The organism is Paenibacillus harenae, assembly GCF_030812415.1.
In the GTDB taxonomy this organism is placed as follows: domain Bacteria; phylum Bacillota; class Bacilli; order Paenibacillales; family Paenibacillaceae; genus Pristimantibacillus; species Pristimantibacillus harenae_A.
Genome location: NZ_JAUSST010000003.1, coordinates 922,742 through 979,976 on the forward strand (window position 1 = coordinate 922,742; position 57,235 = coordinate 979,976).

At 51.4% G+C, this 57,235-nt stretch carries 56 protein-coding genes, 2 pseudogenes and 2 riboswitches (2 of these 60 cut by a window edge); of the genes and pseudogenes, 42 read left to right on the top strand and 16 right to left on the bottom strand.

All coding sequences use genetic code 11. The features are described 5' to 3' along the window. Positions 1–384, top strand: the end of a protein-coding gene (locus J2T14_RS14315; RefSeq protein ID WP_307471763.1) for a Gfo/Idh/MocA family protein. Its footprint begins 636 nt before the window's first position; 384 of the gene's 1,020 nt are visible here — the last part of the coding sequence; its start codon lies beyond the left edge, outside the window; its stop codon occupies positions 382–384. A 75-nt stretch (positions 385–459) separates the two neighbouring features. Here J2T14_RS14315 and J2T14_RS14320 read toward each other — a convergent pair. Together J2T14_RS14320 and J2T14_RS14325 are read right to left on the bottom strand one after the other, a co-directional pair. Continuing rightward, positions 460–599 (bottom strand): annotated as a pseudogene (locus J2T14_RS14320) (phosphodiester glycosidase family protein); the annotation flags it as partial. A gap of 6 nt (positions 600–605) precedes the next feature. Then, positions 606–894, bottom strand: a pseudogene (locus J2T14_RS14325) (IS66 family transposase); the annotation flags it as partial. A 216-nt stretch (positions 895–1,110) separates the two neighbouring features. Between J2T14_RS14325 and J2T14_RS14330 the strand changes: the two are divergent. Then, the gene (locus J2T14_RS14330) at positions 1,111–1,353 is read left to right on the top strand and encodes an iron chelate uptake ABC transporter family permease subunit (protein ID WP_307471765.1); all 243 of its coding nucleotides are present in this window, start codon (positions 1,111–1,113) and stop codon (positions 1,351–1,353) included. Positions 1,354–1,389: 36 nt separating this feature from the next. After that, positions 1,390–1,854, top strand: coding sequence for a hypothetical protein (locus J2T14_RS14335; RefSeq protein WP_307471768.1), 465 nt, complete (start codon positions 1,390–1,392; stop codon positions 1,852–1,854). Between the two features lie 73 nt (positions 1,855–1,927). Here J2T14_RS14335 and J2T14_RS14340 read toward each other — a convergent pair whose 3' ends face one another. Next, a complete protein-coding gene (locus J2T14_RS14340; protein WP_307471771.1) occupies positions 1,928–3,082 on the bottom strand; it encodes a metallophosphoesterase in 1,155 nt (384 codons plus the stop codon). 226 nt (positions 3,083–3,308) lie between these two features. Here J2T14_RS14340 and J2T14_RS14345 point away from each other — a divergent pair, with 226 nt between their 5' ends. The 4 genes from J2T14_RS14345 to J2T14_RS14360 all read left to right on the top strand — a co-directional run bounded on the left by J2T14_RS14345 (position 3,309) and on the right by J2T14_RS14360 (position 7,967). Then, positions 3,309–4,220 (top strand): hypothetical protein, encoded by a 912-nt coding sequence (locus J2T14_RS14345; RefSeq protein WP_307471773.1) that lies wholly within the window; start codon positions 3,309–3,311, stop codon positions 4,218–4,220. Between the two features lie 49 nt (positions 4,221–4,269). Continuing rightward, the gene (locus J2T14_RS14350) at positions 4,270–6,435 is read left to right on the top strand and encodes a DNA topoisomerase III (protein ID WP_307471775.1); all 2,166 of its coding nucleotides are present in this window, start codon (positions 4,270–4,272) and stop codon (positions 6,433–6,435) included. A gap of 246 nt (positions 6,436–6,681) precedes the next feature. After that, complete coding sequence (locus J2T14_RS14355; RefSeq protein WP_307471777.1) at positions 6,682–7,353, top strand: YheC/YheD family protein; 672 nt, start codon at positions 6,682–6,684, stop codon at positions 7,351–7,353. A 470-nt stretch (positions 7,354–7,823) separates the two neighbouring features. Next, a complete protein-coding gene (locus J2T14_RS14360) occupies positions 7,824–7,967 on the top strand; it encodes a sporulation histidine kinase inhibitor Sda (RefSeq protein ID WP_307206930.1) in 144 nt (47 codons plus the stop codon). 34 nt (positions 7,968–8,001) lie between these two features. Here the strand turns inward: J2T14_RS14360 and J2T14_RS14365 are convergent, their stop codons facing one another. Together J2T14_RS14365 and J2T14_RS14370 are read right to left on the bottom strand one after the other, a co-directional pair. Continuing rightward, positions 8,002–8,250 carry a hypothetical protein gene (locus J2T14_RS14365; RefSeq protein ID WP_307471779.1) on the bottom strand — a complete coding sequence of 83 codons (249 nt, stop codon included), beginning with the start codon at positions 8,248–8,250 and terminating at the stop codon, positions 8,002–8,004. A 96-nt stretch (positions 8,251–8,346) separates the two neighbouring features. After that, positions 8,347–9,348: an NAD(P)/FAD-dependent oxidoreductase gene (locus J2T14_RS14370; RefSeq protein WP_307206932.1), complete on the bottom strand. Its 1,002-nt coding sequence runs from the start codon at positions 9,346–9,348 to the stop codon at positions 8,347–8,349. Between the two features lie 387 nt (positions 9,349–9,735). On the opposite strand from J2T14_RS14370, the gene J2T14_RS14375 reads away from it, so the two are divergent. Continuing rightward, on the top strand, positions 9,736–10,929 hold the full coding sequence (locus tag J2T14_RS14375) for an NAD(P)/FAD-dependent oxidoreductase (RefSeq protein ID WP_307206934.1): 1,194 nt from the start codon (positions 9,736–9,738) through the stop codon (positions 10,927–10,929). Further along, positions 10,929–11,213: a hypothetical protein gene (locus J2T14_RS14380; protein ID WP_307206936.1), complete on the top strand. Its 285-nt coding sequence runs from the start codon at positions 10,929–10,931 to the stop codon at positions 11,211–11,213. The genes J2T14_RS14375 and J2T14_RS14380 overlap by 1 nt, the downstream gene beginning before the upstream one ends. 172 nt (positions 11,214–11,385) lie before the next feature. On the opposite strand, the gene hemQ is transcribed toward J2T14_RS14380, so the two are convergent. Further along, the gene (hemQ, locus tag J2T14_RS14385) at positions 11,386–12,138 is read right to left on the bottom strand and encodes a hydrogen peroxide-dependent heme synthase (RefSeq protein WP_307471782.1); all 753 of its coding nucleotides are present in this window, start codon (positions 12,136–12,138) and stop codon (positions 11,386–11,388) included. A gap of 163 nt (positions 12,139–12,301) precedes the next feature. Here hemQ and J2T14_RS14390 point away from each other — a divergent pair, with 163 nt between their 5' ends. The 7 genes from J2T14_RS14390 (at position 12,302) to J2T14_RS14420 (ending at position 18,850) form a co-directional block, all read left to right on the top strand. After that, on the top strand, positions 12,302–12,592 hold the full coding sequence (locus J2T14_RS14390; RefSeq protein ID WP_307206940.1) for a YuiB family protein: 291 nt from the start codon (positions 12,302–12,304) through the stop codon (positions 12,590–12,592). Between the two features lie 202 nt (positions 12,593–12,794). Further along, positions 12,795–14,315, top strand: a complete 1,521-nt coding sequence (locus tag J2T14_RS14395) for a helicase DnaB (protein WP_307206941.1) — start codon at positions 12,795–12,797, stop codon at positions 14,313–14,315. A gap of 20 nt (positions 14,316–14,335) precedes the next feature. Next, positions 14,336–15,292 carry a primosomal protein DnaI gene (gene dnaI, locus J2T14_RS14400; protein WP_307471784.1) on the top strand — a complete coding sequence of 319 codons (957 nt, stop codon included), beginning with the start codon at positions 14,336–14,338 and terminating at the stop codon, positions 15,290–15,292. A gap of 355 nt (positions 15,293–15,647) precedes the next feature. Further along, on the top strand, positions 15,648–16,763 hold the full coding sequence (locus J2T14_RS14405; protein ID WP_307471786.1) for a sulfate ABC transporter substrate-binding protein: 1,116 nt from the start codon (positions 15,648–15,650) through the stop codon (positions 16,761–16,763). 34 nt (positions 16,764–16,797) lie between these two features. After that, entirely contained in the window at positions 16,798–17,631 is an 834-nt protein-coding gene (cysT, locus tag J2T14_RS14410; RefSeq protein ID WP_307471789.1) for a sulfate ABC transporter permease subunit CysT, read from the top strand. Positions 17,632–17,701: 70 nt separating this feature from the next. Then, on the top strand, positions 17,702–18,568 hold the full coding sequence (cysW, locus tag J2T14_RS14415) for a sulfate ABC transporter permease subunit CysW (protein ID WP_307471791.1): 867 nt from the start codon (positions 17,702–17,704) through the stop codon (positions 18,566–18,568). A gap of 45 nt (positions 18,569–18,613) precedes the next feature. Continuing rightward, on the top strand, positions 18,614–18,850 hold the full coding sequence (locus tag J2T14_RS14420) for a YezD family protein (protein WP_307206950.1): 237 nt from the start codon (positions 18,614–18,616) through the stop codon (positions 18,848–18,850). 59 nt (positions 18,851–18,909) lie between these two features. Here the strand turns inward: J2T14_RS14420 and J2T14_RS14425 are convergent, their stop codons facing one another. After that, positions 18,910–19,056 (bottom strand): YqzM family protein, encoded by a 147-nt coding sequence (locus J2T14_RS14425; protein WP_307206951.1) that lies wholly within the window; start codon positions 19,054–19,056, stop codon positions 18,910–18,912. Positions 19,057–19,259: 203 nt separating this feature from the next. On the opposite strand from J2T14_RS14425, the gene uvrC reads away from it, so the two are divergent. Then, positions 19,260–21,158, top strand: a complete 1,899-nt coding sequence (uvrC, locus tag J2T14_RS14430) for an excinuclease ABC subunit UvrC (RefSeq protein ID WP_307471793.1) — start codon at positions 19,260–19,262, stop codon at positions 21,156–21,158. On the opposite strand, the gene J2T14_RS14435 is transcribed toward uvrC, so the two are convergent. After that, positions 21,127–22,758 carry a CPBP family intramembrane glutamic endopeptidase gene (locus J2T14_RS14435; protein ID WP_307471795.1) on the bottom strand — a complete coding sequence of 544 codons (1,632 nt, stop codon included), beginning with the start codon at positions 22,756–22,758 and terminating at the stop codon, positions 21,127–21,129. The two genes, uvrC and J2T14_RS14435, sit on opposite strands and share 32 nt — an antisense overlap. Before the next feature lie 258 nt (positions 22,759–23,016). After that, positions 23,017–23,190, top strand: a riboswitch (cyclic di-AMP (ydaO/yuaA leader). A gap of 94 nt (positions 23,191–23,284) precedes the next feature. Here J2T14_RS14435 and J2T14_RS14440 point away from each other — a divergent pair. Both J2T14_RS14440 and J2T14_RS14445 read left to right on the top strand, forming a co-directional pair. After that, positions 23,285–24,631, top strand: a complete 1,347-nt coding sequence (locus J2T14_RS14440; RefSeq protein ID WP_307206956.1) for a TrkH family potassium uptake protein — start codon at positions 23,285–23,287, stop codon at positions 24,629–24,631. A 17-nt stretch (positions 24,632–24,648) separates the two neighbouring features. Continuing rightward, complete coding sequence (locus J2T14_RS14445; RefSeq protein WP_307207124.1) at positions 24,649–25,311, top strand: potassium channel family protein; 663 nt, start codon at positions 24,649–24,651, stop codon at positions 25,309–25,311. 86 nt (positions 25,312–25,397) lie between these two features. Here the strand turns inward: J2T14_RS14445 and J2T14_RS14450 are convergent, their stop codons facing one another. Beyond that, the gene (locus J2T14_RS14450; protein ID WP_307206959.1) at positions 25,398–26,297 is read right to left on the bottom strand and encodes a LysR family transcriptional regulator; all 900 of its coding nucleotides are present in this window, start codon (positions 26,295–26,297) and stop codon (positions 25,398–25,400) included. A gap of 298 nt (positions 26,298–26,595) precedes the next feature. On the opposite strand from J2T14_RS14450, the gene J2T14_RS14455 reads away from it, so the two are divergent. From J2T14_RS14455 to sdhB, 3 genes are read left to right on the top strand one after another with little or no spacing between them, the layout of a single operon-like run. Beyond that, positions 26,596–27,267 (top strand): succinate dehydrogenase cytochrome b558 subunit, encoded by a 672-nt coding sequence (locus J2T14_RS14455; RefSeq protein WP_307471798.1) that lies wholly within the window; start codon positions 26,596–26,598, stop codon positions 27,265–27,267. 47 nt (positions 27,268–27,314) lie between these two features. After that, positions 27,315–29,072, top strand: coding sequence for a succinate dehydrogenase flavoprotein subunit (gene sdhA, locus J2T14_RS14460; protein ID WP_307206962.1), 1,758 nt, complete (start codon positions 27,315–27,317; stop codon positions 29,070–29,072). Between the two features lie 6 nt (positions 29,073–29,078). After that, positions 29,079–29,843, top strand: a complete 765-nt coding sequence (sdhB, locus tag J2T14_RS14465; RefSeq protein WP_307206964.1) for a succinate dehydrogenase iron-sulfur subunit — start codon at positions 29,079–29,081, stop codon at positions 29,841–29,843. A gap of 537 nt (positions 29,844–30,380) precedes the next feature. Here the strand turns inward: sdhB and J2T14_RS14470 are convergent. Then, complete coding sequence (locus tag J2T14_RS14470; RefSeq protein ID WP_307471800.1) at positions 30,381–31,052, bottom strand: hypothetical protein; 672 nt, start codon at positions 31,050–31,052, stop codon at positions 30,381–30,383. A gap of 342 nt (positions 31,053–31,394) precedes the next feature. Between J2T14_RS14470 and J2T14_RS14475 the strand changes: the two genes are divergently transcribed. Further along, the gene (locus tag J2T14_RS14475; RefSeq protein WP_307471802.1) at positions 31,395–31,607 is read left to right on the top strand and encodes a hypothetical protein; all 213 of its coding nucleotides are present in this window, start codon (positions 31,395–31,397) and stop codon (positions 31,605–31,607) included. On the opposite strand, the gene J2T14_RS14480 is transcribed toward J2T14_RS14475, so the two are convergent. Continuing rightward, positions 31,580–31,888, bottom strand: a complete 309-nt coding sequence (locus J2T14_RS14480) for a winged helix-turn-helix transcriptional regulator (RefSeq protein ID WP_307206970.1) — start codon at positions 31,886–31,888, stop codon at positions 31,580–31,582. The genes J2T14_RS14475 and J2T14_RS14480 overlap by 28 nt on opposite strands. Positions 31,889–32,075: 187 nt before the next feature. Here J2T14_RS14480 and J2T14_RS14485 point away from each other — a divergent pair, with 187 nt between their 5' ends. Both J2T14_RS14485 and J2T14_RS14490 read left to right on the top strand, forming a co-directional pair. Beyond that, positions 32,076–32,474, top strand: a complete 399-nt coding sequence (locus tag J2T14_RS14485) for a DoxX family protein (RefSeq protein WP_307471804.1) — start codon at positions 32,076–32,078, stop codon at positions 32,472–32,474. A 24-nt stretch (positions 32,475–32,498) separates the two neighbouring features. After that, entirely contained in the window at positions 32,499–33,212 is a 714-nt protein-coding gene (locus tag J2T14_RS14490) for a pirin family protein (RefSeq protein ID WP_307471806.1), read from the top strand. Between the two features lies 1 nt (position 33,213). On the opposite strand, the gene J2T14_RS14495 is transcribed toward J2T14_RS14490, so the two are convergent. The 4 genes from J2T14_RS14495 to corA all read right to left on the bottom strand — a co-directional run bounded on the left by J2T14_RS14495 (position 33,214) and on the right by corA (position 37,094). Next, on the bottom strand, positions 33,214–34,059 hold the full coding sequence (locus J2T14_RS14495) for a DMT family transporter (protein ID WP_307471808.1): 846 nt from the start codon (positions 34,057–34,059) through the stop codon (positions 33,214–33,216). 184 nt (positions 34,060–34,243) lie between these two features. After that, positions 34,244–35,053, bottom strand: coding sequence for a histidinol-phosphatase (locus J2T14_RS14500; RefSeq protein ID WP_307471811.1), 810 nt, complete (start codon positions 35,051–35,053; stop codon positions 34,244–34,246). A gap of 53 nt (positions 35,054–35,106) precedes the next feature. Further along, positions 35,107–36,009 carry a LysR family transcriptional regulator gene (locus tag J2T14_RS14505; protein WP_307206980.1) on the bottom strand — a complete coding sequence of 301 codons (903 nt, stop codon included), beginning with the start codon at positions 36,007–36,009 and terminating at the stop codon, positions 35,107–35,109. Positions 36,010–36,158: 149 nt separating this feature from the next. Then, positions 36,159–37,094, bottom strand: a complete 936-nt coding sequence (gene corA / locus J2T14_RS14510; RefSeq protein WP_307471812.1) for a magnesium/cobalt transporter CorA — start codon at positions 37,092–37,094, stop codon at positions 36,159–36,161. Between the two features lie 404 nt (positions 37,095–37,498). Next, a riboswitch (SAM riboswitch) is annotated at positions 37,499–37,603 on the top strand. Positions 37,604–37,705: 102 nt separating this feature from the next. Between corA and metA the strand changes: the two genes are divergently transcribed. From metA to J2T14_RS14560, 10 genes are all read left to right on the top strand, one after another. Next, positions 37,706–38,629, top strand: a complete 924-nt coding sequence (metA, locus tag J2T14_RS14515; RefSeq protein WP_307471815.1) for a homoserine O-acetyltransferase MetA — start codon at positions 37,706–37,708, stop codon at positions 38,627–38,629. Positions 38,630–38,662: 33 nt separating this feature from the next. Then, positions 38,663–39,826 carry an aminotransferase class I/II-fold pyridoxal phosphate-dependent enzyme gene (locus tag J2T14_RS14520; RefSeq protein ID WP_307206985.1) on the top strand — a complete coding sequence of 388 codons (1,164 nt, stop codon included), beginning with the start codon at positions 38,663–38,665 and terminating at the stop codon, positions 39,824–39,826. Positions 39,827–39,830: 4 nt separating this feature from the next. Then, positions 39,831–40,991, top strand: a complete 1,161-nt coding sequence (locus tag J2T14_RS14525; RefSeq protein WP_307471817.1) for an aminotransferase class I/II-fold pyridoxal phosphate-dependent enzyme — start codon at positions 39,831–39,833, stop codon at positions 40,989–40,991. A 544-nt stretch (positions 40,992–41,535) separates the two neighbouring features. Then, on the top strand, positions 41,536–42,672 hold the full coding sequence (mqnC, locus tag J2T14_RS14530) for a cyclic dehypoxanthinyl futalosine synthase (RefSeq protein ID WP_307471819.1): 1,137 nt from the start codon (positions 41,536–41,538) through the stop codon (positions 42,670–42,672). A 164-nt stretch (positions 42,673–42,836) separates the two neighbouring features. After that, entirely contained in the window at positions 42,837–43,769 is a 933-nt protein-coding gene (locus tag J2T14_RS14535) for a putative sporulation protein YtxC (protein ID WP_307206992.1), read from the top strand. A gap of 457 nt (positions 43,770–44,226) precedes the next feature. Continuing rightward, complete coding sequence (gene thrS / locus J2T14_RS14540) at positions 44,227–46,164, top strand: threonine--tRNA ligase (RefSeq protein WP_307471821.1); 1,938 nt, start codon at positions 44,227–44,229, stop codon at positions 46,162–46,164. 87 nt (positions 46,165–46,251) lie between these two features. Continuing rightward, positions 46,252–46,839 (top strand): 3D domain-containing protein, encoded by a 588-nt coding sequence (locus J2T14_RS14545; RefSeq protein ID WP_307206996.1) that lies wholly within the window; start codon positions 46,252–46,254, stop codon positions 46,837–46,839. A 62-nt stretch (positions 46,840–46,901) separates the two neighbouring features. Then, positions 46,902–47,033: a hypothetical protein gene (locus tag J2T14_RS14550; protein ID WP_307206997.1), complete on the top strand. Its 132-nt coding sequence runs from the start codon at positions 46,902–46,904 to the stop codon at positions 47,031–47,033. Positions 47,034–47,205: 172 nt separating this feature from the next. Continuing rightward, positions 47,206–48,600: a methyl-accepting chemotaxis protein gene (locus J2T14_RS14555; protein ID WP_307471823.1), complete on the top strand. Its 1,395-nt coding sequence runs from the start codon at positions 47,206–47,208 to the stop codon at positions 48,598–48,600. Between the two features lie 130 nt (positions 48,601–48,730). Continuing rightward, positions 48,731–49,114: a hypothetical protein gene (locus tag J2T14_RS14560; protein WP_307471825.1), complete on the top strand. Its 384-nt coding sequence runs from the start codon at positions 48,731–48,733 to the stop codon at positions 49,112–49,114. Between the two features lie 61 nt (positions 49,115–49,175). Here the strand turns inward: J2T14_RS14560 and J2T14_RS14565 are convergent, their stop codons facing one another. Next, positions 49,176–50,468 carry an ammonium transporter gene (locus J2T14_RS14565; protein WP_307471826.1) on the bottom strand — a complete coding sequence of 431 codons (1,293 nt, stop codon included), beginning with the start codon at positions 50,466–50,468 and terminating at the stop codon, positions 49,176–49,178. Between the two features lie 302 nt (positions 50,469–50,770). Here J2T14_RS14565 and liaF point away from each other — a divergent pair, with 302 nt between their 5' ends. The 7 genes from liaF to J2T14_RS14600 form a co-directional block, all read left to right on the top strand. Beyond that, a complete protein-coding gene (gene liaF, locus J2T14_RS14570; protein ID WP_307471827.1) occupies positions 50,771–51,823 on the top strand; it encodes a cell wall-active antibiotics response protein LiaF in 1,053 nt (350 codons plus the stop codon). 6 nt (positions 51,824–51,829) lie between these two features. Next, a complete protein-coding gene (locus J2T14_RS14575) occupies positions 51,830–52,864 on the top strand; it encodes a sensor histidine kinase (protein WP_307207006.1) in 1,035 nt (344 codons plus the stop codon). Further along, complete coding sequence (locus J2T14_RS14580) at positions 52,861–53,526, top strand: response regulator (protein ID WP_307471829.1); 666 nt, start codon at positions 52,861–52,863, stop codon at positions 53,524–53,526. Before J2T14_RS14575 ends, J2T14_RS14580 begins: the two co-directional genes overlap by 4 nt. Positions 53,527–53,619: 93 nt before the next feature. Continuing rightward, entirely contained in the window at positions 53,620–54,027 is a 408-nt protein-coding gene (locus tag J2T14_RS14585; protein WP_307207010.1) for a YugN family protein, read from the top strand. Positions 54,028–54,213: 186 nt separating this feature from the next. Next, positions 54,214–55,872 (top strand): S1C family serine protease, encoded by a 1,659-nt coding sequence (locus J2T14_RS14590; RefSeq protein ID WP_307471831.1) that lies wholly within the window; start codon positions 54,214–54,216, stop codon positions 55,870–55,872. A 73-nt stretch (positions 55,873–55,945) separates the two neighbouring features. Continuing rightward, complete coding sequence (locus J2T14_RS14595; RefSeq protein ID WP_307471833.1) at positions 55,946–56,641, top strand: response regulator transcription factor; 696 nt, start codon at positions 55,946–55,948, stop codon at positions 56,639–56,641. A 4-nt stretch (positions 56,642–56,645) separates the two neighbouring features. Next, positions 56,646–57,235, top strand: partial view of a sensor histidine kinase gene (locus J2T14_RS14600; protein WP_307471835.1) — the beginning only. It continues 937 nt past the right edge of the window; only the first 590 of its 1,527 coding nucleotides appear in the window; the start codon lies at positions 56,646–56,648; its stop codon lies beyond the right edge, outside the window.

Consider the following 57,235-nt stretch of genomic DNA (forward strand, 5'->3'; position numbering starts at 1 on the left):
GAAGGCACAGATGTCGACGATAACGCGACCGTCCTTCTGCGGATGAAGAGCGGGGCAATCGGTACGCTAGTAGCAAGCTGGACGTATTATAAAGGCGAAGACAACAGCACGGTGCTTTGGTGCCAGAATGGGGTTATGAAGATCGGTACCGACCCTGAGGACCAAGTTATCGTCGAACTTCGTAACGGAACTGTGGAGCGCTATAACGTGGGTGCGATTGCTACTAACGATAAGCAGGAAACAAGCGGCGTCATCGACGCGTTCATAACGAGCATCACAACGAAAACAACTCCTAGCATTACAGGTGAAGAAGGGCGCAAATCGTTGGCAGTTATTTTGGCTGCTTTCGAAGCTCAGGCCACTGGTAAAGTCATTAGTCTGTAAGTGTTCAGGTCAGTAGAATAGCGCAAAAGCCCGGTTCCTAATTGGAACCGGGCTTTTGCGCGTATAAGGAAACTGTTATTTGAAGAATAAGAAATTCGTAGGTACTGGTCGAAGCGCACCGTCGGAAGGATGATTGATGACTTGTCCGTTAAAACAAGCGAGGACGAGCCGCCTCCGTCCAGATTATAGCCGTCGATAGCGCCGAATCGGGAGAGCAGGATGCCGCGAGACGTATTCGCAAATAACCAGTTCTTTCTCCCGATTACGAATGGCTTGATCGAGCGCTCACTGGCGATTATTATCGATCTCGAGCCGACCATCCTTCAGGAAGGCAGTCCATTTCTCCCACTGATTCAGGCTGTAAGCAATCGCTTTTCCAACCAGACTCTTCGGCAGTGTTTGAGAGCGCTGTTGCTTGAGCCATACCGAATAAGCCTCCAGGATCGGAAGGCTTCGCTTCTTTCGCTCGGCATATCGTTCTTCTGGCGAAGCATCCTTCAGCTCGCGCTTTCGCCTTGTGCCTGTAGGTATCGGCATTGCTTTCGCTGCTGTCGGCGATTACGACCTTCATGCTTGTGTTCAGTCCCGCTTACTCGGCAAGCTTTTCTTTTATTTGGCTGATAGGGACGGTATACGGCTCGTCTTGGAAGCATGTGTGGAACCTTTTGCCTGGGACCATCGTCTTAATGGGTATCGTATACGGCGCTTGCGGGCTCGGCCGTCTCGATGGGAGGCGTCATTGGTTTCGTCGGACTGATTGCGCCTCATCTGGCCCGTAGGTTGGTTGGACCGGTGACAAGCAGACTCATACCGGTAGCTGCGCTGTTCGGCGGCATTGTCGTCGTGGCGGCGGATCTCATCGCGAGAACGGCATTTTTGCCGCTTGATATTCCGGTTGGCGTGTTTACTTCGGGTATCGGTGCGCCATTCTTCATTTATTTGCTTTGTCGAACAAGAAATAATCGCTAGCGATGTTGGGAGAACTGAAGGGAGACGGGAATTCCAATGAGAAAAGGACTCGCGATCGGTGCAGTTGTGCTTATCGTGGCGCTTGGCAGTTGGCTGTATTTGTTCCGTGTGACGGAAGATCAGGTCGTTGCCCACCGGATGCTCGACTTCGATAAGATCGAGCCTAATACGGAGATGGTTTGGACGGAGAAGGACGATATGAAGACATTCGAGTATGCGGTTCGGTTCGCCAAGAAGAAGCCGGGCATAGTCGATATTGCAGCTCCTCCCTATTCGTTCAAGCTTGGCGGCGATACGTACTGGCTTTATGCGTCTCCGGAATACAATGTGATGCAGTTCATTAACAGCAAAGCATCGGGTACGCTTTACACGGTTAGGAAGTCTTCGGCGGATCGAATAAGGAAGCTGTTGGAAGAGGCCGACAAGATCGGTTATGGCGTGCCGACTCCCGGCTCCATGGCTTATCCTGGCCATGAACTATCCGAACCGGAAACGAAATAGATAAGCTTTAGGAGGGAAGAAGCCGGGCCCGAGCCATCTAACGATGGCCGAGTCCGGCTTCTTCTTCGTACGATTAGACAGGGACGAATTCGACGTCGATCTGCAGAACTTCGGAGCGGCTGCCAATACGAACCGGAGGTCCCCAGAAGCCGAAGCCGGAGGAAACGATGGCGTGCAGGCCGCCTTTCTTCAAGTAGCCCCAATCCAGCTCGAACAGTCGCTTAGTGATCAGGTGATTCGGCGTCATCTGGCCGCGATGCGTATGGCCGGAGAGAGACAGATCGATACCGTGCTCGGCGGCGTTCTTCAGATCGGAAGGCTGATGATCAAGCATAATCATCGGAAGCGAAGTATCCAGAGGAGCGATAAGCTCGCTTATCGGAAGTCGTCCGGCGCCGCCTGCGCGGAAGCCGCCGGACGCTCTGTCCTTGCGGCCGATAATATAGAAGCTGTCTGCGACGAGCGCCGTTTCGTCCATCAGCACGCGAATGCCAATGGCGTCCATGGCGGCTATGAATTCGGGAACCTTGCCTCCGATATATTCGTGGTTGCCCGTGACGGCGTATATGCCTAGCGGAGCTTCGAGCTTGCCGAGCGTTTCAGCCATTTTACGGCGTATGAACGGTTCAATGTCGTCATCCAGAATGTCGCCGGGCAACAATATGATGTCCGGGTTAATTTGCTTGACTTTATGGAGAAGACGGTGCAGATGGCCGTTGCCGATTGTCGTCCCCAGATGTATATCGGAAGCCATCGCGATGCGCAGCTTCTCTCTGCCGCCAGCCCGCTTCGGAATTTGTACCGTATAGCGGCGGATGACGGGCGACCAGGCATTGCGCGTTCCGACGATTAATAGAAGCAGGAGTACGATTAATGTGACGCTGCCAGTGCCAATGACGTATGCGTCGCGCTCTGCTCCGCCTAGTTTGAGCAGAAGAGCGACGACATCCGCAAGAGGGAACAATAGAACGCCGTACTCCAGAATCGCGAACCAATAGGAGCCGATAAGCTTAAGCGGTCCGGCAATCGGTCTGATCAGTGTCGCTTGACCCGCTCTTCCGATAATAAAAGCGAGGGCAAGAAGAGCGACGACCGCACTGTAGAGGCCGGCGTGATTCCACTCGTAGACGGCTGATAGATAGACCCATCCGTTCCATCCCAGATATAAGGATAGGCCGCCATAGACTAGCAATATACCGATTAAAGTAACGATAAAACGACGATTCATTTTTGCAACGCTCCCTGCGAGCCCGTAGGCGGTGGATGATAGTAGGTATGACGGTATGAAACTGAAACTACTATATCATATTGGCAACATCACCTCCAAATAGAAGAGAGAGGCGGCCGGCATTGCTTATCCGCGGTCGATTGGATACGATATTCTATAACGGAACGGATACAGCTTCCGGCAAATTGCCGAGAGATTCATAACTACGAATACAGGAGTGGTTCGCATGACTTTATTGACGATCGCCGAGGAACATCGGGAGGCAGCTGTTCGATTCATGAAGGAGGAGGCTCGTCCGCTAGAGAGGGCGTTGTACGCGCATGAATTCGAAGGCGGATCTAAGGATGCCGTGCTTGAGGAATTGGCTAAGTTTCAAAATACGGACGGAGGGTTCGGCCATGGACTTGAGCCGGATTCGCGCTGTAAAGCATCTTCGGCCTTGGCGACTACGGTGGCGCTGCAATATTTAATATATATCGAGGCTGGCCACGCGGAGCCGGTCGTTCGGGAAGCGATCCGATTCCTGATCGAAACGTACAATACGGCGCAGCCGGGCGGCTGGGACATCGTCCCGCGCGAGGTCGAATCGGCGCCGCGCGCGCCATGGTGGAATTATAACGAGCAGCATGACGGCTGGGGAAATCCGGCAATCGAGATCGTCGGGTACTTCCATGCGTTCTCCGAATTGGTGCCCGCCGCGCTGCTGGACGAGTTGACGGAGCATGCTATAACGCATATTAACGTCAAGTCTACGAAAAAAGATTTTCACGAGCTATTATGCTGTCTGCGGTTCGCGGAGCTCGTGCCGGCTTCGGAGCTGAGCGCGGTGAAGTCGGCGATCGATGAGATGGTTGCGGGCTGCGTTTCGGTTCAACCGGAGCAATGGGAAGGCTATTGCCTTACGCCTGTTCAGGTGGCAGATTCGCCGTCGAGTATGTATTACGAACAACTGAAGGATAGCGTGCGGCTTTATTTGCCTTACATGCTGACGAAGCAGCAAGAAGACGGCGCGTGGTGGCCGACCTGGACTTGGGGGCAATATGAAGATACTTGGCCGGAGGCGAAGCAGGATTGGAAGGGATTCATTACGTTCGATGCGTTGCGCATGCTGAAAGCGTATGGTATCGTGACGGGATAATAGAGCAACAGAGTTATAAAAAGATGTTAGGAATGGAGCGTCATACGGCATGAAATCGTTAGTATTGGCAGAGAAGCCAAGCGTTGCGAAGGAACTTGCGCGCGTGCTTGGCTGCGGACAGAAGCATAAGAGCTATATGGAAGGACCTAAATACGTCGTAACCTGGGCGCTTGGTCATCTCGTAACGTTGGCTGAGCCGGAGGATTACGACCCGAAATACCGCAATTGGAATCTCGAGGATCTCCCGCTGCTGCCTCCGAAGATGAATCTGAAAGTGATGAAGGAAACGTCTCATCAATATAAGGCTGTTGCCCAGCTATGCAAACGGCAAGATATAAGCGAGCTTATTATCGCTACCGATGCAGGTCGCGAAGGCGAGCTTGTCGCGCGCTGGATCATGGAGCTTGTGCATTGGCGCAAGCCGTTCAAGCGGCTGTGGATTTCTTCCCAGACCGACAAGGCGATCAAGGACGGCTTCAATAGCCTGAAGCCGGGCAAGGATTACGACGCGCTGTACGCTTCGGCCGTATGCCGGGCGGAGGCGGATTGGCTGATCGGGCTCAACGTGACGCGGGCGCTGACGACAAAGTACAACGCGCAGCTATCCGCAGGTCGCGTTCAGACGCCGACCTTGTCTATTCTGATGGATCGCGAACGCGACATTCAGCAGTTCCAGTCGAAGCCGTATTGGACCGTCGGAGCAGACCTGGACGGTTTCTCGGCTATGTGGCGCGAGCAGGATGGGCATGACGGCCGGCTGTGGAGCAAGGAAGCGGCCGATGCGATAGCGGCAGCCATCGGGAAGGCTGGCAGCGCCAAGGTGGAGAAGCTGCGCACGACGGAGAAATCGGAGCCGCATCCGCAGGCGTATGATCTGACTGAGCTGCAGCGGGACGCGAACAAGCGGCTTGGCTTCTCGGCGAAGCAGACGTCGAACGTGCTTCAGAAGCTGTACGAGCAGCATAAGCTCGTGACTTATCCGCGAACGGATTCGCATTACTTGTCCTCCGACATGGTGCCTACGCTGAAGGGAAGGCTGGAGAGCATCGCGGTCGGACCTTATACGAATCTTGCCCGCAGGCTGCTTAGAAGCCAACTGCCTGTGTCGAAGCGGATTGTCGACGACAGCAAAGTGACGGATCATCATGCCATTATACCGACGGAGCAATTCGTGCAGCTTTCGGAGCTAAGCAATGATGAGCGCAGGCTGTATGACTTGATCGTTAGACGGTTTATTTCGTTGTTCTACCCACCGTATCGCTACGATGAGACGAGCGTTACGCTCGCCGTCGGCCAGCATCGCTTGTATGCCAAAGGCAAGACGCTTAAGGAAGCGGGCTGGAGGGAAGTATACGGCACGGCTGCCGATGCGAACGGCGACGACGAAGATGAGGATGACAGCGACGGTTCAATCGGGGGCAGAGGCGATAAGCAGCAGTCCCAACTGCTCCCGGCGCTTGCTTCCGGCCAGTCGGTGGCCGTCAAGCAAGGTAAAATCAAAGAGCTGCGGACGCTGCCGCCTGCAAGGTATACCGAGGCGACATTGCTAACGCAGATGGAGAAGTACGGGTTAGGTACGCCCGCTACGCGTGCGGACATTATTGAGAAGCTGTTGTCGAGCGATACGATCGACCGGTCGCAGAACCGCCTGGTACCAACGGGCAAGGGTAAGCAGCTGATCGAGCTCGTTGTCGACGCGCTTCGCAGTCCGGAATTAACGGCGAAGTGGGAGCATGAATTGGAAAGGATTGCGCAAGGCAAAGGAAACGCGGCTGCCTTCATGAAGACGATCCGGGAGCAAGCGTCGAAATGGGTATCCGAGGTCATTGCCGAGACGAAGGAATACAAGCCCCACAACGTAACGCATTCGAAATGTCCGGATTGCGGCAAGCCATTGCTTGAGATTAAAGGCAAGCGCGGCCGTTCGCTCGTTTGCTCGGATCGGGAATGCAGCTACCGCCGTTCTGCCGATCCGGTGCTGCTCAATAAGCGTTGCCCGCAATGCCATAAGAAGATGGAGATGCATACGGGCAAGGCAGGCAAATATGCGCAGTGCAGACCATGCAACGTCATCGAGATGCTGGAGGACAAGGACGGCGGCCGCGTGAATAAACGAGAGCAGCGGAAGCTCGTTGAGCAATACAGCGACCAAGCGCCGCTTGCGAACAGCTTGGCCGATAAGCTGCGGGCTGCCCTGGAGCAGAAGGGCGAGTAGCCGGTTTCTCTCGTACAACTTACAGCTAAACCATGAAATCCCCGTTATGTCGCGAAGGCGAAAGCGGGGATTTATTGTTTGCTTCCGAGGCGTTTTCTGTTGATTGACCATCCAGGGGAGCATTGCCGCATGCTAGTAAAAAAGAAGTATGCAAGAAAGGCTCTTAACCTATTACATTCATCCAAGAGACAAGTGTATCGGCGGCATATGCTATGGATGATAAGGTAGGGAAGGAGATAGATAGAGTTGGGTGTTCGCAGAGCCAGGCATGTTACGAACAAATGGGCGAAGACGCTCGCGTTGCTGTCGCATCCGAACTTGGCGCCGCATATTCCGCTTACGAAGCCGTTCGGTGCGAGTCAATTAAGATCGATGCTGAACACGTACTGGATGGTTGTGGTTAAGCCGGTCACCGGCTCGGGCGGCGTTGGGGTTATGAAGGTGAGCCGAACGCAAAGCGGTTACGCTTTCACCTACTTAGCCAGAACGAGATATTATGCGAACTTCGAAAGCTTGCTCGCGGCGATTAACAAACAGCGCAAAGGTAAGCCTTATCTCGTACAACGGGGCATTTTTCTGGCGGAAGTAAACGGCAGGCCGATCGATTATCGAGTCAAATACGTGAAGAAAGCAAATAAGTGGAAGATCAAAGCGTTTGTCGGCAAAATTGCGAGGCAGGGGTTGTTCGTGACGAATATTCGCCAAGGCGGCACGCTTATATCGGCTGCCAAAGGAATTGCCGCTTCTTTCTCGGATAATCTCGTCGAAGTGAAGAAGAGCAAGATGCGCGAGCTTACGATTATCGCGACCGAAATACTAGAAAACCGGTTTCCAGGCGTTAGCAGGCTAGGGTATGACTATGGCATTGACAAGCAAGGGAAGATATGGATTTTCGAAGTGAATACTAGGCCTCAATAGCTATATAACTTAGCGGTGGCGGTAAGGATGGAAGGGTGCGGGTAGCTCGGAAGTCCTTATTTTGTTTGCTCGCCCCCTCTTAAAAAGAAAGCGGAAACATCTACTAACTAATGACGTTAATATATTCCATTAATAGAATTATAGAATTCGATTAAAGTTTTTTATTAAGAGTCATAAGGAAATCGCCTGTGGATAACTCTATCCACATTATCCACGCCGTAATTCCTCATATTTCGACGCGTATACACACACTATACACACAGTATCCACAAGGTTATGTTAATAAATGGGACTGTTGTCCATTCAAATAGTGCCATGCTACTATGAAGAAGAAATAACCATTGGATGGAAGATGAACCGGCTAACGACATCCTCTATAGGTGAATCGTTTTTCATTCCGATGAAATATAAGCCTGGTTATAAGTAAAAAACTTATTAATCATTTTTATTTGAAGAAAGGGTGTGCAGGTATGGAGTTGCTTTCTGACGAAATGCTGATTGACACTTATTTTGCGGCAATCCAGTATAATCTGGATCAGGAATTTATCCGAATGCTTGCGATGGAACTGAAACGCCGAAAGGTTAACCCGGATTCCAGTAGAATTACGGCATAATCTCTTGCGTGCAAGCGGTGCTAATAGACGCAGCTTAAATCCACTCGTTAACCGAGATCTCGGCCGTCAGCTGACAGGTCGGGCAATATATAATATGGTTGCAATGGGCTAAGGACGGTTCCAGCGGGTCGAGGGACTCATTCGCGAATGGTTCATTAATAGGCTCGTACGGGGCATAAGGTCCGACCCAATCGTTGACTCGACCTCCGTCGATTAACGATCCCGTACAAGAAGAGCAGTGCTCTTGAATGGACGTAAGCCCGTTGCATACCGGACAAAACATAGGGTATCCTCCTTGGCTCGCCGCGCATGATGATGCGATAGCGAATGATTATTGGCCAAGGTTAGGATACCCTTTGTTCATATTTATAATTACGGACTAAAGCTTCATATTGCTGCTATGGCCGGGGGACAGCTTGGCGCTTGGATCAACGTACACTTTAGCGTTGTTGATCGCGGTAGGCGCCTCGCCGAATCCGACGGCAATCAGCTTGAGCTTGCCGGGATACGTTGTAATATCCCCTGCCGCGAAAATACCTGGAATATTCGTCTCCATGCGGGTATCGACTACAATGGAACCGCTCTGAATATTTATGCCCCAATCGGCGATTGGACCAAGCGAAGATACGAATCCGAAGTTGACGATGACGGCATCGACCTCAAGCTCGGTAGTTTCTAGTGTCTTCACATTCGTAAGCGTAACTTTACCGATGCGGCTCTCGCCGTGAAGTTTCGTAATTTCAGTAGGGGTCACGACTTTAACGGATGAGTTCATTAAGTTCTCGACGCTATGCTCATGCGCGCGAAACTTATCTCTGCGGTGTATAAGCGTTACGCTTTCGGCGATCGGTTCAAGCATGAGCGACCAGTCTACCGCAGAATCGCCTCCGCCGCTTATAAGTACCTTCTTTCCTTTGAACCGTTGGAGATCACCGACAAAATAATGAAGGTTGGTTTTCTCATATGTAGCAGCCTCGGGCAATTCAAGACGACGAGGTTCGAAAGCGCCGACGCCTGCCGTAATGATGACCGCTTTGGCGAAGTGTGAACCCTTGTCCGTAACGATCTCGAAGAGGCGCTCGTCATGTTTGATCACATTGTTCACTTTCTCTTCCAAGCAGATTTCCGGATTAAACAGCTGAAGCTGCTCCTTAAGACGATCAACCAGCTCTTGAGCTGTAACTTTAGGGAATCCGGCAACGTCATAAATATACTTCTCTGGATAAAGCGCCGCAAGCTGGCCGCCAAGCTGCGGCATGCTTTCAATTAGCTTAACGGATGCTTGGCGCATCCCGCCGTAGAAGGCTGCGAAAAGTCCAGCGGGGCCGCCGCCGATAATGACGATATCGATAGGATTGACAGATGGATTAGAAATAGGCAATTTGAGCACCTCCAATATGCTGACCGTTCTTGATCCGTACGATTTTCATTATAAACTTTCAAGAGGAAAGAAGGAAATAATTAATTTGGATAGAACTCTAAACAATTTCGTATATTTTGCCCTTGAACTTTTCATGAAAACTATGTAATATTTCTGATGTATGTTAAGTACGGAGTGTTCTGTAGAGACCAAATAGAGCAGCAGAGCAGCGGCTTTTTTCATCCATTGCATAAGCAATTTTTAATCGTTTTGGCTTCGCCGCGAGCCGTTCGTTTGTTGATAAATGTTTGTTATTAAGCGCAAACTGTAAGTATCATTATAAATATTCGGATGGGTTTGTGTAATTTTTCACAGAGAAAAAAGACTAGGATTGGATGGGATCATACGATGAGCAACATACCTAAAATCGTCATACTGGGAGCGGGCTACGGTGGCGTCTTGACTGCACTTCGTTTGCAGAAAGAGCTGAATTACAACGAAGCGGACGTCACATTGGTTAACAAACACGACTATCACTACATTACGACGCATCTCCATATGCCTGCTGCAGGTACGGACAATCCGGAGAACGCACGCGTCAGCATTTCGAAGCTGATCGACGAATTCAAGATCGACTTCGTCAAATCGACGGTTGTACAGATCCGTCCGCAAGACAAGAAGGTCATCCTTGAAGACGGAACGCTATCCTACGATTACTTGGTTATCGGTCTCGGCGGTGAACCGGAAACGTTCGGCATTCCTGGTCTAGGCGAGCACGCGATGAATATCCGCAGCATTAACTCGGTTCGTCTGATCCGTGAACATATTGAATATCAATTCGCTCGTTACAAACGAGAGCCTCATCGTACAGATTACTTAACATTTGTTGTCGGCGGCGCCGGTTTCACAGGCATCGAGTTCGTCGGAGAGTTGTCGGACCGTATTCCTGAGCTATGCAAGCAATTCGACGTCGATCCTTCGCTCGTTAAGATTTATAATATTGAAGCTGCTCCAACAGCGCTTCCGGGCTTCGACCCTGAACTCGTAGAGTACGGCATGGACGTACTTACGAAGAAGGGCGTAACGTTCCGTATCGGTACGGCTATTAAGGAATGTTCGCCAGAGGGCGTTATCGTTGGCGAAGGCGAAGAGATTAAGTCGGCAACCGTTATCTGGACCGGCGGCATTCGCGGCAACCGTCTCATTGAGGAAGCCGGCTTCGAAACGATGCGCGGACGCGTGAAGGTCGATGAGTTCCTTCGCTCGCCGGGCAACGAGAACATCTATATCGTCGGCGATAACTCGCTGATGTTCAACGAGGAAGGCCGTCCATACCCGCCGACTGCGCAGATCGCTATGCAGCAAGGCGTCGTATGCGCCCATAACTTGGTGGCTTCGATTCGCAACCAGCCGCTTAAGACGTTCACGTTCAGCAACAAAGGAACGGTTGCGTCGCTCGGCAAGGGCGAAGCGATCGGCATCGCTTTCGGCAAGAAATACAAAGGCCGCACGGCTGCTTGGCTGAAGAAGCTGATCGACCTGCGCTACTTGTTCATTATCGGCGGTATTCCGCTTGTTCTTCGAAAAGGGAAGTTCCTATAATGCGCCACTGCAGCGTACAAGTGCGCGGCTTGCTAACGAGAGATGAGCTCGACCGTTACAACGCGCTGATGGAGGTCGGCTCATTTCTGGAATCGCAAACCCGCTACGACCTCGCTTATACGGTGCAGAAGGAAGTTGACCTTCTTATTCAACCGGCTATCGAGCGTCTGAAGGACAAAAGCCGCGCGCGAGACAGGGCTACCCAAGAGTACTTGGAAGCCAAGCGTCTGGGGCTTGAAGCGGACGATGACGATGAAGACGAGGATAACGACGACGAGGACTAATCGACGAAAGCTTCCGCCATAGGCGGAAGCTTTTTTTATTTTGCTGATATAATTTTTAACGTCGAAAGTACGCTGGCTTATTTGGAGCATGGGGGAATCGAATAGTATCAAAAAAGAACCGTCTCGCAAGGCCTTGAGCCTGGAGACGGTTCCTCATTAGGATGAATGAAGGTTAATCCTGGATGCTTAGCAACGAGGCGAACTTGTTGCTGCCCAGCAGGTTGCCGACGTAGAAGTCGCCGAACTCGCCGAAGCGCGCGCTTACTTCGTCGAAGCGCATCTCGTAGACGAGCTTCTTGAATTGAAGCGCGTCGTCCGCGAACAGCGTTACGCCCCATTCCCAGTCGTCGAAGCCGACCGAGCCTGTTATGATTTGTTTCACTTTGCCGGCATACTGGCGGCCGATCATGCCATGGCTGCGCATCATCGTACGGCGCTCGTCCATGCTGAGCATGTACCAGTTGTCGTTGCCGGAGCGGCGTTTGTTCATCGGGTAGAAACAAATATGGTTCGCTTTTGGAAGCGTCGGCTTCAAACGGGCAATAATGTCCGGATTTTGCATGGGGTCGCTGCCCGGCTGGGCCATGTAGTTGCTCAATTCTACGATGCTGACATACGAATGGGCAGGCTTCGTGAAGCTGGCGAACGATGTTTTGTTGAACGCAGTCTCGATCGCATTCAGTTCCTCAAGCGTTTCACGTAAGTGCATCAGAACGAAGTCGGCTTTTTGACCTACGATGCTGTATACGGCCGTGCTGCCTTGCTTGCTGTCCTCTATTGCAGACCACTGGCTCAGGAAAGATTGAAGCTCATCGAGCGCCTTCCCTCTCTCGGCCTCTCCCGCTAGCCTCCATGCGGTCCAATCGATCGAACGGAAATCGTGCAGGGCGTACCAGCCCTCTAATGTTTGTGCGGCTTCACTCATGTTGGATATATGCTCCTCTCCATTTGGCTTGACTTCTAACATTGTATCGTAATCCGTCCGAGCAGAGCAAATGGCGGTCTTGTGACATTTGTCCTTCGCTAATTGACTTCCATGTTGCCATTATTTAAACTAGGAATCGAGAGTGTGAAAGGAGAAGTCTGGGATGCTTCAGTTAGTTATTGCGACCGTGCTTTTTATGGTCATGTTGTTCGGGATCGGCTTCATATTGAACATGCTTCTTAAGACGACATGGTTTCCATTATACTTATTCATTATTGGAATTATTCCGCTTGGCATGTGGGCGCCATGGGACGCATCGGCGAAGACGACGATTCAGAACTTCGCGGATTACACGGTGATCGATTATATTCCAGTTATTGGCGCGGTCTTCGGGGCGTACATAAGCGGCTGGGCCATTCGCGCGCTGCGCAGAGGCGGCTACAAAATGTTTTAACCAACGTAAACGGCTGTCACCGGCCTCTGGCGGTAAAGCTTACGTTTCGCGAGAAATACAGACATTGGTCAAGGTTATCAAGATAGATTGCTGTATTTACGGAAATCCCTCATTCGGGGGATTTTTCTATTTTTCGACTCGACCTTATATGCGAGATTTGTGCTAAAATGATAGAAAGTAAGTTTGGGATGGAGTCGGTGCGATGCGCATCAATAATATATTGCATTATACGGAACACCACCGTTATTACATATTTCGTGATTTTTCGCTAAGCAGCCTGGACTACAAAATGCTATCGCTGATCTATCAGCCGATGATCGGCGCTTTTGCCGTGGCTTTGTACCAGCAGTTGTATCACGGAATCGCCGAAGGGCAGTCCGGTTTCTCGGAGCTGGAGCCTCAGCGAAAGCTATTTCTCGGTTTAGGACTTGAGATGAATGAGCGAAGCAGGAAACACTTGATCGAGCAGGCATCGAAGCTTGAGGCCGTTGGGCTGTTGCAGACCTCACGGCTAGGCATGCCCGACAATGCCGACGTTATCTATGAATACGAGCTGTCGGAGCCGCTATCGCCGACGGAATTTTTCCGCAACATGCATCTGACCATGCTGCTGCGCGACAAGATTGGCAAGTATGCGGTCATTGCGCTGCGAGAGTCGTTCGGAGCTAACGAGCCGGATGAGCTTGCGAATGCGCAATTGACCAAAGAGAATATCTCGGTGCCGTTCTATGAGCTGTTCAAGCTTAATATGCAATCGGTAGACGACGAGCTGGAGCAGGCGTTGACCGAGGTTGCCCCAGCTAGGCAGGCTGCCCCGAGACAGCAGCTTGAGACGGCGGGTATCGCTTATGGGGAAATTATAATGCGCTTCCCGCGCAATTCGGCCAATCGCCGCTTCGTCGAGCATCTGCGCAGCGATAACGAGCAGCTCGCTCAAGTGAATTACGTCGCTTACAAGTACAGCTTAAGCGTCGTCGATATTTGCCGTTTGCTCGATGAAGACGGCATCTTCGATCCGAACGGAGATCTTATGATTGACGAGCTGCAGCTTCGTGCCAACCAGCTGTACCGGCAAGACAAGAAACGCGAGGGGGACCGTCAGCGTGTCATCGCCCGCTCGCAAGCGGCTGCAAGATCGGATGAAGAATCCGAGGAGCCGGACGAGGAGTTCGCCGTCAACGAGGAATTTTATTTGCAGGTGCCGAGCCAGCTGCTCGGACGCTGCGATATCCAGCAATACAACATGCTTATGCGCAATGAGCCGCATACGCGGTTCCTGCAGCGCTTCTTCCCTGGAGCAGTGCCGGAATGGATCGATCGCGTGTTCGAGCGAATCGACCTCAACTACCGTCTTCCTGCGCCCGTAATTAATGTTCTTATTCATTATGTTATTGGAGCGAATGATGCGCAGCGCGTGACGAAGGCGTTTCTGGACGCCGTTGCATCGAATATGCTGATGCAGCAGATCGACAGCTTCGAGAAGGCCGTTCAATACGTTCGCGAACAGGCTCAAGTGGAGCAGGATAAGGAACGCCGCAAGGAAGCGGTGAGCAGCTATAGCGCCGCCGGAGCGAGAAGCGGCGGCCGTGGAAGCCGAAGCGGCGGCGGGACATCCCGCAAGCCGTCCATCCCCATCGTGCAGGACGGACAGCCAGGCGCTGCCGTATCGGCCGATGAATTGGAGGAGCTGCGGAAGCTTGCCCGGAAGATCGATGGCAAATAATAGAGACGAGGTGATGGAGGATGGAATCGCTAGGTGATTTATTGAAAGCTTGGCCGACAGGAAGGTCTATTACCGATCAAGCGAAGCAGAAGATGGAGGAGCTCATGGCCGACCCGCTTGTGGAGAAGCTGCTTGTGAGGTACCCGGAGCTTGACGAGCGGGCGATCCGTCTGAACCTTAACCGCGTATATCAATATGTAACGGAATACCGCAATTGTACTCATTGTCCGGGGTTGGACCTTTGCCCGAACGACTTCGAAGGCCACTATACGCTGCTTAGCTCGGAGACGGTGAACGGTAGCGTTCAACTGTATGACCGCAAGGTCGCATGCAAGAAATTCGTTGCCCGCGAAAGCGAGCAGAAGATTCGCAGCCGTATTCGCAGCTTCTATGTTGACGACGCGGCGCTAAGACGCGGCTACTCGTCCGACGAGATTCTGACGAACGACCTCGAGCGTGCCAAGGCGGTTGGACAATTGCTGCGTTATATCGACCGTACGAAGGAGCATGGCTTGCAGCAGGAGGGACTGTTCCTGTCCGGACGCTTCGGCACGGGCAAAACATTCCTCATGTGCTATATGCTGCAGGAGCTTGCGAAGCAAGGCCATTCGGGCGTTATCGTCTACATGCCCGACTTCGTCGAGGATTTGAAGTCGCTCATGCATGAGCCGGGCAAACTGAAGGAGACGGTCGAAATGATGAAGGAGACCGACCTTCTTATTTTCGACGATATCGGCGCGGAGAACTTGAATCCCTGGGTTCGGGACCATGTGCTCGGAGCGATTCTCAATTACCGGATGGAGCGCAAGCCGACCTTCTACACGTCGAACTACGAGCTGGATGCGCTTGAGAAGCACTTCAGCTTTACGAGCAAAGATGGAGAGGAGCTCCATAAGGGACAACGGATTATGGACCGAATCAGGCCTTATGTGGAAGTCTTGATGGTTACTGGCGAGAATAAACGCGGCCGCAAATAAATAAAGGTAAAGCCTTGGCTGGCACGATACATTGTATCTGTGGGCCAAGGCTTTTTTTTGCATTGTTGCAGGGTCCGCTGGAAATAGCGAAAAAACCTTTCGCTATTCCTCCTCAACCAACCCCGCTGCCTTAATTGCCATTCCAAAAACCATTATAAGTCGATCTTATGCCCTTCATTAATTTTTTTGAAATAACCTATTGACAGTCTTGCGGTTACGCTGGTAGAATTCTCCCATAACCAACTAAACAGGTAGGAATTAAATGTTTTGCGACCGGACCACCGGAGTTGACACCTAACCGCTCATGACCCTAAAGTCATGGCCTGTAAACAACAAATAAGGGGTGCAATTATTCATGAAAAAGATAACTCATGTACGGTCGGTCGTTATTATTCTCGCATTAACGTTGGTACTAGCGGCTTGCGGCCAATCCGGCAACAACACGAATACAACTACAAATAAACCAGCAAATGCAGCAACGGATGCTCCAGCAACTAACGCAACGGATGAGCCGGCCAAGGCTGAGCCTAAGCCGCCAGTTGAGCTGCTTAACGTATCGTATGACCCTACTCGCGAACTTTATGTCGAGTACAACGAAGCTTTCGCGAAGCATTGGAAAGAAGAGACGGGCCAAGAAGTGACGATCAAGCAATCGCATGGCGGTTCCGGCAAGCAAGGCCGCGCCGTTATCGACGGTTTGAAAGCAGACGTGGTGACACTCGCGCTTGGATATGACATCGACGCGATCGTGGAGCCAGGACTTATCAATGAAGATTGGCAGTCGAAGTTCGAGCACAACAGCGCTCCATACACATCGACAATCGTATTTCTCGTACGCAAAGGCAACCCGAAAGGCATCAAAGATTGGAACGACCTGATTAAAGATAAAGTTGAAGTCATTACGCCGAATCCGAAAACATCCGGCGGCGCTCGTTGGAACTACCTTGCCGCATGGGGCTACGCGTTGAAACAAAACGGCGGCGACGAAGCAAAAGCACAAGAGTTCGTAGCGGAATTGTTCAAACACGTACCGGTTCTCGATTCCGGCGCACGAGGTTCAACAACGACCTTCGTAGAACGCGGTATCGGCGACGTGCTGCTCGCTTGGGAGAACGAAGCGTTCCTGTCGATCAACGAGCTTGGCCCGGACAAATTCGAGATCGTATATCCTTCGCTCAGCATTTTGGCTGAACCACCGGTAGCCGTTGTAGACAAAGTCGTTGACGAGCGGGGTACGCGTGAAGTATCGGAAGCTTACTTGAAATACCTCTATTCCGATGAAGGCCAAGAAATCGCAGCGAAAAACTACTACCGTCCGATCAACGAAACAGTACTTGCGAAATACAAAGAAACGTTCAAAGACCTTGAATTGCTCACGATCGACCAAGACTTCGACGGTTGGAAAACAGCGCAGGAAAAACATTTCGCGGATGGCGGCGTTTTCGACAAAATCTATACCCCAGGTTCTTAATGCGCGATCCCTATACGACTGGAGCTGACTTCACATGAAAGGTTCCAAGCCCCGTAACGTCTTGCCGGGTTTTGGCTTATCGATGGGTTTCACCATCTTCTATCTAAGCGTTATCGTGTTAATCCCGCTTAGCGCCGTATTATTCAAGACGTTCGAGCTTAGCTGGCCTGAGTTTTGGAAGACGGTGACGAGCGCGAGAGTTCTCGCCGCCTACCGGGTCAGCTTCTTGACCGCTTTCTTCGCCGGACTTGTCAATCTGGTGTTCGGGATGCTCATTGCGTGGGTGCTTGTAAGGTATCGTTTTCCCGGCAAAAAGCTGATCGACAGCCTAGTCGACTTGCCCTTCGCGCTGCCGACGGCGGTTGCGGGAATCGCCTTAACCGCGATCTACGCGCCGAACGGCTGGATCGGCTCTTACTTGGCGCCGCTTGGCATCAAGGTCGCTTACTCGCCGATTGGCATTACGATTGCGCTAATATTCATCGGCCTCCCGTTCGTCGTCCGGACGGTGCAGCCGGTGCTGCAGGATCTAGAGAAAGAAACGGAAGAAGCCGCCGTTATGCTGGGCGCTTACCGACTCCGCACGTTTTGGAAAGTCATCTTGCCCGAGCTTATGCCGGCGCTGGTAACAGGGTTCGCGATGGCATTCGCAAGGGGCATTGGCGAGTATGGCTCAGTCGTATTCATCTCCGGCAACATGCCGCTTAAGACGGAGATTACGCCGCTGCTAATTATGACGAAGCTCGAACAATACGATTACGCAGGCGCGACGGCAATAGCTCTCGTCATGCTGATTGTCTCGTTCCTCATGCTTTTGGTCATCAATTTATTGCAATGGCAAATGAATCGGAGGACCATTGCGAGATAGGCAAGCGATGAGCTTGCTTGCTTGAGCAATCCTTAAGCCGACCATCCAAACGGAGGAGGAGTAATCAAGTATGGCTGGAACAATTACCGTTCATTTAAACAAAGAAGCGTCGAAACGGCCGGAGCATGTCACCGAGTCCGGGCCGGTACGCTGGATACTCATTGCAATAGCGCTGCTATTTCTAGGCCTCATCGTCGTACTTCCGCTCCTGTCGATATTCGTAGAAGCGTTCAAGAAAGGCGTAGGCGTTTATATCGATTCCATCAAGGATCCGGACGCGATGTCGGCGCTCAAGTTGACACTCACGACAGCGCTCATCGCCGTACCGCTCAATACCGTGTTCGGTATCGCGGCGGCGTGGGCCATCTCGAAATTCCGTTTTCGCGGCAAAAATATACTTATTACGCTGATCGATCTGCCGTTTGCCGTATCGCCTGTCATATCTGGCATGGTCTACGTGCTCTTGTTCGGAGCGCAGGGCTTTCTCGGTCCTTGGCTGGACGACAGGGGCATCCAAATCATATTCGCATTGCCGGGCATCGTACTGGCAACGGTTTTCGTAACCGTGCCGTTCGTCGCGCGGGAGCTGATCCCGCATATGCAGGCACAGGGCGTACAGGAGGAGGAGGCAGCGTCGAGCCTCGGGGCGAAGGGCTGGCAAATCTTCTGGCGGGTTACTTTGCCGAACATCAAGTGGGGCTTGCTTTACGGCATTATTCTTTGCAATGCCCGCGCGATGGGTGAATTCGGCGCCGTATCCGTCGTGTCCGGTCATATTCGGGGAGAAACGAACACGCTTCCGCTTCATATCGAAATTTTGTACAACGAATACCAGTTTTCGGCTTCGTTCGCAGTAGCTTCTCTGCTCGTCATGCTCGCAGTCGTAACGTTGATCGTGAAAAGCATTGTCGAGTGGAAGTCGTCTTCTCAGCATTAACGAACAGAGCCGCGGCAAATCAATCATATAAGTGGAGGGATTCATATGGCGAAACCTTTGGAAGTGGATCAGCAGTGGCTGGAGCGAATTGCGGAGCAGGTTGGCGGATTGCAATACGGGCATGTTACGATTACCGTCCATGACGGCCGAATCGTACAGATCGATCGCTTGGAACGAACGAGATACGATCAGCCCTCCTCGAAGCAAAATCAATCCGAGCAGCAATCGACCAAAGGTCGCGACAACGCTGCATCGGGCGACGGCCTGCGTATTGTCCAATAGAGTAACGGTATATAAATTAAAGGAGGATAGGCCAGGCGGCCTATCCTCCTTTAATTGCATTACGAGATGACGAACTTTACGATTACGGCTACAGCGAACACTAAGGTCATGAAACCAAGCATGCCGCCGAAACCGAATACGACGTCCATCAAGTCGTGGCGAGGCTCTTCATTGAAATGCTCGCGCGGATCTCTAACGTTTTCCATCGTTGACGTCCTCCTTGAAAGACCGAATGCTGCAGCAACAGCCGCAAGCGGTTTCCTCTACAGTATCGGCTATTTCAACTTATATTAGTATACCGAAACAGTCGAACAATTGTAAAGCAACGAGTGGTGACAAATATGAGACAAAATATCGCCCGTTTATGCTAAAATGTGAACAGGATTGTATGGCAATCGGAGGTGCAAGCATGGAACAGCAACATCTAGCGGCAAAGGAACTTATACGGAACAAGCTAGCCTTGCTTCCCGACGGTCCGGGCTGCTACCTGATGAAGAACGGCGACGGCGTCATTATATACGTAGGCAAGGCGAAGGTGCTGAAGAACCGGGTGCGCTCGTATTTCAACGGCAGCCACAACGGCAAGACGCAGCGGCTCGTCTCGGAAATTCGCGATTTCGAATTTATCGTAACCGGCAGCAATATGGAAGCACTCATTCTGGAATGCAATTTAATCAAGCAGTATCATCCGCGATACAACGTGCTGCTCAAGGACGACAAGACGTTTCCGTATATTAAAATAACGAGCGAGAAGCATCCGCGTCTGGAAGTAACGAGGCGCGTCGTGAAGGACAAAGCGAAGTACTTCGGCCCTTATCCGAATGCCTACGCGGCGCAACAGACGCTTAAGCTGCTCGAGAGAATCTATCCGCTTCGCAAGTGCAAGACGTTGCCGGATAAGGTGTGTCTGTACTATCACCTCGGCCAATGCCTTGCTCCTTGCGAGTACGAGGTGGAGCAGCAATCTTACGACACGATGGTTCAAGAGATTACGCGCTTCCTCGGCGGCGGTCAGGACGTCGTCAAGGCGGAGCTTCAGCGGAAGATGGAAGCGGCAGCGGAGGACCTCGAATTCGAGCGGGCGAAAGAATTCCGCGATCAGATCGTAGCGATCGAGGCTGTCATGGAGAAGCAGAAGATTACGCTCTCCGATGCGCTCGACCGCGACGTATTCGGCTATGCGGTGGAGAAGGGTTGGATGTGCGTCCAAATCCTATATATGCGCAACGGCAAAATGATCGAGCGTCACGCGACGACTTTCCCGTATTACGGCGAAGAGTACGATGATTTCATGACGTTCGTAACGCAATATTACAGCGATAACCCTGCGCTGCCGAAGCAGATCTTCTTGCCGCTTCCTCCGGAGCTGGAGACGGAGCAAGCGCAACCGGAAGCTTCGAAAGATAGAGAAGCGATTCTGGAAGAATCGGATGAAGCGGCGGCAGGCTCCCGCGCGGACGATGTGATGGCTTCCCTTCATAGCTGGCTGAAGGTGAAAGTGCTTATGCCGCAGCGCGGACGCAAGAGCGAAGTCGTCTCGATGGCGATGGAGAATGCGCGCGTCATGCTGGAGGATAAGTTCAGGCTGATCGCCCGCGATGAAGAGCGGAGCGTGAAGGCGTCGGAGTCGCTTGCCGAATGGCTTGGACTGACCGAGGTGCGCCGCATCGAGGCGTTCGACAACTCGAACATTCAAGGGACGAATCCCGTATCGGCGATGGTCGTCTTCACGGACGGCAAGCCGGACAAGAAGGAGTACCGCAAGTACAAGGTCAAGACCGTACAAGGGCCGGATGATTACGAAACGATGCGCGAGGTCATCCGCAGACGTTACGAGCGCGTCCTTAAGGAGCAGTTGACACCGCCGGATCTGATCGTCGTCGACGGCGGCAGAGGGCAAATCTCGGCCGCGCTGGACATCCTCGAGAATGAGCTTGGCTTATCGATTCCCGTTTGCGGCCTAGTGAAGGATGCGAAGCATAAGACGGCTCAGCTTATGACGGGCGATCCGCCGGAAGTTGTGCCTCTGCCTCGAGACAGCCAGGAGTTCTACCTGCTGCAGCGCATCCAGGACGAGGTGCATCGCTACGCGATCTCGTTCCACCGCGAGCAGCGCGCCAAGTCGATGGTGGAATCGAAGCTTGATTCGATCCCGGGTATCGGCGAGAAGCGGCGCAAGCTGCTGCTCAAGCATTTTGGCTCGATCCGCAAAATAAAAGAGGCCTCCGTCGAAGACTTCAGGCCTCTCTCTATAGGGGATAAGCTCGCCGGGCAAATTATTGCCGCTCTAAGGGAAGAACCGTCGTAACCGGCGGATTCTTCTCTTTTTTGTTGCCCATGTACTTGATTACATACGCGATTAGAATCGGCAGAATGACGAAGAAGACACCGGATGCGATATCGAACGCCGAGCCGACGGTGAAGATCGTGATCGCCACGCCGACGCTATTGAATATCGCATGGGTGAACATAGCCGTGATCAAGCCGTACCTGACGAAGATGAAACTGAAGATGAGCCCGATAATCATAAGCTCGATGAGCCTCGTCGAAGACGGGTAGAGCGGATACATGACGTGGCCGAGCGCCCAGGATATCGTAGGAATAAGTGCGGCGACGAAAGTGTTTTTGAACCATTTGCGGAACAAGCCGATGCCGAAAAACCGGAATACCGCTTCTTCCGATATAGCAGCGGCCCAAGCAAGCACGGGCATCAGCCATAGATAGGCCATATTATAAGGAGATTGCGTCACGTCGCTCGTAGACCATGTGCCGATCGTGTATTTCAAACCGATGAAGATGGCCGCTTGCAGCGCGAACAGAATGGCGGCGAAACAGTAGCCAAGTCCCATGCTGCGCCATACATAGGTGCCATACCCGGGTTGGCCGAACCTCGGCCATAAGGAGCGTCCCTGCGCCTTCCACAAGCCGTCGCCGGCGACGAGCGAAATGTAGATCGAGCCTGCCATTGGGATGGACAGCAGGACGGTGAACACGGCGGTAATTAATATCTGTCCGCTAAAATCAGTTTGTTCGCCAAGCGATGCCCTTATGCCGTCGAGCACGTTCAGATTGATAATCACATAAGTGACGAAGTAGATAATGGTAAGGACGATTCCGCGCTTGAACGATGTATGCCTCCGGTAGAGAACGGCATAGATGACCGCAAGTACGAATAGGATGAAGCTCATTAGGATGAAGCCGAAACCGGTCATGAATTGCGCCCATCTGTCCTGGCCCTCTACGTAATCCCTATACTCGGCCGGCGCGATGAAGCTTGGCTTGTATTTTATCATGACGGGCTTGCCGTCAATCATGCTTACGGCGACCGTAACCTGCAGCTGCGATTCGCCAATCGTATAACCCGCGGGCTTCACGCCCCACTCTCCGTTCGGATATGCCGCACCGCTCGTTAACTCTTCCGCGCGGAAGCCTTGCTCTTCGAGCAGTGCAATAGCTTGCTCGTTTAGCCTCGGATCGGTGTCGACGACCGGCTCGCCGCCATGCAAATTCCAAGCTACAATACGCTTGTTCTGCATATGGACGTAGACGTAACCTTTACCGCCCGCGCCGTCAAAGTCCACCTCGACTTGGTACGTATCGGTCGGAAACTGCTTATCGTATTGATCGGCATAAGCCTCCGTCAACTCGTCGCGCGAGATATAGCCGTTCATAAGCTTATCGGATTGATGGACGGCATTGGCGGAATCCGCCTCGCGTCCGACTAGCTCCTCGGCGAACTTCGAAGCGGTCTGCTCCGCTTCCGCCTTGCTGATTGCCTTGCCGCCGTATTCATCCGACTCGCTTGCTTTGATTAATGGAACGATGTCTATGAACATGTAAATAATAAGACAGGCAACGGCTGCCCCTATGTAACGCTTCCATTCCTTGTGCTGGATCGAATCAATCATTGGTTCACCTCATGCGAATAAGAGTAGGATGAAGCATTCTATACTACCATATCACAACGCTCCCTGAATTATCCATTGAAAATAGCTGTTTATTTTCACAATTGTTTCATAAACCCGCGAAATAACGATGTGCATGAAGCGTAGGGCAAGCTGATGCGCTTAACTGCGTCTTTTTGGTCGAATATCGCCGCTTTTGTGAGCAATGATAGCTTTATGCTAAGCCGTATTTAGGCTTATAATCGATAACGTCGTACCAAATGAATAGCACTGCCGAATTTCTTTAAGAAAACGGGGGAACCATAATTGTTGCCGGACATCCGGCGGCATGGGGTGAATTTCAACAGCGCTGGGCAAGTCTCCGGCGATTGAATAGGGCTGCCTGTCCAGGCCCGAATCCGTCAGCTAACCTCGTAGGCGTATTGGAACAGGACTCATCTTCATGAGCACTTTCAGTTTCCAGTGCTTTTTTTTGTGCGTTTATATCCGTAACGCAGGAGATTTCAAGAAGATCGAGGTGCACATCATAGTGAATTTTGCATGGATTTGGAATGTGAAGAATTGGTCGCCGCCAAGAATAATCGTCAGCGGCTTCGCTATTATTATATTGCTGGGGGCGTTTGTCCTCTCGCTGCCCTTCGCTTCGGCGACCGGGGAACGACTCGACTTTATTGACGCTTTGTTCACGGCGACGTCGGCAACATGCGTTACCGGACTGGTCGTTGTCGATACCGGCACGTATTTCTCGACAGCCGGTCAGATCGTGCTCATGGTGCTGTTCCAGCTCGGCGGTCTCGGCTTCATGACTATGGCGACGCTTGTCGCACTCGTCTTCCGCAGGAAGATCTCGCTGCGTGAACGGCTCATACTCCAAGAGTCGATGAATCAGACGAGCATGGAAGGCATCGTCAAGCTCATTCGGCGAGTCCTTTACTACTCGTTGTCGATCGAACTGGCAGGTTTTTTATTATTCACGTTCCGTTTCTCGTTCGACATGCCGCTTGGCAAGGCAGCTTTCTTCGGCGCCTTCCACGCCGTATCGTTGTTCAACAATGCCGGGTTCGACATATTTGGGGAATATCGCAGCTTAATGCTGTATGTATCCGATCCTATCGTTAATATAACCGCGATGTCGCTCATCGTATTCGGCGGATTAGGCTTCGTGGTGATGTCCGATCTGCTTGAATATCGGAGGAAGCGCAAACTATCGCTCCATAGTAAGGTCGTACTCGCAATGACGGGAACACTCATCGGTATCGGCGCGCTCGTCTTGTTCATTTTCGAATTTACAAATCCGCTGACGCTTGGGTCTCTCGATTGGGGCGGCAAAATATGGGCCTCCTTCTTCCAAGCAATTACGCCGCGTACGGCGGGAGCCAATACGCTCGACTATACCGCCCTAAGGCAGGCAACCGTCTTCTTCACGATTATTCTCATGTTCATCGGCGCATCGCCGGGCTCGACAGGGGGCGGGATCAAGACGACGACGTTCACCTTGCTTGTCGGTGCCGTAATCTCGATGATTCGCGGTCGCGAGGATATCGTCTTCTTCCGCTACAGGATGGCCAAAGAACGTATTTTTAAAGCGTTGACCATTACCATCTTGTCTCTTACGCTCGTCGTTGTCGTAACGATGGTATTGGCAACAATCGAGGATCAACCGTTTTTGAAAATATTGTTCGAAGCTACTTCCGCTTTCGGCACCGTCGGTTTATCGGTCGGCCTGACGCCCGAATTAAGCCATGTAGGCAAGATGATCATCATGGTTACGATGTTTGCCGGACGGCTGGGTCCGCTTACTCTCGCTTATGCATTAGGGCCTGGAACAGACAAAGAGTTGTACCGGCATCCGGAAGGTAAAATAACAATTGGATAGGGGATTTACAGGTGGCTATCAAACACAGTCAGTTTGTCATTGTAGGCTTGGGAAGGTTCGGATCGAGCCTCGGGAGGGAACTCATCGAGCTCGGCCACGAGGTGCTTGGCATCGATTTGGATGAAGAAACGGTGCAAGATATGAGCAGTGTGCTTACGTACGCCGTATCGGCCGATTGCACGGACGAGGAGACGCTTCGCTCGCTTGGCGTTCGTAATTTCGACTGCGGGGTCGTTGCGATTGGCGATGACATACAAGCTAGTATTTTAACGGCTATATTATTGAAGGATCTTGGAGTGAAAAAGGTTGTGGCGAAAGCCATGTCCGAATTGCATGGCCGCGTTCTTGAGAAGATCGGCGTCGACCGCGTCGTCTATCCGGAACGGGATATGGGCATCCGAGTCGCGCATCAGCTCGTATCGCCTAATCTGCTCGATTATATCGAGCTGTCCAAGGACTATACGATCGCCGAGCTTGCCGTTCCGAAGTGCTTGAACGGCAAGTCGCTGAACGACCTTAATCCTCGGGCTAGATTCGGCTGCAGCATCGTCGCAATCAATAAGGCGAACGGCATTATTATTGCTCCTTCCGCGACGGATGTGCTTACGGAACGCGACATTATGGTTATTATCGGGACGAACGAGCAAATCGAGGATTTCGAGGCGACGGTTATACGCTAATCGATGGGCCAACTTATGGATTCGAAAGCGATATATTGGAAATGATGAAAACAGCGGCTAATGCATCTTGCCGCTGTTTTTTTACGTTACGCCTGCTTGCTCGGGAATCGAGCCGCAATTTCATTAATCCAAAGCCGGACGGACGAACTAAGGCCCGCAGGGTCGGCATGGATCAGCGAAGTCGTACGCTTCGTATCCTCCAGCTCGCGGATCGGGACGACGACTAGCTCGTTGTCATCGATCAATTGCTGGCGCATATACGATTGCGGCAACAGCGTTGCCGCTCGGCAAGTGTGAAGCAATCGAAGGATCGCTTCGAAGGAATCGATCTCCATCCGGACGTCGGGCTGCAATTGGTATTTATCGAATAGCTCGTCGGTCAATACGCGGTACCATGTTCCCCTCGAGAACAGAATCATCGGCATGCCGTCCAAATCCATAATGCCAAGCGAGCCTTTGTCGGTAACGACCTGGTTGCGCGGCAGAATGAGCAATAGATGATCGTCGAACAGAGGCAAGCAGCGCAGCGTCGAATCCTCAATGCTGGAGGCGACGATTCCGATGTCGGCCTTATGCTCCCGGACAAGGGAGACGATTTCATGCGTCTTGCCGGTTATCGCTTTAATATCAACCTCGGGATGCGCGCTCGTCAGCATTTGAATAAGATCCGGCAGCGTCGTCTGCAGCGTCGTGAGGCTTGCGCCGATCGTGAGAGAGGAACGCCCGGTGGCCGTGAATTCGGTTACCGTTTGCAAATATTTGCGATGAAGTTGCCTAAGCTCGATCGCATATTCATACGTTAGCTGGCCGATTCTTGTCAGTTCCAGTCGTTTGCCGATACGCCGGAACAGCGGCGAGCCGATATCCTGCTCCAGCTTGGCGATCTTCCGAGAAAGGGCGGGCTGCGACAGATTGAGCAGGGCAGATGCTTTGTTCATACTCGATTGCTCGACGATTACAGAGAATACATGGAGCTCCTCATACACGACAAAATCCCCTTATGTCATTTTGTTATAAGAAATTATAAAAAATAAGCAATTCCATTATAAGCTGAAAAGGAGTAGGATGGAAAGTGTGACTAAGTTGTGTCGAGTTTTGTTGACGGAGGTACATGCTGGGGTTACAATGGTGAATGGTTTGTTTAAGCGGAAACGGCTCTAACCGTCTCTGGCGATATGAGCATACGTTTCGCACAAATTCTAAGTACATAAGTGTCAAACTTATAAATCTTAGAATGTAAGATGGAAAGTTTGCAACTACAGTCTTGAAAGGAGAAGGAAGAACATGAAAGGAAACTCGTATTTCTCGCGCAAGCTTCACTCGCTTCTTGGCATCATTCCGCTTGGCGGCTTTATCGTCGTCCACGGCTTGACGAACTATCAAGCGTTCGAGCGCGGGCCCGAGGGCTTCAGCAAGGGCGTGCATTTTATTAACAGCCTGCCTGTGCTGCCGCTGCTCGAGATTTTCGGCATTTACCTCCCGCTATTGTTCCATGGTATTTACGGCCTCTATGTCGCATACCAATCGAATTCCAATACGGGACGCTTCCAATACGGAAGAAACTGGGCGTTTACGGCGCAGCGCGTAACGGGGGTCATTACATTTATTTTCGTATTCTGGCATGTGTACCAGACGCGGCTGCAAGTGTATCTCGGCAACATTACGCATGAAGAGCTTGGCTCGACGATGAACCTGATTGCGAGCAGCCCATTATATTTCGTATTGTACGTAATCGGGGTGCTGGCGGCGATATTCCACTTCAGCAACGGCCTGTGGGCGTTTCTGATTAGCTGGGGCATTACGATCGGCCCGAAAGCGCAGCGCATCTCTTCCTACATTTGCATGGGTGTTTTCGTAATCGTCTCCGCGCTGTTCATTCTCTCGCTCGTTGCGTTCAGGGGCGATGAATTCAAAGAAGCTGCAAGTGCCGCATTGGCGCTTACGAATATCGGTTAGTGATGGTCTGAATATAGGTAAGTCTTATGGACAAGGAGTGAAACGTTGTGGCAAAAAATAAAATTATCATCGTTGGCGGCGGTCTGGCCGGTTTGATGGCTACCATCAAAGCGGCAGAAGCGGGCGTACACGTTGATCTGTTCTCTCTTGTACCGGTTAAACGTTCCCATTCCGTATGTGCGCAAGGCGGCATTAACGGAGCGGTTAATACGAAAGGGGAAGGCGATTCCCCGTGGGAGCATTTTGACGATACGGTATACGGCGGCGACTTTCTGGCGAACCAACCGCCGGTCAAGGCGATGTGCGACGCTGCGCCGGGCATCATCCACTTGATGGATCGGATGGGCGTTATGTTCAGCCGTACTTCCGAGGGCTTGCTCGATTTCCGTCGTTTCGGCGGTACGAAACATTCCCGTACAGCCTTCGCAGGCGCTACGACCGGCCAACAATTGCTTTATGCGCTTGACGAGCAAGTACGCCGCTGGGAAGCAGCCGGTCTCGTAACGAAATACGAGCATTATGAATTCCTTGGCGCTGTATTAGACGACGACGGCGTATGCCGCGGCGTATCCGCTCAAGATCTGCGCTCGATGGAAATTCGTTCGGTACGCGCGGATGCGGTTATTTTAGCATCCGGAGGTCCTGGCATTATTTTCGGCAAAACGACGAACTCGGTTATTAATACGGGCACGGCGGCCAGTGCCGTATATCAGCAAGGCGTCAACTACGCGAACGGCGAGTTCATCCAGATCCATCCGACGGCAATTCCGGGCGACGACAAGCTTCGCTTGATGTCGGAATCGGCGCGCGGGGAGGGAGGACGCATATGGACCTACAAGGACGGCAAGCCTTGGTACTTCCTTGAGGAGAAATATCCGGCATACGGAAACCTCGTTCCCCGGGATATCGCGACACGAGAGATTTTCAGCGTCTGCGTAGACCAGAAGCTTGGCATTAACCAAGAGAACATGGTTTACCTTGACCTGTCCCATAAAGATCCGAAGGAGCTGGACGTCAAGCTCGGCGGCATTATCGAGATCTACGAGAAGTTCATGGGCGACGACCCTCGTAAAATCCCGATGAAAATCTTCCCTGCGGTTCACTACTCGATGGGCGGCATGTGGGTTGACTATAATCAAATGACGAACATTCCGGGTCTGTTCGCGGCCGGCGAATGCGAGTATCAATACCACGGCGCGAACCGTCTCGGCGCCAACTCCTTGCTCTCCGCTATTTATGGCGGCATGCTTGCTGGTCCGAAAGCGGTCGAGTACATCAAAGGCCTTAAGAAATCGGCTGAGGATATCTCGTCGTCCGTATTCGATCGCGAGGCGAAACGCCAAACCGATAAGTACGACAGCATCCTGAAAATGAACGGCAACGAAAATGCGTACGTTATTCACAAAGAGCTTGGCGAGTGGATGACGAACAATATGACGGTCGTTCGCTTCAACGATAAGCTGGAAGCTACGATCGGCAAGATCAAAGAGCTTAAGCAACGTTATAACAACATTAATATCAACGATACAGCAGCTTGGAACAACTCGGGCGTTGCTTTCACTCGCCAATTATGGAACATGATTGAGCTGTCCGAAGCGATGACGCTTGGCGCATTAATGCGTAACGAAAGCCGAGGCGCTCACTATAAACCTGATTTCCCTGAACGCGATGACGATACGTATATGAAGTCGACAATTGCGAAGTGGACGAAGGAAGGCCCGCAAATCTCTTACGAGGATATTGACGTAAGCCTGATCAAACCACGTAAACGCGACTACTCCAGCGACAAGAAGAAAGGAGAATAACTTACGATGGCTGAAACGACTGTTGCTACAAAAACGGTTAAATTTATCATCACTAGGCAGGATACTCCCGATTCGGCGCCTTATACGGAAGAGTTCGAGATTCCATACCGTGCTAATATGAACGTCATTAGCGGTCTGATGGAAATTCAACGTAATCCGACCAAAGCGGACGGCGGCAAAACCGCGCCTGTATGCTGGGACTCCAACTGTCTCGAAGAAGTATGCGGCGCATGTTCGATGGTAATCAACGGCAAGCCGCGTCAAGCCTGCAGCGCCCTGATCGACAAGCTCGAGCAGCCGGTTCGCCTGCAGCCAATGAGCACGTTCCCAGTCGTTCGTGACCTTGTCATTAACCGCGAGCGTATGTTTGGTGCGCTGAAGCGCGTGAAAGCATGGATACCGATCGACGGTACGTACGATCTCGGTCCTGGGCCGCGTATGGCTGAGACGAAGCGCCAATGGGCGTACGAGCTGTCCAAATGTATGACTTGCGGCGTCTGCCTCGAGGCATGCCCGAACGTTAACGATCGCAACAGCTTCATCGGTCCTGCAGCAATCTCGCAGGTACGCCTGTTCAACGCTCACCCGACAGGGGAGATGAACAAGGAAGAGCGTCTCGACGCGCTTATGACGGACGGCGGCATCGAAGGCTGCGGCAACTCGCAGAACTGCGTGCGCTCATGTCCGAAGGGCATTCCGCTTACAACATCGATCGCTGCGATCAACAAGGATACGACGAAACACCTGTTCAAAAAATGGCTGGGTATGTAACAACCCTGTCTGCCATTATCTTTATTCACAAGCCCTCGGCGACGCCGGGGGTTTGTTTAGTTGGGGAGGCGGTATCTGGAACACGATGCCGCATGTAAGCATTTAATGATATTGATAATTATTATCAATAATAACGGATGGCCGTGCGTTTTGTCAATTACCTGCTAGCTATGAAAGCTTACTTCTTCCCAGACTGAAAATAACCGCCACCCTCAAGCTCCAAACCATATCCCGGACACGCTAATACTATACGCGCCAATCCAAACGTCTAACCAAAAGGTACACTAAACCGCACCCCGCACCCTCCACACCAACTTTCCAAGCCCGTCGCTTGATAACCTCTGTGGTAAATAGCTCCGTTTTCTCCCGTTATTTCAGAAAATATGGCCTTTTTTTCGTAATTAACTGGATATTCTCCTGTTAAAATTAACCATTCTAGAGTTACCAGCAGTTAGTGGTGAAATTAACAGGAGAAATTCCAGTAATTTTTTTGGCTATTCGCAAGCTGAATAATTAACAGGAGAAATTCCAGTTAAATTATAGTAAGCCGTTAATGGCGTCTTTCGTCAGAGAATAACGAACAACTCTTTCTTGCTTAGCACCATAAGTTGGTTGTAACCAACCTTTTTCTTTTAACCTTTGTAACATTAGGATCGCGGTTTTATGGTCAATCTCGAAATGTTGCTCAACGTCTTTGGGTCTGATGGAATGTGCATTCTGTAATGCGAGAAAAACAAATTCTTTCTCATTAAGATTGGCACGGCTTATTTTTGTATTATGCGTCTGAAACCTGCTCAAGCACATTCTGAGCATGGATATGCAAAGATCAGGTCGCTGTTCGATGTCGTCATAGGCAAAGGAGAGCACATGGTAGCCCATAGCAAACAAGAACATTTCTCGATTGAGTTCACTGCAGTATTTCTGCCTATCCATATCTCTAACGTGCGAGGCGAAGCCTTTAATCTCAAATAGAAGTTTTACTTGTCCCGGAAGCCAGGAAAAATCCGCAAAGTAGGAACGTCCTCGCCAATCGGGCACTTCGTATTCGGGATGCAGATGGTTAAAGTTGCCTTGGAGCGGCCACCAAACGTCGCGCAGAAATAGATATTCAGCGTGATTATGACCTCTTTCCAAGCGGCCCTTTCGCTCGCCTCTACGCTGTTCAAGATGATGCTGGATATACTTACGATGGGCTACATCAAAATTCATACCTATCATCCTCTCCATAAAAAAACGCCCCGCAATAGCCATAGTTCGGCTAAATGCGGGACGTTCCTCGTCTCTTGCTTATGATTATAGTGGATATGCTTATGGAAGGCCAATTCTATCTTGATTCAAACTGTTCGTCGTAATAATAGCTGGATCATCTATATAGCCATCATTTAGTGAAATAACGGGAATTGCTACTGTTCATTTTTGATAACTGCAAAAATACGTCTGGGAGAACAGGAATAGAGGTAATAATTCCGGTTAATATGGTGGAATTTGAAATTCGGATGATAATAACGGTAGTTTTTCCTTCTAAATGTGAGTCCAGACGTGGAGGGAGAGATGTGGGCAAACCAGCAGATGGCAGATCAACAAAATCAAGAACAAGAACAAGAACAAGAACAAGAACAAGAACAAGAGCAAGAGCAAGAGCAAGAGCAAGAGCAAGAACAAGAGCAAGAACAAGACAAGAACAAAAACAAGAACAAGTTCCGGAAGAACAAAAAAACCGCAACCGCGGTTTTTTGTCACATCCATTCTTCGCCCCATTTTTGAATCGACTCAATAACAGGTTGAAGCTCACGACCTTTATCCGTTAAATCATACTCGATCCGTACAGGCATCTCCGGATATACGTTCCGGTTGATGATGTTCTGCGACTCGAGTTCCTTCATTCGGTCCGTTAGCATCTTGTCGCTCATTTCGGGAATTTGCTCTTTAATTTCTTTGAACCGTTTTGGCCCGCCAAGCAAAACCCGAATAATTCTGCCAGTCCATTTTTTTCCTAATATGTCAGCCGCGGCTTCATACTTTGGGCACATTGTCGAATAATCCAACCGTATCACCCCGCTTTTTGTATTTCCATTGTAGCATATGTACGAACAAAAAGTAAGTGCAATAGAAGGGAAATCACAAAAAACTTTATAGTTGTTATATACTTGACAAAAGAAAGTAACAATAATATTATAAGTTCCATAGCATGATACATGCAAAAAACAAAAAAAGACGAAGGGTGAGATTAAAATGTTGGATACGGGGTTATTGATTATTAGGGTCATTATTGGTTTGTTGATGGTAGGCCATGGCGCCCAGAAATTGTTTGGAATGTTCGGGGGGTATGGGATTAAAGGTACAGCAGGCTGGCTCGAATCCATTGGCATGAAGCCTGGCGTGTTGATGGCAATGGGTGCAGGGGCGGCTGAATTGATTGGCGGTGCGTTGTTCGCGGCGGGATTCGTTACTTGGCTGGGGGCGGTACTTCTGATCGGAACGATGCTGGTTGCAATTGTCAAAGTGCATGGCGCTAACGGACTCTGGTCGACTAGCAACGGCTACGAATACAACTTGGTATTGATTGCGGTGCTGCTCGGCGTCGCTCTTACAGGGGCGGGAGACTATTCCATCGACGCTTTGATTCAATAAAATTTCAACAGGGAAGGGATAAACATGTTGCAAATACATCGCGAAGGAGATAGATTTCAGTCGGACCACGGTTGGCTTCGTAGCAGCTTTAGCTTCTCGTTTGCTGATTATTATGATCCGAACAACATGCAGTTTGGCCCAATGCGTGTACTAAATGACGATTGGATTGCACCTTCCAAAGGTTTCGGCATGCACCCACATCAAGAGATGGAGATCGTAACGGTTGTGTTAAACGGCCATTTGGAGCACAAAGACAGCATCGGCAATACGGCGCAGACGACATGGGGAGGCATTCAACGTATGTCGGCGGGCACTGGCTTATTTCATTCGGAATATAACCGATCGGAGGAGGAATCGCTGGAACTGCTGCAAATGTGGTTTTTGCCGTCGGTAACGGGCCTGAAGCCTTCTTATGAAACGACAGCGTTCGATACGGATGCTATTAAAGAAGGACTGACGCTTATCGTAAGCGGCGATGAAACGAAACAGCAAGCAGGGCGAGTCGCTTCGATTCATCAGGATATGTCCATCTACTTGTCGGAGCCTCAGAAAGGCAGCAGTCACGTATATACAGCCGAGCAGGGGAGAAGAACATTATTGTTCGTACTGGAAGGAACGATAGATGTGAATGGGGATACAACGCTACGCAGAAGAGATTCGGCGAGGATCGCGGATGAGCAGGAGCTAGTCCTGACTGCATCCGAGAACAGCAGAGTTATGCTGATCGATCTGCCTTAAGCTACAACCGAATAACGATTAGACCAAGCAACGTAAGTATAAAGGCTGTCCATTGCATAATGGATAGCCTTTCCTTGTATACGATAATAGCTCCGGCTGCGACAACGAGGCTGTTCGTCGCGAATATAGGGGCTGCCAGATTGGCTTGTCCCGTCGATAGCGCCACCGCATATAACTGAAGTCCGCCGTAGGAAAATAATCCGGCGATTAATCCATACCATAAGCCGGTTCGAACGGAAGCGCGGGGAACGTCCTTGCCTACCGGTCGAATGAACCACAGCATCGATAACAGATAAGCTATAAACAGAATCGGAGCGCTAGGCAATCCAAGCTCCTCCGTAACCTTCAAGCCACCGTTGCGAAGGGCGAACATGATGATCGCGATGCCTACGAGCCAGAACCAGCGCTTCTCGGAAATGGATAGCGGTTCTTTGCGCTTATGGGCAACGAAGACGACTGCTAAAAGCAGCAGCGTAATGCCGAGAGCTTCGTTTGCCGATAGCGGTTCGCCGTACCACCAGGTTGCGAGCGCAACGACCAGAATAATGTTCATATTCGTTAAAGGCGATGTAAGACTTGCCGGGCCGTATTCGAGCGCTTTCATGAACAAAGAGTTGCCAAGCGCGGAACCGATTCCGATAACGATGCCGGCGATCCACACTTTCGGGCTGCCAAGCATCGATAGATTGCCTTCGATCGCCGAATGAACGCCGAAGCCCAGAGAGCCGGCCGCATACAAACCGAGCAGCAGCATAGCAGACGAACCGCCGCGCATTTGGGATACTTTCATCCACCAGCCGGCTAGTCCAAACAAAAACGCGCTGCTGATGGCCGTGAAGAGCCACATGATGTTCCAACTCCCTCGAATTTGTTACACAATTGAAATGGTTCTGTTATGAACGTATTACATTTGGGGGCTATTATAATAAACAAGACCCCCTTTTTTAATATATCCCTTGGGACCTGCGACGTGCAGGTCCACTTTTTTTGTCTAAATACAAAAGAGTTACCCAAAATTTACCTAAAATTTTCTATAGAGGCACGACTATTTGCGTGCGCTTGCGGTAGAATACCCACTGTTTGAAGCCGATTTCCTTCAATCGCTCGCGCACGAGCTCGAACTCGTCTCCGACCCGGCCAGGGATGTGGGCATCCGATCCGAACGTGACGTTGACGCCGAAGTGGAGCGCCCGCTCCAGTATCGCATCCGACGGATACCAGCCGCCGACAGCCTTCGTGCTGCCCGACGTATTGATTTCGATCGACACGCCGCATTCCCCGATCGTTCGCAGCGTATCATCGATCGCCGCTGCCGCCGGAATATCCGAGAATGCAGGGTAGTAGCCCTTCATCGCATCAATGTGGCCTAATATATCGAACATCCCGCTTCGCGCCGACTGCTTAATGAGATCGTAATAGGCTTCCTTCGCCTCGATATGCCGCTTCTCGTCAAGTCCCTTCCACCGGTTGCGGTTGAAGATGCTGACGCCTCCGACTTGATGGACCGATCCGATCAAATAATCGAATGGTATGCCCGCATATGCTTTCCGATAAACGTCCGCATGTTCGGGATAGAAGTCGGATTCCATGCCGAGCAGCACCTCGATCTTGCCATCGTATTTGCGCTTCAAGCGAAGCACCTCTTCTATGTAGTTGGCAAAATCGCTGCGGGCCATTGCGATTCCCGGCGAAGGCTGATCCTGCTCATGGTAAAAATAGGGGGAGTGGTCGGAAATGCCGATCGCTTGCAGCCCGGCCTCCATCCCCGCAATGATGTAGTCCTCGATTGTACCGTTCGCATGGCCGCATCTTACATGATGCGTGTGCATATCAAATTTCATTTTGGAATCGCTCCTATCTGTCGAGATATGTGCAGAAATGAACCTTATTGCTGTTATTCGCTGCTTATGAAATGATGTTCCGGCATCCCCTTCAAATCGCTAAGAAACTGGCGCATCGCCGTGTTTAAGTAGCGGCCGGATTTGTAGACCACGCCTACGGGATGGCTAATCTCAAGCTCATTTACTTTAATCATCTTCAGTGTGCCCAACCGAAGCTCATTGGCGATGGAAAGTTTAGATACAACAGCCGCGCCGAGGTTGATCTCGACCATCCGTTTCATTTCCTCGCTGCTTGACACTTCCATGACGATATTGGGCTGAATATTGTATTTGCGAAAAATTTGATCGACGAATCGGCGGCCGAGCGTATCCGGCGCGAGCATTATCATTGGGATATCCTTTAATTTATCGACTGTCGTATGAGTGAGGCTGCTCATTGGATGCGCCGGCGGTACGACAAGCTCAAACGTATCGTAATAGAGCACGGAAGAATGGACGTTCGGATTTTTCTCGAATAGATATGAAATGCCGATGTCAACGGAGCCGTTCTCGACGCTTGCCATGACTTGCGATGAAGACATGGAATGAATGGATGTCTTAATTAAAGGGAACTGGTTCTGAAAATAAGATAAAACTCGGGGCAGAATTTGAATCGCAATAGATGATGTCGTTCCAAGCACAATATGACCTTGCGGGGTCGAATGCAGATCGGACAGCTTCTGCTTAAGCTCCTCTACGATCGACAATATTTGCTCGGCATGCTCCAAAAAAACTTGACCGTGATCGGTCAAGGTAACGGGTTGGTTACGATCGATTAGAACGGTTTTGAACTCATCCTCAAGGCTCTTGATTTGTGCGGAAACGGCAGGCTGCGTGAGGTTGAGAAGCTCGCCCGCTTTGCGGAAGCTCATCGTCTTGGAAATCGTGAGGAGCGTTTCAAGCTGGCTAATGTTCACGTTAATCCTCCTTCGTCGCTACAGGGTGGTCGCGTAACGACCTTTCTATTATAAATGAATTAGCCGTTATCGGCAAAAAAAGGCCGCGTCTCCTTCAAGCTGGATAAGCTTGCGGAACGCGGCCTTATTCTTGTACGCTTGCGACGGGGTCATAGCCATTCCTTTTTGCGGAAAATGTAGAACATGCAAATGCCGAGCAGCAGCATAACGCCAAGCAGGACGTAAGAGCCATAGTGTAAGTCCAATCCGGGTATGAAGTCGAAATTCATCCCGTATATGCCGGTGATGAACGTCAATGGCATGAATATGGTCGTAATCGCCGTGAACACGCGCATAATTTCATTGGCCCGGTTGGCGACGCTGGACTGGTAAGCTTCCCGCAAGTTGCCCATCAGATCGCGGTACGTATCGAATGACTCGGCGATCTTCAGCGCATTTTCATAGATATCGCTGAAGTACTTCTGGAGCTGGTCGTCGATCAGCTTGAGATCCTTCTTATTCAATGTCGCGATAACGTCGCGCTGCGGACCGAGCATCTTGCGAAGCCATAATATTTCGCCGCGCAAACCTATAATTTCATTCAGATGCGATTTCTTCGTATGCATGAGTATATTTTCTTCAAGCAATTCGATTCGATCATCGATCCGATCGCCTACGAGGAAATAGTTATCGACGACAATGTCGACGAGATGATATAGGAAGTAGTCCGGACTGCTGACCTCTTGTTCCCAGAGGAGCGGCTTCAGCGCGCGAAGCTCATTAATTTTTTGTTTCGTAACGGTAATAATAAAGTGGCGGCCGAGAAAAATGTTCAGCGCGCGAAGAAAAATTTCTTCGTCATCGAAACGAATGCTGTTTATAACGATAAAATAATGGCTTTCATAAATTTCGATCTTCGGACGTTGCTCCTCTTCGCTGAGGCAATCCTCGACGGCCAGGTCATGCATGTTGAATAAAGGCTGCAGAACAGCCAAGTCCTCAACATCGGCGTCAATCCAATAAAAGCCCTCTTTGGGCGGCAAAAGCGTTTGGTTAATGTCTTCAACCGGTGCGAATACACCATTGTTAACGAGACGTATTTTCATCTGCAGTCACTCCTTTAAATAAGTAGAGGAAACTGCCGGCTCAAAGCGGAAACGCAGGGTTAAACCCGATGTCCGCAAGCCTCGCGACAATTGTTAATCATCGCGCGAATGAGCATGCGTCATCGCTATCAACTGGTCTGCGGGTCGCAGAGAACCGGCAGCAACCGTATTCGGTCTATTTCGGGCTTCGGTCGGTCGCCGTCCATGTTCGTACTCACTCCTTTTTTTCACGTATACGCTAGACAATTCTTGTCTAGTATACTCCGGCTGTCGCTTTACATACAAGCATAAAAACAACGTTCTTCGCCTATAATGACAACATGCGGGAACGTAAATCTTGACGTCGTGCGCATAATGCATTAAAGTGAAAATAATTACTGATCGCAACAATCGAATAGACAACTTTCTTATCAAGAGCAGGCGGAGGGACTAGCCCGATGAAGCCCGGCAACCGGCGTAAGCACGGTGCTAATTCTTGCGGAAACAGCAATGTTTCTGAGAGATGAGAGAGGCGGACGGCTTCTTTTCCGAGCATAAGGCCTTTTCTCACAGCAGAAAGGGTCTTTTTTGTATTGCGGTTAAGATAACGACCTATAGAGGAGTTGAGCGACATGCCAATCAAAGTGCCCGATCACTTGCCGGCGAAGGAAATACTAAGCAACGAAAATATTTTCGTGATGGACGAGAGCATCGCTTTTCATCAAGATATCCGTCCTCTGCGCATCGCCATATTGAACCTCATGCCTACGAAAGAAACAACGGAGACGCAGCTGCTTCGTTTAATCGGCAATACGCCGCTTCAGGTGGAAGTCGTGCTTCTGCATCCGAAGACGCACACGTCTAAGAACACGTCGGCGGAGCACCTGGAATCTTTTTATAAAACATTCCACGAAATCGCACATGAATATTACGACGGGCTTATTATTACGGGAGCACCGGTTGAGCATATGCCTTTCGAGGACGTTAATTACTGGGAAGAGCTAAAAGAAATTATGGATTGGAGCACCAAGCGCGTTACTTCGACCTTCCATATCTGTTGGGCTGCGCAGGCAGGGTTGTATCATCACTATGGCGTGCCGAAATACGAACTGGATAACAAAATGTTCGGCGTATTCCCGCACACCGTTGAGGAAGATAAGCGCAACGTCAACTTGCTGCGCGGCTTCGATGAATTGTTTTTCGTGCCGCAATCGAGACATACCGAGGTACGCCGCGAAGATATCGAGCCGATCGAGAAGCTTGATATTTTGTCCGAGTCTTTGGATTCGGGCGTCTATATCGTCGCTTCCCGCGACGGCAAGCAGATCTTCGTAACGGGCCACTCGGAATACGACCCGACCTCGCTGAAGTACGAGTACGACAGAGACAAGTCGAGAGGACTGGACATCGACGTTCCGATCAATTATTTCCCGGGCGATAACCCGAGCAATGTTCCGCTGTCGACATGGAGAGCGCATGCGAATCTGCTCTTCTCCAACTGGCTCAATTATTACGTTTACCAACAAACGCCGTACGATTTAGGCGCGGGTATCTAGCATCTAACTATATACAGGGGAGTGCTAATAAGCATGAAAATCGAAAGTCAATTGGCACAAATCGGCTCGATCAAGGAGCCTGTAACGGGGGCTGTCAGCTTTCCCGTCTATCAATCAACGGCGTTCCGCCATCCGAAGCTGGGACAAAGCACGGGATTTGATTATGCCCGTACGAAGAGCCCGACAAGATCGGTATTGGAAGAGGCCGCAGCACAGCTCGAATCCGGGGATGCAGGCTTTGCCTGCAGTTCCGGCATGGCTGCTCTTCAGACGATATTCGCTTTGTTCAGCCAAGGCGATCATCTGATTGTCTCGCTCGACCTGTACGGCGGTACATACCGGCTTCTTGAGCGGATTATGAGCCGATTCGGCGTTACCGCTTCCTACGTAGACACGAATGACATCGACGGCATGTCGGCGTTATGGCAGCCGAATACGAAGGCGGTTATTATCGAGACGCCGACGAACCCGCTTATGATGATTACGGATCTTGAACGAGTATGCGCATGGGCAAAGTCCAAAGGGTTGCTCACGATTGTCGACAATACGCTGTTAACCCCGTTCTTCCAGCGTCCGATCGAGCTTGGCGCAGACGTAGTCATTCATAGCGCCACCAAATATTTGGGAGGCCACAACGACGTGCTGGCAGGGTTGATCGTGACGAAGGGCAAGGAGCTATCCGAGCAAATGGGTTTCCTTCATAACTCGATCGGCGCGGTGCTTGGTCCGCAAGATTCCTGGCTGCTAATGAGGGGCATGAAGACGCTTGCCCTTCGGATGGAACGCCATCAACATAACGCAACGGTGATTGCAAACTACCTGCTGGAGCATGAAGCGGTGTCCGACGTGTATTATCCGGCGCTAAAGCATCATCCCGGCCATGAGGTTCAAAATCGCCAATCGTCCGGCAATACGGGCATCTTCTCGTTCCGCGTGAAGGATGCGCGTTATATCGAGCCGATTTTGCGCCATATCAAGCTGATCGCATTCGCCGAAAGCCTTGGCGGCGTTGAATCGCTAATGACATACCCTGCCGTTCAGACGCATGCGGATATTCCGCTTGAGATCCGTCAAGCGATTGGCGTCGATGACCGCCTGCTTCGTTTCTCCGTTGGCATTGAGCATTCGGACGATCTGATTGCCGATTTGGAGCAAGCTTTTGCCGCGGCAAAACGCGAGATTGAGGAGGGGCAATAACAGCATGAGCGAACGGAATAACAAGGATCGCAAGTTCGCGACGAAGCTGCTTCATTTCGGCGCGGATATCGACGAACATACGGGCGCATCAAGCGTACCGATCTTCCAGGCTTCAACTTTCCATCATCATGATATATTCAATCCGCCGCAATATGATTACAGCCGATCGGGTAACCCGACCCGTCAAGCGCTCGAGGATTATATCGCATTGCTGGAAGGCGGTACGCATGGCTTCGCCTTCGCTTCCGGCATGGCGGCGATCTCGACGACGTTCCTGCTGTTGTCGGCAGGCGAGCATGTGATCGTAACGGAAGACGTATACGGCGGTACTTACCGCCTTCTGACCACGATTCTGAGCCGTCTCGGAATCGAGTCGACATTCGTCGACATGACAGACTTCGAATCGGTGAAGGCGGCGCTGAAGCCGAACACGAAAGCGGTATTCATGGAGACGCCTTCCAATCCGACGCTTAAGATTACGAACATCGCCGAAACGACGGCATGGGCGAAGGAGCATGGCTTGCTGACGATGCTCGACAATACGTTCATGACGCCGTATCATCAGCGTCCGATCGAGCAAGGCGTGGACATCGTGCTGCATAGCGCAACGAAATTCCTAAGCGGCCATAGCGATGTGTTGGCGGGTCTTGCGGTTACGGCCGACGAAGGACTGGGACGCCGCTTGAAGACGCTGCAAAACGGCATGGGCACTGTTCTGAGCGCCCAGGAATCATGGTTGCTCATGCGAGGCATGAAGACGCTGCAAGCCCGCATGGAGCATAGCGAGCGCAGCGCGCGCAAGCTCGCGGAATGGCTGTCGAGCCACCCGCTGGTCGAAGCCGTATACTATCCGGGCCTGGCCGACCATCCGGGTCGCGAGATTCACGAGAGCCAGTCGCTCGGTTACGGCGCGGTCGTATCCTTCGACGTAGGCGGCGGCGACAAAGCGAAGACCGTGTTAAACGCGGTTCAGCTTCCGCTCGTTGCGGTCAGCCTTGGCGCGGTGGAGAGCATTCTCTCCTATCCGGCGATGATGTCGCATGCGGCTATGCCGCGCGAAGTGCGGCTTGAACGGGGCATTACCGACGGCCTCGTACGTTATTCCGTCGGCCTGGAGGACATCGACGATCTGATCGCAGATCTCGACGCAGCGCTGCGCGCCTAAACATAACAGCATGACTGGATAATCATTGCGACAAACGAGCATATCTCAACCAATATTTTGAGCGCGCGGCTCCAATCGCTCACTGAAGCTGGCCTGCTCGTCAAGATTGAAGGCGATTCAAACCGCGCGCAAACGATGTACCGGCCAACTTAAAAGGCACTTGATCTGTTTCCGGTCGTATTTGCCATCATGCACTGGGGCCTTAAATACAATCCGAATACCGATATGAGCATTCCGATCATGCAGGAACTAATTACGAACGAAAAAGGGCTGGAGCGCCTTTTGCGAAATTTCGACGATATTACCTCATAATCAATCACAAGTTAGGAAGGGGTATCTCAGGTCATCGGAGAGATACCTCTTCTTTCGCTCCTAGGGAGAAGTTCAGTTGTACGCATGAGTCATATTGACGGACTATGCCCAAGCGGCATTCTTCTCAATATTGACATTTTGATCGGTTCGTGATGGGTTACTTTAGCTTCTCGTTTGTGATAGGATTATTCATTGAAAGACTACTAAGATCGGAACGAAGGAGGTCTACGGAATGGGAACGTTGGACCGTATATTGGATAAATCGCTTCGCGGCGAACGCATTACGCTGGAAGAGGGCATGGAGCTGCTAGCATCGGATCAGATCGAGAAGATGGGGCATATCGCCAATCAGATTATGCTGAGGAAGCATCCCGAGCCGATTACGACATTCGTCGTAGGCCGCAACGTCAATTACACGAACGTGTGCGACGTCTATTGCCGTTTCTGCGCTTTCTATCGCGCGCCGGGCTCCAAGGAAGGTTACGTGCTGGACGATGAACTGATTTTGAGCAAAATTCAAGAAACGGTCGACGTTGGCGGCACTGAAATATTAATGCAAGGCGGTACGAACCCGAACTTGCCGTTCACTTATTATATAGACTTGCTGCGCAAGATTAAGCAGCGCTTCCCGAATATTACGATGCATTCGTTCTCGCCAGCCGAGATTCAGAAGATGAAGGTCGTATCGGACGGCTTGTCGCTGGACGAAGTCATCAAGCAAATTCATGAAGCAGGTTTGGACTCGCTGCCAGGCGGCGGAGCTGAAATTTTGGATGATAGAACCCGTCGCAAAATTAGCCGCCTCAAGGGTTCGTGGACGGATTGGATGGACGTCATGAAGTCCGCTCACCGTCACGGCATGAACACAACGGCTACTATGGTATATGGATTGGGAGAAACGGTTGAGGAACGCGCGCTTCACATGCTCCGCATTCGTGATGCCCAGGATGAATGTATCGCGAACAAGTACGATTCGAAGGGTTTCCTGGCCTTCATCTCGTGGCCGTTCCAGCCGGACAATACGAATTTGAAGCTGGAGAAGGCGAAGCCGGAGGAGTACCTGCGTATCGTAGCGGCTAGCCGGATCATGCTCGACAATATCGATAACTTCCAATCGTCATGGGTAACGATGGGACCGGAAATGGGCAAGTTATCGCTGTCTTACGGCTGCAACGACTTCGGCAGCACGATGATCGAGGAAAACGTCGTATCCGCGGCGGGCACGACGCATAAGGTAAACATCGAGCTCATTCTCAAGCTCATCCGCGAAGCGGGCAAAATCCCGGCTCAGCGGGATACGAAATACAATATTTTGAAGATGTACAACGAGTCCGACAAAGCCGATGTCGACTTTGTGATGCAGAATTAGCAATCATTCACTTATAGATAATAGCGCCTGTCTGGATTAGCCCAGACAGGCGCTTATTTGTCTTTAAGGACGACAGGATGAATGCCCAAGCTTATTCCAATCTCTTCATCGTATATCCCCCTCGGGGAGACCATATACTGATAAGGAACGAAAGGGGTGAGCTCATGGAGCTGTTTACTGTATCGTTGCCTGCAAGCGCCATGCCTAGGGCGGGCGAATTAGTCAAATCAATGACGGAGCAAACAGTCGTTGCTTTACATATCGACTCAAATACACAATCAGCCGCTGCAGTTGAATTTCTTTCGACTAGCGATCATGACATTCGATGCGACGCCGTACTGCCGGCTTTCCAATTGCAGTCGCATGGGCCGGTCATCTATAGGGCGACATCGAATGTTTTGGCCGAATATGTAGTGAATGAGCTGGAAACCGGCATATTGGCTTCCATCATTCGCAAAAAGTACCGGAATAATCCGAATGCCGAGCCGGCGATAATCGAGAAGTATTGCCATGACATGCTGCATGGCAAGGAATGGGATGGCCTTGGAACGAAGTTTCTCGATGCGGACCGGCAACGGCGCAAAAACAAAGTGGCCGAAGAGATCGAGGTTTACTTGCAGACGCATACGCATCTGAATCTGGAAGGTTTTGCAACCTTCCGTTTGGAACTGTATCGCAAGGAGCTTGCCGAAGTCGTTGAATATGCACTGGACGAATACGTGCTTGATAAGCAGTACCAGGAGTTTATTTCGTTGCTCAAATATTTCGTTTTTCTGCAGGAAACGAAAGTGCCGCATGTTCATTTGCTCCATAAAGGAGGTCATGAATTCTCGATCTACAACGAGTTTTTCCAGCCCCTTGAGCCAAAGCCGCCATCTGACCGCATTGTAGCCGAGATGCTGGAGACGGAAATGAATATCGAAGACATGGTCATCAGCTCGCTGATCTCGGTATCTCCGAAGCATATTACGATCCATACCCGGCAGCCGGATATGCAGGTGATCCGCACCATCGAGACCATCTTCGACACTAGAGTAACCGTATGCGTGAAGTGTGCGTCTTGCAGCAGCAGCTTTGACGAGGTTGTGCAGCCATAGCCGGAAAGCGTGTGGCATGAGATGGCTAGTCAGGTCTGATAACTGGTCAGTCTTGACCAATAGCGCCAAGAACGCTATAATTGTCCACATATACGATTGCAACAGCAATGACAAAGACATGTATTGGCTACCGGTGCTCGGCTCAGAGAGAGGAAACGACGGCTGCAATTTCCTTCCGAACATAAGCGAATATACCCCTTTGAAGCTGTACGGTTGAACCCGAGGCGTCACCCGGCATTATCTGAGTCCGGCGCCAAGGCAGTAAGTTGTACCGGTTATCCCCGTTATCGGATTATTACAAGGACTGTTTTGATTAATAACAAGCAGTCGAAGTAGGGTGGAACCACGGGTATGCAAGCACTCGTCCCTTTGCGGGATGCGTGCTTTTTTTGCGTTCATTTTAACGCTCGATGATGCTGCAGTGATTATTGAAGACGACAATGGAGGATGTAGAACAATGGCAATTCAAGTTACTTTGCCGGATGGCGCGATACGCGAATATGAAGCCGGCACTACGATCGAAGAGGTAGCGGGGTCGATCAGCTCCGGACTTAAGAAAAATGCGATAGCAGGTAAAATAAACGGTAAAGTGGTCGACGTTTACACGCAGATCGAAGCGGATTCCGCGATTGAGATCGTTACCGTGGATTCGGCCGACGGCCTAGAGGTATACCGTCACAGCACGGCGCATCTAATGGCCCAAGCGATCAAGCGCATCTATGGCGAGACTAGCGTAAAGCTCGGCATCGGTCCCGTCATCGAAGACGGTTTCTATTATGATATCGACATGGAGCAGTCGCTAACGCCGGAGGATCTCGTTAAGATCGAGAAGGAAATGGAGAAGATCGTTCAGCAAAATCTCGATATTCGCCGCCGCGTCGTAAGCAGAGCGGAAGCGCTCGATATCTTCACGAAGCTGGACGACAACCTGAAGCTCGAGCTCATACGCGATCTGCCCGAAGAATCGGTTATTACGATGTATGACCAAGGGGAATTTTTCGACCTTTGCCGCGGTCCTCATCTGCCGTCCACTGGCCGCATTAAGGCGTTCAAGCTGCTTAGCGTTGCCGGTGCCTATTGGCGCGGCGATTCGAAGAACAAAATGCTGCAGCGTATTTACGGAACGGCTTTCCCTAAGAAGTCCCAGCTTGACGAGCATCTTCACTTCCTGGAGGAAGCGAAGAAACGCGACCACCGGAAGCTCGGCCGCGAGCTGAAGATGTTCACGTTCTCGCGCGAAGTCGGGCAAGGTCTGCCGCTTTGGCTGCCGAACGGCTCGAAGCTTCGCAGAACGATGGAGCGTTATATCGTAGACTTGGAAGAGCGTCTTGGCTATGAGCATGTGTATACGCCCGTACTCGCCAATGTGGAATTGTACAAAACATCCGGTCACTGGGAGCACTACAGCGAGGATATGTTCCCTAAAATGGTGATGGACAACGAGGAGCTTGTTCTTCGTCCGATGAACTGCCCGCATCATATGATGGTGTTCAAAAGCGATATGCGCAGCTACCGCGATCTGCCCGTCCGTATTGCCGAGCTCGGCACGATGCACCGTTACGAGATGTCCGGTGCGCTTACAGGCCTTCACCGCGTACGCGCGATGACGCTTAACGACGCGCATATTTTCTGCCGTCCGGATCAAATTAAAGAGGAATTCGCCCGTGTCGTTAATCTGATTCGCAAAGTGTACGAGGACTTCGGCATTAAGGAATACCGTTTCCGCCTGTCGTACCGGGATCCGAAGGACACGGAAAAATATTTCCAAAACGACGAGATGTGGGAAATGTCGCAGCGCATGCTGCGCGAGGTTGTCGAAGAGCTGGAGCTGCCATTCTTCGAGGCGGAAGGCGAGGCTGCATTCTACGGTCCTAAGCTGGACGTTCAGATCAAGACGGCGCTTGGCAAGGAAGAGACGCTCTCCACGGCACAGCTCGATTTCTTGCTGCCTGAGCGCTTCGAGCTCGAATACGTCGGCGATGACGGCAAGAAGCATCGTCCTGTCGTTATTCACCGCGGCATCATCAGCACAATGGAGCGGATGACGGCGTTCTTGCTCGAGAACTTCGCAGGCGCATTGCCGCTATGGCTGTCGCCGGTGCAAGCGAAGGTCATTCCCGTATCGACTGCATACGAGGAATATGCCCGCAGCGTAGCCGAGCAATTGCAGGCGAGCGGCATCCGCGTGGAGAGCGACCTCCGCAACGAGAAGCTCGGTTACAAGATCCGCGAAGCGCAGCTGGAGAAAGCGCCGTACATGCTCGTTGTCGGCGAGAACGAGATGCAAGCGGGCGCGGTTTCCGTCCGCAAGCGAGGCGAAGGCGACATCGGCGCAATGCCGGTCGCCGATTTGATCGGCCTGCTTCAGAAGGAGATTGCCGAGAAGCAGCAATAAGCAATTCGTATCGTTGAACAATACGCATAATATGCATAAAGCTTGTACCGTCTGGGCATTATTCTCTGTGAGGAGGAAGTAGCCCAGATGGTAACAAGCTTTTTTTATTGGATCAAAGGAATCCCTTTACTGCTATACATGGCGATCATTGCAATAGCTATGAATACGAGCGCTACGAGCGTCTCGGCGGAAACGGAAGTCGCAGCGCGGCATATGAGCGTAGAACAATCGGCGAGAGCGCAAGCATATACGAAACAGAAGGATGAGCCGGATACCGTGAAGGTCGTTGCCACAGGCTATACGGCCGGCGTGGAGTCTACGGGCAAGCGTCCGGGACATCCGCAATACGGCATAACGTATTCCGGCGTCAAAGTAAGACGGGACCAAGTGTCGACGATCGCGGCCGATCCGAAGTTTCTTCCGATCGGAACGCTTCTCTACATTCCGGGGTATGGCTATGGCGTCGTGGCCGATACGGGCGCGGCGATCAAAGGCAACAAGATCGATTTGTACTTCGAAACGATCAAGGAAGTATACGAGCAATGGGGCAAGCGGACAGTCGACGTTCAAGTGCTTCGGCGAGGCTCCGGAAAGCTGTCCCAATCGTGGTTGAACCAGATTAATCAGGCGGTTGAAGCCGGCAAACCGATCCCTCAGACGTACCTCGAGTCGTAACAAACGGTCGAATAATAAGGTACAAACTTGCCATACTATTGAGGGACGGGGAGGTGAATACAATGGCAAAGAACAAAAACAATAAAGCTCAGAACAACCAATACAATGCCGAATTCGCTGAAGAGTTCAACCAAAACAATACGAATACGGCCGGCAAGCAATCCAACGCCGTACAACAAAAACCACAGAAATAACGCTTTGAACACGTAACCGGAAAATAATAAAAAAGCGATAGCGCCGCCATAGGTTTCCTATGGCGGCTTCTTCGTTTAGCGTTCTTGTTGGAAGCGCTTTACAGTTGTCGAATGCTGGTATATAATGTAGAAAATTTTTGTATTATGATCCTGAGAGGGGCGGACATTTGCTATGAGCGCTGTCGCACGCTGGTTTTCCCGTAATAACCCATCTGCAGAAGGCCCGTCTAACGGGTATCATCATGAACGCATGACCAAGCTGTTGAATGAATCGGTCGTTATTTCGGACCAATTGCATGCGGCCGTAGATGAGGTCGACCAAACGATCGGCCATCTAACCGACATCGCCGATCAGTCCGCCGTGCAAGAGCAGACGCTTCGCGCAAACAGCTCTCTAGCGATGAGCAGAATCGAGGAAACGTTCGCAGCCCTGCAGGAAGTATCGTCGGCAGCGGAGGAGATAAGCGAAGCATCGGCTCATCTGAATAGGAAGAGCCAAGAAACGAAGGAAGTCGTCATCGACGTATGCCGCTCCCTGACAAGCACGGACCAAGTCATGAGCGATTTGAACGCGCATAATCAGAATATGGAGCAGCATATCCGCCAGCTTATCGACCAGACCTCATACATAAATGAAATTAACCAATTCATCCAAGAAATCGTGTCGCAGACTTCGCTTCTTGCGTTGAACGCTTCTATCGAAGCGGCGCATGCGGGCGAATCCGGCCGCGGCTTTGCCGTTGTCGCTCAGCAGATCAAGAAACTCGCCGAGCAGAGCGGAGAAGCGGTCAAGCGATCATCCGAGCTCGTGGAACAGATCGAGAACGGCGTCAAACGCGTCGTGGACGCCGTTGATTTGGAGAAAGCGTCCGTAGAGCGCGGCGTTGCCGAGATGGCCGTCAACAAGGAGCGCATGGACGTTATATTCTCCCGCATTGTCGAGGTGGATAAGCTGGTCCAGCAGACAAGCGCGGCCAGCAGTCAGCAGACGGCGCATATGGCAGGCACGACCTTAATGCTGAAGGACGTTGTCGGCTCTGTAGACGAGACGCTCCAGAGCGTGGACGGCACGCTGCGGATGACGAAGAAGCAGCGCGAGCAGATCGGCAAGCTGAACCGTATCAGCCGCAATCTGCAGCGCAGCTCCGCCGATCTGTCCGAGGCGGTAGACCAAGTAGGCATCAACCGTGTGGACAATACGGTGAAAGTGAACGTACAATCGCTTCTTGAGTGGCTAAGAGTCGCGGCTACCGACCAAGAGCTTGCGTCGCTTGATGAGATCAAGCACGAGGCGAAGCTGACGGAACTGCTCCGCTCGAAGCCGGAAATTGAGGCGATCTGGTCCAACCGCGACGACGGTTCCTTCCTGTTCTCTCTCCCGGAGGCGGGTTTGCTGAACGCGAAAGGGCGGGAATGGTGGAAGCGGGCGATTGCCGGTCAGACGTTCCGGTCGGAAATTTACGTATCGGCGATTACGAAGCAGCCTTGTTTGACTATTTCCGTTCCGATCATCAAGGATGGCGTTAAGATCATTGGTGTCATCGGCGTCGATATTTCGTTGAAATAATGGACGACATGCACAAAAAAATAGCTGACATGGACAAAGATCTGTCAAAAAAACAGTTTTCAAACCGCCTTTATTTGTTGTATGATTGATTATGTAAGTAATAATCACATGACAAGACAGGTGAACTATCATGGTAGATCCGATTATTCATACGGCCTTCAGCCGCACGTCACATCATTACAAAGCGGGCGAAGTATTTCCGTTTATTGACGCTTTCATAGCGAAGAAGGAACAGGAAATAACGGAAATCGAACAAATGGTCGAGCGTTACGAGAAGCGCCGCTTAATGGAGGATCGCGCCTACCAATCCATGTCTACGCTCAAGAGGCTGTTCACAGGCAAGAAACCGGACCATCACTTGGCTGTCGAATATATTCATTTCGTGAAGAAGCCGATGGAGAAGGTTCGCGCCCTCAGGCTGGAGATTGAGAATGCGAGATCGATTCAGAACCGTGCGTCCGCAAACGACATTGTATCGGTATCCGATGAGCTTGCGGTTGAGATGATCGATTAAGTGCAATATATAAAAGAAGAACCGTCTGAACGCATATGCGTTCAGACGGTTCTTCTTATTTTTAATTGCTCTTCAGCTTATCGACATCAAGGAAGTCATGCTCCTGGCTGTATGCGGGAACGCCATGAATACCGACATCGAGACCGACCAATTCTTCGTCCTTCGAGACGCGAACCGGGATGATTTTGCGAATGAGCCAAAGAACGCCCCATGTGATCGCGAAGCCCCATGCGGATACGATGACGAGACCGATCGCTTGCGCGCCAAGCAGATTCCAGCCGCCGCCGTAGAACAGACCGTAATAGCCTTTGCCGATGGCCTCGGTCAGCTCTGGCATTGCGAACAAGCCGACAGCGAGCGTACCCAGACTGCCGCTAATGCCGTGCACCGCGAACGCGCCGACGGGATCGTCGATTTGCTTCCTCTCCAGCCATTCCGTTACGAGCACCATCGCGATGCCGCATACGGCGCCGATGCCGATCGCCGCGCCGTCGGATACGAAGGCGCAACCGGCCGTAATGCCGACAAGACCGGCAAGCGAGCCGTTGATGACCATTGGCGGATCAGCCTTCTTGTAGCGGAACATTGTGAACAGAATGCAGGTTGCGCCGCCAGCGGCGGCCGACAGCATCGTCGTAACGGCAATATGGCCGATTGCCGTGTTCGTTGCGCTAAGCGTACTGCCCGCATTGAAGCCGAACCAGCCGAACCAGAGGATGAACGCGCCTACCGAGGCGAGCGGCAGATTGGAAGGCGGCACGATATTGACTTTGCCGTCAGCCATGAACTTGCCGATTCGCGGGCCGATGAAGATCGCGGCCGCAAGCGCCGAGAAGCCGCCAAGGGCGTGAATGACGGCGGAACCGGCGAAGTCGATCATGCCAAGCTTGCCGATAAAGCCGCTGCCGGACCAGACCCAGTGGCCCGCGAGCGGGTAGATGATGCCGGTCATAGCGATCGTTAACAAAATATAAGCTCTAAAGTTGATTCTCTCGGCGACTGCGCCGGAAACAATCGAAATAACGGCGATTACGAACGCGCACTGGAACAGCCAGTACGTTTCATGCGAAATATTCAACTGAATATGCGATAGGTCGCCATTCATAAGGAAACCGGTCGTGCCGATGATACCGCCGGCATCCTTGCCGTACATAAAAGCAAAACCGATAAAATAAAAGACGAGTGCTCCGAACGCAATATCGACGAATACTTTCATAATGATGCTGACGGCGTTTTTCTGCCGGACGAAGCCTGCTTCGAGCAAGGCGAATCCGCCCTCCATAAGTAAAATCATCGCTGCCGTCAAAACGACCCATATCGTATCAAGTCCCTTTGACAGTTCTATAACGTCCATTGTTGTCATCCCCGATCGTCATGTAATTCGTATTCGTTCTCTCTTTCTTCTCCTAATCCGTTCATCATTATAAAGAGTAGGAGTTAACTATGTCAACGCCTCCACGTTATGTTTCGTAACGCATGTCAGCTATTTATGGCGCGAAATGTGGAAAAAAGCCGTTTTTGCTCGACAAGTCGTAAGCAAACTCAGTCTCCAGACCGATTCACATTTCAATCGGCCGTCCCTTTTTATATAGCAGTGTCGTCCGTTATACTAGAGCTATCACACTAAGGCGCAGTCTTGAAGGAGTTGGATAATGGATGAACGGAAACTTTGTTGGACGATTGCTTACCGGGATCGTCATTATAGCGATAGGCGTCATGTTTCTATTGAGACAGATGGGTCATGTAAGCTTCGATGTAGGAGAGGTGTTCTCCACGTACTGGCCGCTTATCCTCATTTTCTTCGGCATTCAGGGATTAATCTCGAACGCCCGCCATCAGGGATCCGGTTGGTGGAACGGCATCGTGCTCATTATCGGATTCGTCTTCCTTGGCCGCAACCTCGATTGGTTCGATTGGTCGATCGGAGATATTATTCCTTACATTTGGCCGATTATTATTATCGTAGTGGGCTTCAAGATGCTTTGGAGGCCGAAGAGGAACTACACGCCGCCATCCGACGACTGGGAGCAGTACCGTCCTTTCTCGAACGATGAGGACGTGCCCCCGGCACCTCCGCTTCACCCGGATCCGACGAAAGGTCCGAATTTGAAGAAGGAAGATAAGCCTGAGACGATGCAGCATGACGATGATCAAGTGAGTTGGACCTCGGGCAGCACCGGCGCAGACTACGGGGAAGAGGCGCCGCCATTCAAGAAGCCTTACAAGGATTGGAAGCAGGAGCATAAGCGCGCTTATAAAGAATGGAAGAAAGATATGAAGCACGGTCACCGCAAAGAGCATGTGGAGTGGTGGAATCATAGCGACAAAGGCGTGCAGAGTAGATCCGGCTTTATCGGCGATATTCATATCGGGCAAGATTATTGGGAGCTTAAACCGTTGAACGTATCTCATTTCATCGGCGATACGATACTCGATCTGACGAAGGCCCAAGTAGCGAATGGGGAAACGAGAGTGACGATCTCCTCGTTCATCGGCGATGTGAAGGTATACGTGCCGAACGATTACGAGATTGGCGTACAGGTCATTACGAGTTCCTTCATGGGCGATGTGAAAATACTGGATCAGAAGGAGGGCGGCATGTTCAAGAACATGAGCATTCAATCGCCTTCCTATACCGAATCGGACAAAAAAATCAAGCTGATCGTCAGCACCTTTATCGGCGATGTGCGCGTGACGAAGGTGGGGTAAGCGGGGATGATGGTTCGTTTTCTGCGAAGCGGCAAGTGGGAGCTGATCTCGATGTTCGTAGCGGCATCGGTCGTTTCGTTCTTATTGGCCGCCCTTACATGGAGCGGATTAAAGCAAGGGACAACAATGACGGAAGCGCGCCTCGGAGCGGCATCCGTCTTCCTCCTTGTGAGCGCCGTATTCGGTTACTGGGCCGCACAGCGAATCCAGAGGCGTATCGATACGCTTCATTTGTCGTTCAAGCAGGCTGCTAACGGCAATTATAGCGTTCGGATTACGGAGTTCGGCCATGTGTCGTTTAATGAGCTTTACCGAGAATTCAATGCGCTGGCGGAGCAGATGGAAGAGAAGATGAAATGGATCCAAATGGTCGGCGAGGAGCAGATCATGGAGGGGACGCTCTCGAATGAGGCTGCCGTGCTCGAGGAGCGGAAGCGGCTTGCGCGCGACTTGCACGATACGGTCAGCCAGCAGTTGTTCGCCATTCATATGTGCGCCTCGTCGCTTCCTAAGCTGCAGCAGGTCGATCGCGAGCGTGCCGATTCGGTGATGGAGCAGCTCGTCCAGATGTCGAACACGGCGCAAAAACAGATGCGCAACTTCATCGCGCAGCTCAGGCCGATGGAGTTGGAAGGCCGAACGCTTCAGGAGGCGCTTGACAAATGGTTTCCCGATTATTGCCGGCAAAATAATTTGCAGGGCGTGCTGGAATGGCGGATGAACGACGAGCTGTCCGAGGCGAAGGAGCATCAGCTGTTTCTTATTATTCAGGAAGCGATGGCGAATGTCGTGAAGCATGCGGGAGCAAGTCTTTGCACGCTGACCCTTGCCGATACGGAACGGCAGGTCGTCATGAGCCTGCAGGATGACGGCGAGGGTTTCAAAGTCAGTGAAGTGAAGCGCGGCTCATACGGCTTGTCGACGATGCAGGAGAGGGCGCAGAAGCTGGGCGGCAATGCGGAAATACTGAGCAAGCCGGGCAGCGGAACGAGAGTGAAGGTGACAATTCCAACGATATGGCGGGGAGAGAACAAGAAATGAGCGCATTGGACACGATTAAAATCATGATCGTTGACGATCACGATATGGTGAGAACGGGACTGCGAACGTACTTGATGCTGGAGCCGAAGTTTGAAGTGATCGCAGAAGCGGGCAGCGGGCAAGATGCATTGAATGTACTCGGAGGCAGAACGCAGGAGACGATGCCGGATATGATCCTGATGGATTTGATGATGCCGGGCATGGACGGTATCGAGACGACGAGAGCGGTATTGGCCAAGCATCCGCATATCAAGATCGTCATGCTGACAAGCTTTCTGGAAGATGACAAGGTGTACGGGGCGATCGAAGCGGGGGCGACCAGCTATGTATTGAAGACGGTGTCTTCCGAGGAGCTCATCTATGCGCTTGGCGCAGCTTTCAAAGGCATGCCGGTCATGACGGCGGACGTCTCGCAAGCGCTAACGAGAGGATTGCGTCAACGGACGGCTCAATCCGGGGATGAGGGCCTTACCGAACGCGAGAAGGAAGTGCTGCTGCTCATTGCCGACGGTCAATCCAATAAGGAGATTGCCGAGGAGCTTCATATTAGCATCAAAACGGTCAAGACGCACGTCAGCAATCTGTTGATGAAATGCGAGCTTGAGGATCGCACGCAGCTGGCGGTACTGGCGCATCGCAAAGGCTGGGCGAAGCGCGCCTAAGACACATAATATGGAGAATGGCGGTTATACTACCTGTTAATGTACTGAAGCTGCGATTGTAAGGCAGACGCAAGCGCAAAGGAGTAGACCGTCATGAAATTCATTGCGTCATCGATAGAGTCCAAGGAGCAGAACTTCAATGAAGCCAGAGCCGTTCTGGACCAGCATCAATTTACATTGGGAGGCAACTGGGAATATAGAAGCGGCTCCTTCGACCGAGCATTGGATGAATCGCATAAAGTATGGCTTCGTATTCCGTTCGATATCGTAAACGGCTATATCGATAGCGAAACCACGGAGAACGATGCGACGATTAGGCTGGGCAAGCCTTATGTGCTCAAGCATCTCTACCAAGAGGGCAACGATCCCGAAGCTTCGATTAGAGCGTTCGGCGCGATGTTCGACCAGTTTCAATCGCCGTCGAACCCCGATGCCCCAATCGAGGACCGCTGGATTACGCGCGCGAAGCAAGCGATAACCGAGGTCGAGGGGTTATTTTAAAAATCGAATGAAAGCAATAAAAAGCGCTCTCTTTGCATGAAGAGTGCGTTTTTTTATTTTTGTTTAAATTCCTTTTAATATTGTTTTAAGGTAGAATGTGCATGATAGAACTAAATCAACGAGCTCGCCTCTAACGGAAAACGAAAGATGAGGCATGAACGATATTTTTCAAGGAGGCTTATCACGATGGACGACCAAAACAACAAAAAAGGCTATGATGATTTTTTTCGCGAACATAATGACGAGCAGCAGGACGCAAGCGGAAGAAATGAGCAAGATCAGTATGAAGCGGAGCCGGTAACTTCGGACCTTCCCGAACAGACGGCTAAGCCTTCCTACTATTATTCGTATGGGCCATTCAAAGCTGGCGCGCAGTCGGATTCCTCGCAGCCTAACCGTTATCAATCAACGACTCCGCAGTCGCAGCCGGAGCAAGGTTATAGTCATGCGAGCCCGGTGCAGGATGCTGGCGACACGTCATATGCGGTATCCGATGATGACGCTAACGTTACGGTTTCGCAGCCCGTGCAGCAACAGATTCGTCCGTTTACTCCGACAGGGGTGGGGAACAAAGGTCCTTGGACTGTAAGAGAACCGAAGCGCACCTCCTTCAAAGCGATGTTCGCTTCGTTCCTGGCCGGCGTCGTTCTTGTCGGCGGACTTATGTGGACGGCGGATACTCGTAACTGGTTCACTTCGGATCAAGTGCAAGCTACCGTGAAGGAATCGAATGGCAGCGGAACTACAGCGGGAGCGGGAAGCACGGGGGGCGGTTCTGCTACAACGGCTGGCGCTCCGTCGGCCGATGTCGCCGGACTGTTCGAAACGGCAAGCCCGGCGGTCGTGAAGATCGAGACGTTCACGAAAGTATCGAACGGCGGCGGTAGCATGTTAGACGATTCGTTCTTCCGTCAGTTCTTCGGCAATGACTTCCCTGGTACGGAACAGCAGGAGGAGCAAGGCACGGAAGATCAAATGCAGCAGACGGGTATCGGCACAGGCTTCTTCTTCGACAAGACCGGCTACATTCTGACGAATCAGCACGTTGTCGGCGAGTCGGACAAAATCGAAGTCATTGTTCAAGGCTACGACAAACCGTTTACGGCTGAGCTGCTCGGTTCAAGCTATGATTTGGACCTTGCGGTTCTTAAAGTAACAGGCGAGAATAATAAAGATTTCCCGACATTGCCGCTCGGCAGCTCCGAAGACATTAATATCGGCGATACGGTCGTCGCGATCGGCAATCCGTACGGCTTCGATCACACGGTAACCGTTGGCGTGCTTAGCGCCAAGGAACGTCCGATCGATATTCAAGATACGCAAGGCGAGCGCAACTATGAGCATTTGCTGCAGACAGACGCTTCGATTAATCCGGGCAACTCCGGCGGACCGCTGCTGAATCTGGAGGGCGAAGTCGTAGGCATCAATACGGCGGTAAGCTCCCAGGCGCAAGGTATTGGCTTCGCAATTCCGACGAGCACGATCCAAGAGGTGCTTGAAAGCCTGAAGAGCAACGTGGAAATTCCGAAGGAAGCCGTTCCATTCATTGGAGCTGAGCTGTCCGATGTGACCGAGGAAATTGCCAAACAGCTTGGTCTTAGCAAAGCCGAAGGTTCGATCGTTCGCAACGTGTACTACAAATCGCCTGCGCATGTGGCGGGGATCCAGCAGTATGACGTTATCGTGGGCATCGGAGGCAAGAAATACAGCAATACGCAGTCGTTGATCGATGCGATCAAGAAACAGAAGGTTGATGACAAAGTGCAGATGAATATTATCCGCCAAGGCAAAGAGCAAAACATCGAAGTCGTCATCGGCGACAAAAATAAATTCGTTACAGAGTAAGCAAGCATTGCAAATAAAGCGCAGAGCCTTATAATCTCTGCGCTTTTTGCTGCATTAGAAGAGGAGAATGAAGATGAGTAGACAACATATTGTAGTCGTTGACGACGATGACAAAATCATTTCGTTATTGCGTAGAAGCTTAGCATTCGAGGGTTATGAGGTCACAACCGCATCGAATGGCGCGGAAGGATTGAAGACGCTTCTGACAGCAGACCCGGATCTGCTCATATTGGATGTCATGATGCCGCAGATAGACGGCTGGGAAGTATGCAGACGGGTACGGGAGGGCGGCAGCGCCGTGCCGATTCTGATGCTGACGGCGAAGGATGATATTAATGATCGCGTTCGGGGGCTGGATCTTGGAGCGGACGATTACTTGGTCAAGCCGTTCGCACTGGAGGAGCTGCTCGCCCGTGTACGCGCCTTGCTGCGCCGTAAGTCGGACAAGCTGGAGGAGCAGGGCAACCAGCTCGTCTATGAGGATCTTGCGCTTGATATGGATGCCCGCGAGGCGATTCGCGCAAGCCGCCGCATCGAGCTAACGAGCAAGGAGTATGATCTGTTGCTGCTCTTCATGCAGAACCCGCGGCGCGTGCTGACGCGCGACTCCATTATGGAGAAGATATGGGGTTACGACTTTAGCGGCGAATCGAACGTGCTTGAGGTATATATTGCGATGCTCCGCCAAAAAGTTGAAGAGGGCGGAGGAAGCAGGCTAATCCAGACGGTTCGCGGCACCGGCTATGTGTTGCGCGGAGAGGCAGGTTAACGCTATGTCCATCCGTCTTCGCCTTACGCTATGGTACTCCGGCTTGCTCGCCGGAACGCTCATCGCGGTAGGGCTGATCGTCTATTTATTCGTCAATTGGAACACGTACGCCGAAGCGAAGGCGCAGCTTAAGGAGCAGAACAGTACCATTGTGATACAGCCTACGGTAAACTTTTTGGAGGGTGAATGGGATTTTCAAGTTGGCCGCGTGGGCAGAGGTCCTGATAAAAAGGATATCTATATGCAAATTGTAAGCTATAAAGACGGTGCGGTAAGGCAGGAGAATTTACTCTACGATTTGAGTACGATTATTCCATATCCCGAGGCTGACAAAAAACCGAAGGAAGGCTTCCGTAAAGTAAAAGTCACAATAAATGACGACAAATTCGATATGCTTACCTACCAACGCCCTATCGCCCTTGAAGATGGCAAGTTAATCGGAATAATGCAGCTCGCTGTGTTTTCCTATAATGAGGAAAAGTTTCTAGCAGGACTTCGAACTATTCTTATTTTTTCCTCCTTGTTCGTCGTCCTCATTGCCTTCACGGTCGGTCTGTTCATCGCTCGTCAGGCGCTGCGGCCAATCGAACGCGT

Bases quoted from the DNA above. Each gene is read 5' to 3' on its own strand.
- J2T14_RS14330 (WP_307471765.1), top strand. From the start codon at position 1,111: ATGGGAGGCGTCATTGGTTTCGTCGGACTGATTGCGCCTCATCTGGCC.
- J2T14_RS14335 (WP_307471768.1), top strand. From the start codon at position 1,390: ATGAGAAAAGGACTCGCGATCGGTGCAGTTGTGCTTATCGTGGCGCTT.
- J2T14_RS14340 (WP_307471771.1), bottom strand. From the start codon at position 3,082: ATGAATCGTCGTTTTATCGTTACTTTAATCGGTATATTGCTAGTCTAT.
- J2T14_RS14345 (WP_307471773.1), top strand. From the start codon at position 3,309: ATGACTTTATTGACGATCGCCGAGGAACATCGGGAGGCAGCTGTTCGA.
- J2T14_RS14350 (WP_307471775.1), top strand. From the start codon at position 4,270: ATGAAATCGTTAGTATTGGCAGAGAAGCCAAGCGTTGCGAAGGAACTT.
- J2T14_RS14360 (WP_307206930.1), top strand. From the start codon at position 7,824: ATGGAGTTGCTTTCTGACGAAATGCTGATTGACACTTATTTTGCGGCA.
- J2T14_RS14365 (WP_307471779.1), bottom strand. From the start codon at position 8,250: ATGTTTTGTCCGGTATGCAACGGGCTTACGTCCATTCAAGAGCACTGC.
- J2T14_RS14375 (WP_307206934.1), top strand. From the start codon at position 9,736: ATGAGCAACATACCTAAAATCGTCATACTGGGAGCGGGCTACGGTGGC.
- J2T14_RS14380 (WP_307206936.1), top strand. From the start codon at position 10,929: ATGCGCCACTGCAGCGTACAAGTGCGCGGCTTGCTAACGAGAGATGAG.
- hemQ (WP_307471782.1), bottom strand. From the start codon at position 12,138: ATGAGTGAAGCCGCACAAACATTAGAGGGCTGGTACGCCCTGCACGAT.
- J2T14_RS14390 (WP_307206940.1), top strand. From the start codon at position 12,302: ATGCTTCAGTTAGTTATTGCGACCGTGCTTTTTATGGTCATGTTGTTC.
- J2T14_RS14395 (WP_307206941.1), top strand. From the start codon at position 12,795: ATGCGCATCAATAATATATTGCATTATACGGAACACCACCGTTATTAC.
- dnaI (WP_307471784.1), top strand. From the start codon at position 14,336: ATGGAATCGCTAGGTGATTTATTGAAAGCTTGGCCGACAGGAAGGTCT.
- J2T14_RS14405 (WP_307471786.1), top strand. From the start codon at position 15,648: ATGAAAAAGATAACTCATGTACGGTCGGTCGTTATTATTCTCGCATTA.
- cysT (WP_307471789.1), top strand. From the start codon at position 16,798: ATGAAAGGTTCCAAGCCCCGTAACGTCTTGCCGGGTTTTGGCTTATCG.
- cysW (WP_307471791.1), top strand. From the start codon at position 17,702: ATGGCTGGAACAATTACCGTTCATTTAAACAAAGAAGCGTCGAAACGG.
- J2T14_RS14420 (WP_307206950.1), top strand. From the start codon at position 18,614: ATGGCGAAACCTTTGGAAGTGGATCAGCAGTGGCTGGAGCGAATTGCG.
- J2T14_RS14425 (WP_307206951.1), bottom strand. From the start codon at position 19,056: ATGGAAAACGTTAGAGATCCGCGCGAGCATTTCAATGAAGAGCCTCGC.
- uvrC (WP_307471793.1), top strand. From the start codon at position 19,260: ATGGAACAGCAACATCTAGCGGCAAAGGAACTTATACGGAACAAGCTA.
- J2T14_RS14435 (WP_307471795.1), bottom strand. From the start codon at position 22,758: ATGATTGATTCGATCCAGCACAAGGAATGGAAGCGTTACATAGGGGCA.
- J2T14_RS14455 (WP_307471798.1), top strand. From the start codon at position 26,596: ATGAAAGGAAACTCGTATTTCTCGCGCAAGCTTCACTCGCTTCTTGGC.
- sdhB (WP_307206964.1), top strand. From the start codon at position 29,079: ATGGCTGAAACGACTGTTGCTACAAAAACGGTTAAATTTATCATCACT.
- J2T14_RS14470 (WP_307471800.1), bottom strand. From the start codon at position 31,052: ATGAATTTTGATGTAGCCCATCGTAAGTATATCCAGCATCATCTTGAA.
- J2T14_RS14475 (WP_307471802.1), top strand. From the start codon at position 31,395: ATGTGGGCAAACCAGCAGATGGCAGATCAACAAAATCAAGAACAAGAA.
- J2T14_RS14485 (WP_307471804.1), top strand. From the start codon at position 32,076: ATGTTGGATACGGGGTTATTGATTATTAGGGTCATTATTGGTTTGTTG.
- J2T14_RS14490 (WP_307471806.1), top strand. From the start codon at position 32,499: ATGTTGCAAATACATCGCGAAGGAGATAGATTTCAGTCGGACCACGGT.
- J2T14_RS14495 (WP_307471808.1), bottom strand. From the start codon at position 34,059: ATGTGGCTCTTCACGGCCATCAGCAGCGCGTTTTTGTTTGGACTAGCC.
- J2T14_RS14500 (WP_307471811.1), bottom strand. From the start codon at position 35,053: ATGAAATTTGATATGCACACGCATCATGTAAGATGCGGCCATGCGAAC.
- corA (WP_307471812.1), bottom strand. From the start codon at position 37,094: ATGAAAATACGTCTCGTTAACAATGGTGTATTCGCACCGGTTGAAGAC.
- metA (WP_307471815.1), top strand. From the start codon at position 37,706: ATGCCAATCAAAGTGCCCGATCACTTGCCGGCGAAGGAAATACTAAGC.
- J2T14_RS14520 (WP_307206985.1), top strand. From the start codon at position 38,663: ATGAAAATCGAAAGTCAATTGGCACAAATCGGCTCGATCAAGGAGCCT.
- J2T14_RS14525 (WP_307471817.1), top strand. From the start codon at position 39,831: ATGAGCGAACGGAATAACAAGGATCGCAAGTTCGCGACGAAGCTGCTT.
- mqnC (WP_307471819.1), top strand. From the start codon at position 41,536: ATGGGAACGTTGGACCGTATATTGGATAAATCGCTTCGCGGCGAACGC.
- J2T14_RS14535 (WP_307206992.1), top strand. From the start codon at position 42,837: ATGGAGCTGTTTACTGTATCGTTGCCTGCAAGCGCCATGCCTAGGGCG.
- thrS (WP_307471821.1), top strand. From the start codon at position 44,227: ATGGCAATTCAAGTTACTTTGCCGGATGGCGCGATACGCGAATATGAA.
- J2T14_RS14545 (WP_307206996.1), top strand. From the start codon at position 46,252: ATGGTAACAAGCTTTTTTTATTGGATCAAAGGAATCCCTTTACTGCTA.
- J2T14_RS14550 (WP_307206997.1), top strand. From the start codon at position 46,902: ATGGCAAAGAACAAAAACAATAAAGCTCAGAACAACCAATACAATGCC.
- J2T14_RS14555 (WP_307471823.1), top strand. From the start codon at position 47,206: ATGAGCGCTGTCGCACGCTGGTTTTCCCGTAATAACCCATCTGCAGAA.
- J2T14_RS14560 (WP_307471825.1), top strand. From the start codon at position 48,731: ATGGTAGATCCGATTATTCATACGGCCTTCAGCCGCACGTCACATCAT.
- J2T14_RS14565 (WP_307471826.1), bottom strand. From the start codon at position 50,468: ATGGACGTTATAGAACTGTCAAAGGGACTTGATACGATATGGGTCGTT.
- liaF (WP_307471827.1), top strand. From the start codon at position 50,771: ATGAACGGAAACTTTGTTGGACGATTGCTTACCGGGATCGTCATTATA.
- J2T14_RS14575 (WP_307207006.1), top strand. From the start codon at position 51,830: ATGATGGTTCGTTTTCTGCGAAGCGGCAAGTGGGAGCTGATCTCGATG.
- J2T14_RS14580 (WP_307471829.1), top strand. From the start codon at position 52,861: ATGAGCGCATTGGACACGATTAAAATCATGATCGTTGACGATCACGAT.
- J2T14_RS14585 (WP_307207010.1), top strand. From the start codon at position 53,620: ATGAAATTCATTGCGTCATCGATAGAGTCCAAGGAGCAGAACTTCAAT.
- J2T14_RS14590 (WP_307471831.1), top strand. From the start codon at position 54,214: ATGGACGACCAAAACAACAAAAAAGGCTATGATGATTTTTTTCGCGAA.
- J2T14_RS14595 (WP_307471833.1), top strand. From the start codon at position 55,946: ATGAGTAGACAACATATTGTAGTCGTTGACGACGATGACAAAATCATT.